Annotated in this window: 34 protein-coding genes and 4 pseudogenes; 10 read left to right on the forward strand and 28 right to left on the reverse strand. The window is 71.7% G+C overall.

Features of this window, described 5'->3' with window-relative positions:
* The 9 genes and pseudogenes from RUTHE_RS18765 to RUTHE_RS15055 form a co-directional block, all read right to left on the reverse strand.
* The coding region (locus RUTHE_RS18765; protein ID WP_425413954.1) for a phosphopantetheine-binding protein at nucleotides 1-962 on the reverse strand (962 nt) is incomplete at its 3' end.
* Nucleotides 951-1,808: pseudogene (locus RUTHE_RS18770) on the reverse strand (LLM class flavin-dependent oxidoreductase); the annotation flags it as partial. The pseudogene RUTHE_RS18770 and the gene RUTHE_RS18765, both read right to left, overlap by 12 nt.
* Entirely contained in the window at nucleotides 1,717-4,602 is a 2,886-nt protein-coding gene (locus tag RUTHE_RS17905) for an LLM class flavin-dependent oxidoreductase (protein WP_021099352.1), read from the reverse strand. The gene RUTHE_RS17905 and the pseudogene RUTHE_RS18770, both read right to left, overlap by 92 nt.
* Entirely contained in the window at nucleotides 4,599-5,573 is a 975-nt protein-coding gene (locus RUTHE_RS15040) for a glycosyltransferase family 2 protein (RefSeq protein WP_021099353.1), read from the reverse strand. Before RUTHE_RS15040 ends, RUTHE_RS17905 begins: the two co-directional genes overlap by 4 nt.
* Entirely contained in the window at nucleotides 5,570-6,727 is a 1,158-nt protein-coding gene (locus tag RUTHE_RS18480; RefSeq protein ID WP_342662257.1) for a phosphopantetheine-binding protein, read from the reverse strand. Before RUTHE_RS18480 ends, RUTHE_RS15040 begins: the two co-directional genes overlap by 4 nt.
* Complete coding sequence (locus RUTHE_RS18485; RefSeq protein WP_021099355.1) at nucleotides 6,610-8,676, reverse strand: SDR family oxidoreductase; 2,067 nt, start codon at nucleotides 8,674-8,676, stop codon at nucleotides 6,610-6,612. The genes RUTHE_RS18480 and RUTHE_RS18485 overlap by 118 nt, the downstream gene beginning before the upstream one ends.
* Nucleotides 8,652-11,951 (reverse strand): type I polyketide synthase, encoded by a 3,300-nt coding sequence (locus tag RUTHE_RS18490; protein ID WP_021099356.1) that lies wholly within the window; start codon nucleotides 11,949-11,951, stop codon nucleotides 8,652-8,654. The genes RUTHE_RS18485 and RUTHE_RS18490 overlap by 25 nt, the downstream gene beginning before the upstream one ends.
* Before the next feature lie 164 nt (nucleotides 11,952-12,115).
* Complete coding sequence (locus RUTHE_RS15050) at nucleotides 12,116-13,486, reverse strand: oligosaccharide flippase family protein (protein ID WP_021099357.1); 1,371 nt, start codon at nucleotides 13,484-13,486, stop codon at nucleotides 12,116-12,118.
* Nucleotides 13,483-14,337, reverse strand: a complete 855-nt coding sequence (locus RUTHE_RS15055) for a glycosyltransferase family 2 protein (RefSeq protein ID WP_021099358.1) — start codon at nucleotides 14,335-14,337, stop codon at nucleotides 13,483-13,485. The genes RUTHE_RS15050 and RUTHE_RS15055 overlap by 4 nt, the downstream gene beginning before the upstream one ends.
* An 83-nt stretch (nucleotides 14,338-14,420) precedes the next feature.
* On the opposite strand from RUTHE_RS15055, the gene epsE reads away from it, so the two are divergent.
* A complete protein-coding gene (gene epsE, locus RUTHE_RS15060; protein ID WP_021099359.1) occupies nucleotides 14,421-15,617 on the forward strand; it encodes an exopolysaccharide biosynthesis GT4 family glycosyltransferase EpsE in 1,197 nt (398 codons plus the stop codon).
* Between the two features lie 5 nt (nucleotides 15,618-15,622).
* Here the strand turns inward: epsE and RUTHE_RS15730 are convergent, their stop codons facing one another.
* From RUTHE_RS15730 to rfbC, 8 genes are all read right to left on the reverse strand, one after another.
* Nucleotides 15,623-16,180, reverse strand: coding sequence for a hypothetical protein (locus RUTHE_RS15730; protein WP_144079690.1), 558 nt, complete (start codon nucleotides 16,178-16,180; stop codon nucleotides 15,623-15,625).
* Nucleotides 16,066-17,112 carry a hypothetical protein gene (locus RUTHE_RS16575; RefSeq protein ID WP_144079691.1) on the reverse strand — a complete coding sequence of 349 codons (1,047 nt, stop codon included), beginning with the start codon at nucleotides 17,110-17,112 and terminating at the stop codon, nucleotides 16,066-16,068. Before RUTHE_RS16575 ends, RUTHE_RS15730 begins: the two co-directional genes overlap by 115 nt.
* Nucleotides 17,113-17,490: 378 nt before the next feature.
* A complete protein-coding gene (locus tag RUTHE_RS15070; RefSeq protein WP_021099362.1) occupies nucleotides 17,491-18,144 on the reverse strand; it encodes a hypothetical protein in 654 nt (217 codons plus the stop codon).
* Complete coding sequence (locus tag RUTHE_RS15075) at nucleotides 18,144-19,442, reverse strand: glycosyltransferase family 4 protein (protein WP_021099363.1); 1,299 nt, start codon at nucleotides 19,440-19,442, stop codon at nucleotides 18,144-18,146. Before RUTHE_RS15075 ends, RUTHE_RS15070 begins: the two co-directional genes overlap by 1 nt.
* Nucleotides 19,439-20,545 carry a hypothetical protein gene (locus tag RUTHE_RS15080; RefSeq protein ID WP_211217775.1) on the reverse strand — a complete coding sequence of 369 codons (1,107 nt, stop codon included), beginning with the start codon at nucleotides 20,543-20,545 and terminating at the stop codon, nucleotides 19,439-19,441. Before RUTHE_RS15080 ends, RUTHE_RS15075 begins: the two co-directional genes overlap by 4 nt.
* A gap of 497 nt (nucleotides 20,546-21,042) precedes the next feature.
* Nucleotides 21,043-21,738, reverse strand: coding sequence for a sugar transferase (locus tag RUTHE_RS15085; protein WP_040646095.1), 696 nt, complete (start codon nucleotides 21,736-21,738; stop codon nucleotides 21,043-21,045).
* 462 nt (nucleotides 21,739-22,200) lie between these two features.
* A complete protein-coding gene (gene rfbA / locus RUTHE_RS15090) occupies nucleotides 22,201-23,064 on the reverse strand; it encodes a glucose-1-phosphate thymidylyltransferase RfbA (RefSeq protein WP_040646091.1) in 864 nt (287 codons plus the stop codon).
* Nucleotides 23,065-23,157: 93 nt separating this feature from the next.
* The gene (rfbC, locus tag RUTHE_RS15095) at nucleotides 23,158-23,727 is read right to left on the reverse strand and encodes a dTDP-4-dehydrorhamnose 3,5-epimerase (protein ID WP_021099367.1); all 570 of its coding nucleotides are present in this window, start codon (nucleotides 23,725-23,727) and stop codon (nucleotides 23,158-23,160) included.
* Between the two features lie 120 nt (nucleotides 23,728-23,847).
* On the opposite strand from rfbC, the gene aroC reads away from it, so the two are divergent.
* Nucleotides 23,848-24,954, forward strand: coding sequence for a chorismate synthase (gene aroC / locus RUTHE_RS15100; protein WP_021099368.1), 1,107 nt, complete (start codon nucleotides 23,848-23,850; stop codon nucleotides 24,952-24,954).
* Nucleotides 24,955-25,117: 163 nt separating this feature from the next.
* On the opposite strand, the gene RUTHE_RS15105 is transcribed toward aroC, so the two are convergent.
* The 4 genes and pseudogenes from RUTHE_RS15105 to RUTHE_RS15120 form a co-directional block, all read right to left on the reverse strand.
* On the reverse strand, nucleotides 25,118-25,477 hold the full coding sequence (locus tag RUTHE_RS15105; protein WP_021099369.1) for a PRC-barrel domain-containing protein: 360 nt from the start codon (nucleotides 25,475-25,477) through the stop codon (nucleotides 25,118-25,120).
* 151 nt (nucleotides 25,478-25,628) lie between these two features.
* Nucleotides 25,629-25,916, reverse strand: coding sequence for an HU family DNA-binding protein (locus tag RUTHE_RS15110; protein WP_021099370.1), 288 nt, complete (start codon nucleotides 25,914-25,916; stop codon nucleotides 25,629-25,631).
* A 144-nt stretch (nucleotides 25,917-26,060) separates the two neighbouring features.
* Entirely contained in the window at nucleotides 26,061-27,560 is a 1,500-nt protein-coding gene (locus tag RUTHE_RS15115) for an AMP nucleosidase (RefSeq protein WP_021099371.1), read from the reverse strand.
* Nucleotides 27,557-29,355, reverse strand: a pseudogene (locus RUTHE_RS15120) (adenine deaminase). The gene RUTHE_RS15115 and the pseudogene RUTHE_RS15120 overlap by 4 nt, the downstream one beginning before the upstream one ends.
* A gap of 260 nt (nucleotides 29,356-29,615) precedes the next feature.
* Between RUTHE_RS15120 and RUTHE_RS15125 the strand changes: the two are divergent.
* Nucleotides 29,616-30,422 carry an LOG family protein gene (locus RUTHE_RS15125; protein WP_051150500.1) on the forward strand — a complete coding sequence of 269 codons (807 nt, stop codon included), beginning with the start codon at nucleotides 29,616-29,618 and terminating at the stop codon, nucleotides 30,420-30,422.
* Between the two features lie 58 nt (nucleotides 30,423-30,480).
* On the opposite strand, the gene RUTHE_RS15130 is transcribed toward RUTHE_RS15125, so the two are convergent.
* Both RUTHE_RS15130 and RUTHE_RS15135 read right to left on the reverse strand, forming a co-directional pair.
* Nucleotides 30,481-31,716, reverse strand: coding sequence for an aspartate kinase (locus RUTHE_RS15130; protein WP_021099375.1), 1,236 nt, complete (start codon nucleotides 31,714-31,716; stop codon nucleotides 30,481-30,483).
* Nucleotides 31,717-32,197: 481 nt separating this feature from the next.
* A complete protein-coding gene (locus tag RUTHE_RS15135) occupies nucleotides 32,198-32,620 on the reverse strand; it encodes a DUF1178 family protein (RefSeq protein WP_021099376.1) in 423 nt (140 codons plus the stop codon).
* A gap of 419 nt (nucleotides 32,621-33,039) precedes the next feature.
* On the opposite strand from RUTHE_RS15135, the pseudogene RUTHE_RS18775 reads away from it, so the two are divergent.
* Both RUTHE_RS18775 and RUTHE_RS15140 read left to right on the forward strand, forming a co-directional pair.
* A pseudogene (locus RUTHE_RS18775) lies at nucleotides 33,040-33,514 on the forward strand (glutathione peroxidase).
* Nucleotides 33,508-34,662, forward strand: a complete 1,155-nt coding sequence (locus tag RUTHE_RS15140) for an arginase family protein (RefSeq protein WP_051150501.1) — start codon at nucleotides 33,508-33,510, stop codon at nucleotides 34,660-34,662. Before RUTHE_RS18775 ends, RUTHE_RS15140 begins: the two are co-directional and overlap by 7 nt.
* 1 nt (nucleotide 34,663) lies before the next feature.
* On the opposite strand, the gene RUTHE_RS15145 is transcribed toward RUTHE_RS15140, so the two are convergent.
* Complete coding sequence (locus RUTHE_RS15145) at nucleotides 34,664-35,020, reverse strand: winged helix-turn-helix domain-containing protein (RefSeq protein WP_021099378.1); 357 nt, start codon at nucleotides 35,018-35,020, stop codon at nucleotides 34,664-34,666.
* Between the two features lie 52 nt (nucleotides 35,021-35,072).
* The gene (locus RUTHE_RS15150) at nucleotides 35,073-36,338 is read right to left on the reverse strand and encodes a DNA polymerase IV (RefSeq protein ID WP_021099379.1); all 1,266 of its coding nucleotides are present in this window, start codon (nucleotides 36,336-36,338) and stop codon (nucleotides 35,073-35,075) included.
* A gap of 234 nt (nucleotides 36,339-36,572) precedes the next feature.
* On the opposite strand from RUTHE_RS15150, the gene RUTHE_RS15155 reads away from it, so the two are divergent.
* On the forward strand, nucleotides 36,573-37,472 hold the full coding sequence (locus RUTHE_RS15155; protein WP_021099380.1) for an SPFH domain-containing protein: 900 nt from the start codon (nucleotides 36,573-36,575) through the stop codon (nucleotides 37,470-37,472).
* Nucleotides 37,469-37,741: an NfeD family protein gene (locus RUTHE_RS15160; protein ID WP_021099381.1), complete on the forward strand. Its 273-nt coding sequence runs from the start codon at nucleotides 37,469-37,471 to the stop codon at nucleotides 37,739-37,741. Before RUTHE_RS15155 ends, RUTHE_RS15160 begins: the two co-directional genes overlap by 4 nt.
* A gap of 130 nt (nucleotides 37,742-37,871) precedes the next feature.
* On the opposite strand, the gene RUTHE_RS16580 is transcribed toward RUTHE_RS15160, so the two are convergent.
* Nucleotides 37,872-38,075 carry a hypothetical protein gene (locus tag RUTHE_RS16580; RefSeq protein WP_021099382.1) on the reverse strand — a complete coding sequence of 68 codons (204 nt, stop codon included), beginning with the start codon at nucleotides 38,073-38,075 and terminating at the stop codon, nucleotides 37,872-37,874.
* A gap of 222 nt (nucleotides 38,076-38,297) precedes the next feature.
* Entirely contained in the window at nucleotides 38,298-39,005 is a 708-nt protein-coding gene (pyrF, locus tag RUTHE_RS15170; protein ID WP_021099383.1) for an orotidine-5'-phosphate decarboxylase, read from the reverse strand.
* A gap of 177 nt (nucleotides 39,006-39,182) precedes the next feature.
* Here pyrF and clpB point away from each other — a divergent pair.
* Nucleotides 39,183-41,802: pseudogene (clpB, locus tag RUTHE_RS15175) on the forward strand (ATP-dependent chaperone ClpB).
* A gap of 69 nt (nucleotides 41,803-41,871) precedes the next feature.
* Here the strand turns inward: clpB and RUTHE_RS15180 are convergent.
* Complete coding sequence (locus RUTHE_RS15180; RefSeq protein ID WP_245542270.1) at nucleotides 41,872-42,276, reverse strand: fasciclin domain-containing protein; 405 nt, start codon at nucleotides 42,274-42,276, stop codon at nucleotides 41,872-41,874.
* A gap of 363 nt (nucleotides 42,277-42,639) precedes the next feature.
* On the opposite strand from RUTHE_RS15180, the gene msrP reads away from it, so the two are divergent.
* Complete coding sequence (msrP, locus tag RUTHE_RS15185) at nucleotides 42,640-43,536, forward strand: protein-methionine-sulfoxide reductase catalytic subunit MsrP (protein ID WP_021099387.1); 897 nt, start codon at nucleotides 42,640-42,642, stop codon at nucleotides 43,534-43,536.
* Nucleotide 43,537: 1 nt separating this feature from the next.
* Nucleotides 43,538-44,155 (forward strand): protein-methionine-sulfoxide reductase heme-binding subunit MsrQ, encoded by a 618-nt coding sequence (gene msrQ / locus RUTHE_RS15190; RefSeq protein ID WP_021099388.1) that lies wholly within the window; start codon nucleotides 43,538-43,540, stop codon nucleotides 44,153-44,155.
* Nucleotides 44,156-44,323: the final 168 nt, after the last annotated feature.

Genomic DNA, 44,323 nt, shown 5'->3' on the forward strand with positions numbered 1-44,323 from the left:
CGCGCGGCGAGGTCGTCGGCCGCCTCCCCGGTGGTGTCCCCGGTGCCCTCCGGCCCCCCGGTCCGCGGGGCGGCCGCAGGCGCCGCCGGGATGGGCGCGGCGCCCGTCAGGGCGTCGATGCGCGCGGCCAGATCGCCCAGACGGGGGAAGCGGAAGATGTCGGTCACGCCAAGACCCGGAACCCCGAAAAGGCTGCGGATCTCGCGATGGGCCTGCACGGCCAGCAGCGAATGCCCCCCCAGATCGAAGAAATGGGCATCCGGTCCCTGGGGTTCGACCCCGAGGAGCTGCTGCCAGAGGGCGGCCAGCCGCGGCAGGCTGGGGCCGGGCGGGGCCGCAGAGGGGGCCGCAGAAGGGGCCGCAGAGGGGGGGACGGAACGGTCCGGCATCGCGGAGGCGGCAGAAGAGGCAGGGGCGGGTGCTGCCGCACCGGCGGATGCCGCCGCGGCCGGAGTGCTCCGGGGGGTCTCATCCTGCCGCAGCGGCGGGGCCGGCAGCGCCTTGCGGTCGAGCTTGCGGTTGGGGGTCAGCGGCATCGCCTCCAGACGGACGAAGCGGGCGGGCACCATATGCGCCGGCAGCCTGGCGGCCAGCGCGCGGCGCAGATCGGCCTCGCCATGGTCGCCCGATCCCGTCCACCAGGCCACGAGCCGGGGATGGCCGGGAACATCCTCGCGCAGCGCCACGGCGGCCTGGGCGATGCCGGGAAGGGCCTCGATCGCGGCCTCGATCTCGCCGGTCTCGATGCGGAAGCCGCGCAGCTTCACCTGGCCATCGGCCCGTCCGAGGAAGGCGAGGCCCTCCAGCTCGCGCCGCACCAGATCCCCGGTGCGGTAGAGGCGGCCATGGGGCGTCTCCACGAAGCGTTCCGCCGTCAGATCGGGACGCTGCCAGTAGCCCGCCGCGACCCCCGCCCCGCCGATCCACAGCTCTCCCTCCTCGCCGAAGGGGCGCTCGGCCATCGCCTCGTCGAGGATGTGGAAGCGGGTGTTGAGGACCGGCGTGCCGAGGCCGACGATGCCGCTCTCCTCGCCGGTGACCTCCGTGGTCGAGGACCAGATCGTCGTCTCGGTAGGGCCATACATGGCGGTCACGCGCGGCACGAGGGCGCGCAGCTCCCGCGCGAGGGAGGCGGGAAGCGCCTCCCCCCCCACGAGCAGATGGCGCAGGCGGCCGAGGGCGGCACGGCTGTCGTCATGGGCCAGCAGCATCCGCGCCATCGAGGGCGTGCATTGCAGATGGGTGACGCCATGGCGGGCGATCTGGGCGGCGATGGAGAAATCGTCCTCGGCCGGGCCGCGGAAGGCGGCCGCCACCTGCGCAAGCGGCTTCAGCCCCTCCAGCACCCTGTCCACGGGGATGCCGTAGTCGATCAGGCAGGCGATTTCGGTGACCCCGATGGCACGCAGCTCCTCGATGCGGGCGATGGCATCCGCGACCGTGCCGAACAGGCCCGAATCCTCGAAATAGCGCTCGAAGGCGAAGTCGAGGATCGCCTCCATCTCCTCCTCTGACAGCGTGCGCAGATCGAGATCGGCTGGCCGCGCCACGCCCTGGGGGCGCTTGAAGGCGGGGAAGGCCCAGGCATAGTTCCGGATCAGTCCGGCGGCCGAGCGCAGATAGGCCTTCATCGGTCCCCGCGCGGTTTCGCGCGCGGCCTCGCGGCTGTCCGCCAGGAAGGTATGGAGCATCAGCGTCACGGTGAAGCGCGCGGGGTCATGGCCGGCCTCGCGCAGCGCCGCGTGATAGAGGGCGATCTTCTGCCCGACCTCCTCGATGCTCTGACCCAGCAGATGCGTCAGCACATGCGCCCCGAGGCGTCCGGCCTCGCGCCAGGTCTCCGGATTGCCGGCGGTCGTGATCCAGAGGGGCAGCTCGCGCGAGACGGGGCGGGGCTGGGTGAGGATGCGCTGGGGGCCCGAGGGGGCCCGGGAACTCCACCGCCTCGCCGGCCCAGAGACGGCGCAGCGTGGCAACGCAGTCGATCAGGGCCTGCCGGTTGGCCGGCGGCGCGGCCTCGGGGCGGAGCACGAAGTCCTCCGGCATCCAGCCCGAGGCGAGGGCCAGCCCCGCCCGCCCGTTGGTGAGATTGTCCACCACCGCCCATTCCTCGGCGATGCGGATCGGATGATGCAGTGGCGCCACGCAGGACCCCGCCCGCACATCGAGATGGCGCGTCACCGCCGCCACCGCCGCCCCGGTGACGGAGGGGTTGGGATAGGGGCCACCGAAGGCATGGAAATGCCGCTCGGGCGTCCAGACGGCGCGGAAGCCATGCGCATCGGCAAAGCGCGCCCCCTCGAGCAGGAGGCGATACTTGTCGCGCCCCGTGCCGTCGTCATTGCCCCAGTAGTAGAGCGACAGATCCATCCGCCCCCGTGGCGCGGGGCCGTCCCCCGCGACCTGGGTCCGTTCCTCATCGCCCTGCACCACGACATGGAACCCGCGCGAGAGGGTCCAGAAGAGTTCGAGGATCGAGATGTCGAAGGACAGCGAGGTGACGGCCAGCCAGGTGCCCGGCTGCGCCTCTCCCGGCCTGGGGCCGATCCGCGCATCCATCGCGGTCAGGAAGTTCGACAGGTTGCGATGGGTGATGATCACCCCCTTGGGGCGTCCGGTGCTGCCCGAGGTGTAGATCAGATAGGCCGGATCGTCCGGCGCGGGGGCCGGGCCGTCCGGCCCGTCGGGAAGATCGCGGTCCACGACAAGGATCCGCGCCCGATGGGGCGGCAGGCCTTTGGCATGGGCGCTGTCGGTGACGATGATCGCCGCGTCCGAATCCTCCAGATAGAGGGCGATGCGGTCGGCCGGATAGGCCGGGTCGAGCGGCACATAGGCCGCCCCCGCCATCTGCACCGCCAGAGCCGCAAGCACCAGATCGGCCGAACGGGGCAGATGGATCCCCACGCGGCTGCCCGCCCCCGCCCCCATCGCCCGCAGCGCCCGGGCAAGGCGGGCGGCGCGGTCTGCGGCCTCGCGATAGGTGAGCGTGCGGTCTCGGACGCTCAGCGCCGGGGCGTCAGGGCTGCGCGCGGCCTGTTCGGCCACCAGCAGGGGCAGGGGGCGCAGGTCGAAGGGCCCGTCTGTCGCGTTGCTGCGGGCGATGCGGTCGTGCTCGGCGGGGGGGATGGGATCGAGCGAGGCCAGGGGCGTCTCGGGCGGCAGCGCGGCCAGCTGGGCCGCGAGATGGGCCAGCCGGTCGGCGAGGATCGCGAAGGCCTCGGGCGAGAGCCGGGCGGGGTCGCCGCAGAGCGTCTCTCCGTCGAGCCAGAGCGCAGCGCCGGGAACGGGGCCGAGCGCGAGGGCGGGCAGCGCCGGCGCCGGCCGGCCGAGGCGATGGGGCAGATCGAGCGCCATCGGCCCCTGCGCCGCCTCCTCCCGCCCGCGGGCGAGGGCGGCGCGCAGATCCGAGACGGTCTCGCCTGCGGCGCGCAGCGGCAGCCACGGTGCCTGCACATCGGCCGCCGGCACGGCGAGCGCGAGATCGCAGGGGCCGCCGGCCAGTCGCAGCGCGAGGGCGGCAAGGGCGAGGTCGGATTCGCCGGGGAGGACTCGGGCGAGCGGATCGGGGCCGGGGCGGCCGCCCAGGGGGGGGAGCGTGGCGGGGCGCAGATCCGCCAGATGCGCCCGCCACCGCGCCTCGGCCGGGACGGTGGCCTGAAGGGCCGCGTCACGGGCGGCGACCAGCGCGGGATCGGGGCGCGGCAGGCGGTCCCCCGCGGCCAGGGGCGGCAGTGGCCCGCTCAGGGGAGCGAGGCGCAGGCGCAGCACCCCGTCCGCCGTGGCAAGCGTCAGCCGGCCGTCCCCGGCCGCCAGCACGAGGCCGGGCTCTGCGCCCCCGCCTCCGGGCAGGGGTTCGGCCTCCAGCACGCGGGCGAGGCAGCCCCCGCCGCAATCGAGCTTGGGCAGGGCAAGCGGATTCGGATAGGGCCCGTGATCGAGCGCGCGCACGAGGGCGGCCAGACGCGCGGCGGGCTGGGCGAGGTCGAGGACGGCGGCGCCGGCGGGGCGGTCCCTGCCCCGATGGAGCCTCAGGCGGCGGGCCGGATCCTGCGGCAGGGGGCGGAGCGTGCCGGCCAGTTGCGCGATCACCTCCGGAAAGCTTTCCAGCGCGGCGGCAAAGCAGCGCCCGTTGAGCGAGAGCGCGGTTTCGTCCGGGGCGATGGCAAAGCGGCGCTCGGCCAGGATCGGGCCGGTGTCCACGGCGGGTTCGATCAGATGCCAGGCGATGCCATGGCTGGCCGCCCCCTCCAGCAGCGCCCAGACCGGGGCGTTGAGGCCCGCCCGTTCCGGCAGGGGAGCATCGTGGAAATTGACCGCCCCCCGCGCCGGCAGGGCCAGCAGCGGCGCGGGCAGCAGGTCCGTGTTGGCCACGGACAGCAGCCAGTCGAAGGGCTGCCCGGCCAGACGTCCGGCCAGGTCTGGGCCGGGCGAGAGAAGGGGGATCCCTTCGCCCCGCGCCCAATCGGCCAGGCCGGCATGGCGCGTCACCACCGCGGTCAGGCGGTGCCCGGCCTCCTGCCAGAGCCGGGCACAGGCCAGCGCCAGCGTGTCATGACCGATCAGGACGGCAGAGAGAGGGGTCATCGCGGTCTCTTTCATGCGGCGGTCCGGGGGGCGGGCTGCCGCCACTCCGGGCGGGAATGCAGGAGTGCGGCGGCATCATGGATGATCAGACGGCGCAGGAAGCCGGGCGGATCCACCGCGCGCCGCCCCGTCAGCGCCCGGCGCGTCCGGTGCAGGATCCCCCCCGCGACATGCGCGGCGGTGGCCGCCGCCGCCGTCGCCCGCCCGTGATTCTTGACGAAATAGCGCAGGCGCGAATCGAACCAGTAGTCGGGCACGCGGGTCCAGGTCTTCATGCCTGTCGAGGCCGATCCGACATGCGTCACGCGGCTGTCGGGGACGAAATGCGTCTCCCACCCGGCCCGGGCGGCGCGCAGGCAGAGATCGGTTTCCTCGAAATAGAGGAAGAAACCCTCGTCGAACAGGCCGACCGCATCGAGCATGTCGGAGCGCATCATCAGCGAGGCGCCGGCGACCCAGTCCACCCGGCAGGCCCGATCCGGCGTCGGCAGGGGCACGGCGCGATGGGCCAGCAGGCGGCTGACGGGGCCGAGGCGGGCCGCCCCCTCGAATTCGGAGGCGACCGAAGGAAAGCGGAAGGTTGTCAGATGCGTCGCCCCGTCTTCGCCCCGGATCAGGCTGCCCGCCAGTCCGGCACGGGGATGGTGGCGGAGATGATCGGCCAGGGCGCGGATCGCCCCCGCTTCGGGAAAGGCATCGGAGTTCAGGACATGGACGAAGTCCGGCCGGCGGCCATCGGGCAGGCCGGCGCGGATGGCATGATTGTTGCCGGCCCCGAAGCCGCCATTGCGTCCGGTCTGCAGGACCTGCGTGCGCGGCCAGCCGGCGGTGGCGCGGCGCAGGCGCTCTTCCGAGCCATCGCCCGAATCGTTGTCCACGATCGTCAGGGCGCCGTCGAGACCGTCCATCGCGGTCAGCGCGGCGGCGGCGGCCCGCAGCGTCATCTCCGGCGTGCGCCAGTTGAGGATGATCGTCAGGACCGTCATTCTGCCGCCTCCTGCCAGGCGGCGGCAGGATCGCCGGTCCGCGAGGCCGCCGCGAGAACCCGCCGCAGGCGCGCGGCCAGCACCCGCACATGGGGTTCGAGCACCATCGAATCGTGATCGCCCGGCACTTCGATGACCTGCAGGCGCGGCGCCCAGGGCGTCCAGTCGTTGTCGGGCAGCAGATAGCTGCGCTCGGACGAGATCCAGCGGCCGGGCGCCACCTCCCACCGGCCGCGCAGCGGCGGGCGGAACAGCGTCAGCGGCCCCTCCCAGACCCGCATCGGATAGGTGGCGATGGCCGCGCGGAAGGCGGCCTCGATGGCGGCGTCGTGGAAGGCCGGTTCGGCCGGCGTCTCGATCCGGTGGCCGCGCAGCCGGGCCATCTCCCAGCGGGCGCGCCGGACCGCCCAGCGGAGCGGATAGACCGGCCCCTGTTCCTTCAGCTCCAGCCACTGGATCATCGCCCGGTCGCGCAGCGTCAGCGGCCGGCGGCGCGGCAGCGGCGTGTCGAGCAGGATCACGGCGGCGACGGTCTCGCCCGCGTCGCGGAGCTGATGGGCGATCTCCACCGCGGTGATGCCGCCGCCCGAGAACCCCCCGACGAGCCAGGGCCCCCCGCGATGGACCTGGCGCATCTCGGCGATCATGTCCGAGGCGGCCTCGACCAGCGAGACATGGGGCGGCGCCTCTCCCGTGAGGCCGCGCGCCTGAAGACCCCAGAAGGGCCTCTCCGGCCCGAGCAGATGGGCCAGATGGCGCAGGTTCAGCACATTGCCGAACATCCCCGCGACGAGGAAGAAGGGCGGCTGCGGCCCGCCTTCGCCCGGATGCATCGGCACCAGATGGGTGAAACGCTGCGCAGGGCGCGCCGCCGTGGCAGGCTGACCGGCTGCCGGGACGGCAGACGGAACAGGGGCGGCCGCGCGCGAATCGATCAGGCGGGCCAGGGCGCGCAGCGTCGGGGCCTCGAAGAGGACGGAGATGGGGAATTCCACCCCCCAGCCGCGCTTGACGGCGGCAAAGAGGCGCACCGCGATCAGGGAATGACCGCCGAGGTCGAAGAAGCTGTCCTCGGCGCCGATGCGGGCGACGCCCAGAAGGTCCGTCCAGAGCGCGGCCAGACGCGTTTCCGTCTCGCCCTCCGGGGGGGACATCTCGCCCGCCGCGGCGGGGCGTCGAAGCCCTGCGGACGCGTCTCGGCCGGGGCGGCGCCGGCCTCCTCGATCAGGGCCGGCAGCGGCAGGGGAGAGAGGGCGATCTCTGCCGCCTGGCCGGCCAGCGCGCGCAGGAAGGCCTCGCCCCCTTCCTCGGGGCGGATGCCCTGGGCGATGGCACGGGCCAGACGCTCCTCGGCCGGGGAGAGGGGGCGCATCGGCCCTTCGGCCGGCACCGGCGGTCCGAAGGCCAGACCCTCTGGCAGGCGGCGCATCGTCAGACCCCGCATCTCGAGGCAGACGCGCCCGGTTCCGTCGGCCAGCAGGATGTCGAAGCGCGCCGCCCCGTCCTGCGCGGCGGCCAGGCGGACATGGCTCCAGAGGGTGGCGGGCAGGGGGGCATGCAGGCGCAGCTCTCCGTAGGAGAGCGGCACCCAGAGATCCGCCCCCTCATAACCGGGGATGAGCGCCATCGCCCAGCCGGTGGCCAGGTCCAGAAGGCCGGGATGGAGCGTCATCCCCTCGGCCCCCTGGGGGGGCAGCGTCAGACGGGCCAGCCCCTCGCCCTCGCCCAGGGCGGCCTCCTGCAGGACGCGCCAGCGGGGACCGAAGGCCAGATGCGCCTCCTGCGGCGAGGCCAGCGTGCCGCCGGGAAGCGGGCGGAGCAGCGTGTCACGCCCGTCCAGCCGCGCGCGGATCCCGTCGAGGTCGAGCGGCGCCGGCGCCGGCAGCGGCAGCAGCGACAGATGCGCCTCGGCATTCGCTTCCCAGCCCTCGCGCGGGCGGGCGGTCTCGAGCAGGGCGTCATAGCCGTCCGGCCTGCGCCGGAGCGTCAGGCGCAGGCGGGTCGTCCCGGCATCGGGGATGCGGGCGGGGCGCAGGAAGGTCACGTCGCGGATGGCCACGGGCAGCGCCTCGCCCTGGGCGGAGAGCGCCTCGGCCAGCATCTCGAGAAGGGCGGTGCCGGGGATCACCGCCTCGCCCGTCCGCAGGCGGTGTTCGTCCGCCACCCAGCGGCCGCGCGCCGTCCAGTCGGCGGTGAAGATCCGGTGCCCTTCGGCATCCCATCCCGCGGCATCGAGCAGCGGCAGATCGAGCGGGCTGGGTTCGGGCGTCTCGCCCCGGCGGGCGGCCAGCGCCTGCGCCGCCATCCCGACGCCATGCCACACCCCCCAGTCGAGCGCGAGCACGCGCGTCCGTCCGCCCGCCCGCGACCGCGCCCAGGCCGAGAGATAGGCGTTGGCGGCCACATAGTCGGCCTGGCCCGCCGGGGCCGTCGCGGTCGAGGTCGAAGAGCACAGCAGCATCCAGTCCAGCCGCCCGTCGGGGAACAGCTCCTCCAGGACCTGCAGGCCATGGATCTTGGGCGCGAGCACCTCTTCGACCGCGAGGGGGGATTTGGACAGCATCGGCGCATCGTCGATGGCACCCGCGGCGTGGATGACGCCAGAGAGGGGGCCGAGCACGGCTTCGGCCCGGGTGACGGCCTCGCGCATCTCCTCGAGATTGGCGACATCGGCCGCCAGCGGCAGGACCGGCACCCCGAGCGATTCCAGATCGCGCAGGGCGCGGATGCGGGCGGCCTCCGGGCTGCCGCCCTCGCGGCGGAGCACCGCATCCCATCGGTCACGCGGGGGCAGGGGACGGCGGGCGAGCAGCGCCAGCGGCGCCCGTGCCGTCCCCGCCAGGCGGCGGGCCAGCGTCAGGCCGATGCCGCCGAACCCCCCGGTGATCAGCACCGCCCCGCCCGGCCTGAGGGGGGGCATCGCCCCGTCGGACGGCTCCGGCAGCGGAACCGGCCCCCAACCGCGTTCGAGCCGCCGCCCCCCGCGCAGCGCGGCGATGGTCGAGGCGGGGGGCGACAGGGCCTCCTCGAGCAGGGCCTGCAGACGGGCCGGAACGGGCATCGCGGGATCGAGATCGATCAGCGCCGCCGTCGCCCCCGGCATCTCGCGCGGGAGGACCTGCAGAGGGCCCAGAAGCGTGGCCTTCTCGGGATGGGGGAGGGTTTCGGCACGCGTCTGGAGCGCGCCGGTCGTGGCGCAGAGCAGATGAAGCGGGGCATCCGTCGCCTCGGCCCAGGCCTGGACAAGGAACAGCAGCGACCAGAAGCCCTGTTCCTGCACGCGGTGGAAGAAGGAGGATCCGGGACGTGGCCGGTCCCTTCGGCGGCCAGCCAGAGATGGACGACGCGGCCGGGCAGGCGCCCCCTCTCCCGCAGATCGGCCAGCAGGCGGTCATAGCCTTCGCGCCCGCCCTCGGGGGGCAGGAGAGCTTCCTCGTCCGAGAGCCAGGCAAAGCGGTCGCCTGCGCGCACCACGGTCACGGCATGGCCCGCCCCGCGCAAACGCGCGGCCAGGCCGGAGCCGAGCGGGCCATCCTCGGCGAGGATCAGCCAGCTTTGGCGCGGCAGCTCCGACAGATCGCCCAGCGGATCGGCCTCGCAGGGGGCATAGCGGGGGGTCCAGCGGGGCGCCCAGCCCCAGCGGGCGATGTCGTCCGTGCGCGCGGGGGGCGCAGCCGGGGCTGGCAGTCCGGCGGCCGGTTCGATCCAGTAGTCGGCGCGCTGGAAGGGATAGGTGGGCAGACGCACGCGGTTGCGCCGGGCCCCGCCCCAGATCTGGGCCCAGTCGAAATCCCCCCCCGCCGCCCAGATCCGGCCCAGCATGGCCTGGAAATGGGCGTCGTCGGCGATGGCCTCGTCGCGGTGGCGCAGGCTGCCGATCACCTGATTGGGGGTGATGACCCCCGACTGTCCGGCGAGCGAGGCCAGCGCCCGGCCCGGCCCGACCTCGAGATAGAGGCGGTTCGGGTTCTGCGCCGCGAGGGTGGCAAGACCCTCTGCAAAGAGGACCGTGCCGCGCAGATGGGCCACCCAGTAGTCGGGATCGGTCGCCTCTGCAGCGGTCAGCAGCCTGCCGCTGCGGTTGGAGACGACCGGAATGGCGGGGGGATTCAGGCGCAGGCTGCGCAGATGGGCGCGGAACGCCTCCAGCACGGGATCGAGAAGACGCGAATGGGCGGCGATGCGGATCGGGATCGGCTGATGCTCGATACCCTCTGCCGCCAGCCGTGCGGCCAGGGCCTCGATCGCGGCCCGGGGCCCGGAGGCGACCGCAAGGCGCGGGCCGTTGACCACGGCGAGGTCGAGATCCTCCCCGAGGCGGGCGGCGAGATCCGCCGCCGGCAGCGCCACCGAGAGCATCCCTCCCTCGGGCACCGAATCCATCAGGCGCCCGCGCAGATGGACAAGGCCGATGGCATCCTCGAAGGACAGGACCCCGGCCAGGGCCGCCGCCGTGTTCTCGCCCATCGAATGGCCGATCAGGGCGGCCGGCTTCACCCCCCAGCTCATCCACAGCTGCGCGAGCGCGTATTCGAGGATCAGCAGCAGGGGAAGCTGGACGGAAGGGGCGAGCAGCGCCCGGGCGGCCGCCTCCTCCTGTCCCGGTGCGGGCAGCCAGTGGGGGCGCGGATCGGCGCCGAGCGTGGCCAGATGCGCCAGGCCCCGATCCATCCAGTCGCGGAAGACGGGCTCGGTCTCGTAGAGGTCGCGCCCCATGCCGGGATATTGCGCGCCGCCGCCGGGAAACATGAAGGCGATCTCGGGCGCGGCGGGCAGCGCCTCATGGGTGAAGACGCGGCGGGGATCGCCCGATTCGAGCAGGGCGGCGGCCTCCTCATGGCCGGAGGCCACCAGCACCCGGCGATGGGCAAAGGCGCGCCGCCCCTCGCGCAGCGTGTAGGCCACATCGGCCAGCGGCTGATCGGGATGGGCGCGCAGATGCGCCGCCAGCCGGCGCGAGGCCGCATCGAGGGCCCCCTTCGTGCGGGCCGAGAGGGTGAGCAGGGCAAAGGGAAAGGCCGGCTCCTCCGAAGGCGGGGGTGGAGGGGCCTCCTCGAGGATCGCATGGGCATTGGTGCCCCCCACGCCCAGCGAATTGACGCCCGCGCGGCGGGGGGCGCCCCGGTCGTCCCGCTCCCACGGGATCAGACGGTCGGCGACCCGGAAGGGCGTCTCCTCGAAGGGGATGGCGGGGTTCGGCGCCTCGTAGCCCAGACTGGGCGGGATTGCCCGGTGATGGAGCGCCAGCGCCGCCTTGGCCAGCGAGACGGCCCCGGCCGCCGTGTCGAGATGGCCGATATTCGTCTTGACCGAGCCGATGCGGCAGAAGCCGCTGCGGGAGGTGGTGCGGCGAAAGGCCTCGGTCAGGGCGGCGACCTCGATCGGATCGCCCAGCGCCGTGCCGGTGCCGTGGCATTCGACATAGCCGATCGAATCGGCCGGGACCCCGGCCATGCGCAGCGCCTCGGCCACGCAATCGGCCTGGCCGTCCACGGACGGGGCCAGATAGCCCGCCTTGCGCGCGCCGTCATTGTTGACAGCCGTGCCCTTGATGACGGCCCAGACCGGATCGCCATCGGCCAGCGCATCCTCGAGCCGGCGCAGCACCGCCACCGCCGCCCCGGAGCCGAACACCGTGCCCGCCGCCCGATGGTCGAAGGCATGGCAGGCCCCGTCGGGCGAGAGGATCTCGCCCTCGCGGTAGAGATAGCCGCGGGCATGGGGCAGCTCGATGGTGACGCCGCCCGCAAGGGCCAGGTCGCATTCTCCGAGCAGCAGCGACTGGCAGGCATAATGGGTGGCCACGAGCGAGGTGCTGCAGGCCGTCTGCACGGTCACCGCCGGGCCGCGCAGATCGAGCAGATGGCTCAGCCGCGTGGCGAGGAAATCCTTGTCGTTGCCGGTATGGCGCAGGAGGAACTCACCCGTCGAATCGACCAGGTCGCGATTCGTCAGCACATGGCGGAACCACCAGCTGCCCTGTCCGCAGCCGGCGAAGACCCCGATGCGGCCGGAGAACCGCGCCGGGTCGATGGCGGCATCCTCGAGCGCCTCCCAGGCGGTCTCGAGGAGATGGCGGTGCTGGGGATCCATCACCGCCGCATCCTTGGGCGAGAGGCCCCAGAAGGCGGGATCGAAGCGCGGCACACCGGCCAGGGTCGCCGCGAAGGGGACATAGTCGGGCCGGTCGATCAGGGCCGGCGATTCGCCGGCGGCCAGCAGCTCTTCCCGTGCAAGCGGCCGGATCGCGCAGATGGCGCCGGCCAGCATCCGCCAGAAGCCCGCCGGCCCTTCCCCGCCCGGATCGCCCAGACCCGATTCCCCCAGACCGGGCAGATGCAGGCCGAGGCCGATGATGGCGATGTCGGCATCGGACATGGACAGCCCCCTCCTTCACGGGCTTCGGATGCGGTGATTCCCGGCCAGCTACGTCGGCATGACCTGCGAATGTGCCGACTCTAAGGCCTCGCCAAGGCCGTTGCGCAAAAAGGGCCGGCAGCGTTCGGAGATGTAACGGAATCTTGACGGAATCCGCCCGCGGCTCAGCCGGACAGGGCTGCGAACAGGCCGGCATGCAGCCAGATCGCGGCGGCCCCGGCCAGCCCCGACAGGCTCAGCGCGGCCGCATCCAGACCGGGATCCCAGGCGCCATGGGGCCGCAGCAGCCAGGCCAGCGCGGGATAGGCCGCGAGATTGGCCAGACCCTGCCCGATCACCGCTCCCATGAGCCCCCCTGCCTGCAGCCCGCCCAGCAGCCCCAGCGTCACCAGCCCCGCGCGGATCAGCGTGAAGACGAAGAAGCGGCGCGAATCGCCTGCGGCCAGCGCCGCCTGATCGCAGGTCAGGATCAGGATCGCCGGCCCCTGGATCGCGGCGATCAGGACGACGAGGATCCCCGCCGCGTGATAGCGCGGATCATACAGCAGCCCCACCAGCCGGTCGCCTCCCAGCGCGATCAGCCCCGACAGCCCCATCAGGCCCAGCAGCGCGGCCCCGCGCAGGCGGCGGATGCGGGCGCGGTTCGCCGCCGAGGCCGCGGGGGAGCTGTCGCGATAGACGGGGATCAGCACTCGCCGCGCCACCGCCCCGCCCAGAAGCAGCGGCACCGAGGCCAGGAACCAGGCGATATTATAGCGGCCGAACTGCGCCAGATCGAGATGCCGCCCGAGGATCACCTTGTCCGCCTGCCCGATGACAAAGCCGCAGAGCGTGGCGAGGAAGATCCAGCGGCCGAAGCGGATCAGCTCCGAGGCGGCCTCCCTCTCCCATCGCAGGCGGTTGCGCGGGCCGGGCAGCCCCAGATCGAGCAGCAGGAGCATGGCCAGCGCGGCGATGAGATTGGAGGCCACGAGCGCCCAGACCGAACCTGTCGCCCAGGCGAGCAGGACCGCCGACAGCGCGCCGATGCCCTGCGTGGCCAGCTCGATCAGCGTCACGCGCCCCGCGCGCAGATGGCGGTTCTGCGTCTCGAGCCGGGTGGGATTGAACCCCGCGATCAGCAGCGAGAGGGCGGCGACAGGCAGATAGAGGGCGAGATCGGCTTCGCCCCAGAACCGTGCCAGAGGCCCTGCCAGCCCGAGCGCCGCCAGCCACAGCAGCAGCCCGCGCAGGATCTGGATCGTCCAGGCGGTGTCGAGAAAGGCCGGATCATCCCCCCGGCGCGACCCCATGATCGCCGGGCCGAGCCCCACATCCGACAGCATCGCCAGCGCCATCAGCACCACCGAGACCATCGCCATCAGGCCGAAGGCCTCGGGGAACAGCAGGCGCGTCAGGATCAGGTTGGAGACGAGCCGCAGCCCCTGGGACGCGGCGAAGCCGCCCATCGTGATCACCGAGGAGCGCAGCACCCGCGCCCCCAGGGAGCGGCCGGGCGCGAAAGAGGCGGGATCGGGCAGGGGGGCTGCGGTCATCGCGAACGGCTCCAGGCTCCGTCATGGGGGCGCATCCTGACGGCCAGGGCCACCCCCGCATAGACCGCGAAGGCCAGCGGATCGGCCGCCATCAGCCGCAGGAGGGCGGCCGGGCCGGGCCGGGGGGTGTCCTCCCGCGCCGGCAGATGGGGATAGCGCTCGGCCAGTTCGGCCACGCCCCGGTCCTGCCGGCGGCGGACGCGGATCAGGGCGCCCAGCCCTTCGGCGATCGGCCAGTCATAGGGTTCGGGCACGAGATGGCGTTCCTGCGGGGCAAAGAGGAGGCGCACAAAGGCATCATCGGCGATGAGCCGCGGCCAGGCCCCCCAGCGGGCCCGCCCCGCGGCATTGACGGCGAACAGGCCGCAGCCCGGCACCGCCCCCTGCGCCATGCGGGCAAAGAAGGGCACCTGTGCCCAGGCCCGCGCATAGAGGCGTGCCGCCAGCCCCCGCCCGACGATCACCGGGCGGCCCGAGGCATAGGCGGCTTCGGCCCGGTCGAGGACGCGGACGATTCCCCCCATCAGGCGGGGCGAGACGGTCACATCGGCATCGAGATAGGCCCGCATCGCCCCCCTTGCGGCCTCGTCCCCTGCCTGCAGCGCGGCCGTCTTGCCCGCTTGCGGCAGATCGAGCACCGTCAGATCCCAGCCCGCGGCGGCGAGCGGGCCGCGCATCGCCTCGGCCGCCTGGGCGGTGCCGTCGGTCGAGCCATTGGCGACGACCACCACCTCCGCCCCGCCGGGGATGGGGTCGGAGGCGGCCAGAGCGGCCAGGCAGCCGGGCAGCAGCCGCGCCTCGTTGGCGGCCGGAACGATGACCGACAGGCAGGGCGTCACGGACGATGTCATGGATGCACCCCCTTGGCGGCGGCGGCAGGGCGGGGCAGGCTCGGCCCGGATCGCGGAGAGGACCGCAGGCAGGGAGGCAGGCGATGGGACAGGGGCCGCGGATCGGCTACATGGTGCCACAATTCCCCGGCCAGACCCATGCCTTCTTCTGGCGCGAGATCCGGGCCCTCGAGGCGATGGGGGCGGAGGTCGTCCTGTGGTCCACCCGGCCGCCCCCGCCGGGCCTCGTGTCGCATGACTGGTCCGCCGAGGCCACGGCGCGCACGACCTATCTGATGAGCCGCAGCCCGCGCGACCTGCTGCGCGCCCTGCCCGCCCTGCCCTGGAGGGATCTGGCGGGCGCCGAGCGCGGGTTCCTGCGCGATCTCGCCCTGGCGCTGCCGGCTGCCGCGCGCCTGCGGCAGGAGGCCGCGCGGGCGGGCGTGGGTCATGTCCATGTCCATTCCTGCGGGCGCGCGGCGCTGGTCGCCGCACTGGCTGCGCGGCTCGGCGGGCCGTCCTACAGCCTGACCCTGCACAATCCGCTCTCCGTCTACGGGCCGGGTCAGGCCTTCAAATGGCGCGGGGCGCGCTTTGCCACCGTCATCACGCGCCGCCTGCTGAACGAGGTGCGCATCGTGCTGCGCAAGGATCTGCCCGCCCGCATCTTCGTCCAGCCGATGGGCGTGGATCTTCTTCGCTTCCGGCGCGAGGGCCCCTATGCCCCCTGGCCCGGCGAAGGGCCGCTCGCCCTTGTCTGCTGCGCGCGGCTCAACCCGGCCAAGGGGCATCTCGACCTGTTCGATGCCGTCGCCGGCCTGATCGCGGAGGGGATCGATGCGCGCCTCCTCTGCCTGGGCGAGGATGACGCCGGAGGCACGGGCTATCGCACCGTGCTCGAGGCCGCGATCAGGGAGCGGGGTCTGTCCGGGCATGTGGAGCTGGCCGGGGCCGTGGACGAGAGGCGGGTGATCGGCGCGCTGCAGCAGGCGCATCTGTTCGTGCTGGCCTCTCATGCCGAGCCGCTGGGCGTGGCCTTCATGGAGGCGATGGCCTGCGGGGTGCCGGTGGTGGGCACCGCGGCGGGAGGCGTGCGCGAGCTGGTGACCGACGGGGTGGACGGGGTGCTGGTGCCGCCGCGCGATCCGCGCGCCCTGTGCCGGGCGATCGCCGCCCTGGCCCGCGATCCGGCCCGCGCGATCCGCCTGTCGATGGCGGGGCGGGCGCGCGTCGAACGCGACGGCGATGCCGCGCGCGGGGCAGAGACGCTGCTGCGCGCCATCGCCGGCGAGGCGGTCTAGGCCCGTCATCCGGCATCCCTCGGCGGGGCGCCGGCAGGACGACCGGCGAAGGTTCCCAGGGCCCGCGGCTCCTCCCACCAGAGGGGGCGGGCATTGGCATCGAGCAGCGCCTGCCAGCGCGGGTTCCAGTCGCCGGGCCAGCGCAGCGCCCCCCAGGCCCCCCAGCGCGAGGGCGGGGCGGTATCCACGAAGGCCGCGAACAGCGTGCCGCCGGAGGCTGCCCAGGCATCCAGCAGTTCGGTCATCAGCGCCCCCATCTGCGGGGAATGGGCGAATTCCGCAAGCGCGGCCAGTGTCGGGCCGTCCTCGGCCGCCGGGCCTTCGGGAACGATATGGGGGCCGCCCTCATAGGCGATCAGGCGCAGCCCGCGCCGGGCCGCCGCCGCGCGGTGATAGGGCCAGAGCCGGTCGCGCAGATCGGCGATGTCGGCCCGCGCCATCGTCTCGATCACGGCGGGCAGGCGACCCTCGCGCGCCTCCGCCATCGCGGCCGCCGCCCGGTCGGCCCCGACGGCGGCAAGGCCGAAATAGCCGGTGACGGCATAGGCGTCGAAACTGGCCAAGGGGGGCGGGCGCCCCTCGGCCTGCACCAGCGGGGCATCGAGCAGCGCCTCCTCCAGCCCCGGCCAGCCGGTATGGACGGCCACCACGCGGACAAGGCGCCGGGGCTCATCGGCAAAGACCTCGGCCCAGAGATCGGCGACCTCGGCGGCCCGCAGGCCGGCATATTGCATCCAGGCATCGGGCGGGGCCCCTCCCCCCAGCGTGCGATGGCACGGTCGCGCGCCCAGGCCGCCTGAGGGAAGATCCAGTTCCAGACCTCGTTCGACCATTCTGCATGGACCCTGAGGCGCGGATCCAGCCGGTCATGCACCAGCTGCGCAAAGCGCGTGACATAGTCGTCATCCACCCCGTGGGGCAGGGTGAACCAGGGATCGGCCCCGACGCGGTTGGCCAGCTCCACCATCACCTCGACTGGCACGCCGCGCCAGGCCCAGGTGAAATCCGACAGCCGCGGGCGGTCCGCCCAGTGCTGCTGGGCCGAACCGTTGGTGGCCATCCAGTCCATGAAGCGCAGCGCCCGGAAGCGCCCCACCCGGTCCAGGAAATCGGGGTCGAAGATCTCTCCGGCGGCGAACAGCCCCTCCTGATCCTCGCGCACAAGCGTCATGGCGCGCAGGGGATCGGCCGGATCGAGCCCCGAGACGGCGATGCTGACCCCCCCTTCGCCGGGGGCGAAGGCAAAGCGCAGGGCGTTGCGGCCCAGCGGGCGGATGTCGCGCGCACGGCCCCCCACGTCGATGCGCGCTGTCCCCTCCCAGCGCAGCACATAGGTGCCGGCAAGCGCCGTGGCCCCGGCCGGCAGATCCGTCATCACGAAGGTCTCGAGAAAGTCCGTGCCGGGTGGCAGGGCGCGCGGCCAGCCCTCGGGCGAGAGATAGCCCCCCCTCGCGCAGCCGCTCGAAGCTCCAGGCGCCCCAGACCCCGCCCTCATGCGCAGCCAGGGGCGGGGCCGAGCGCATGCGGTCGAGGAAGGGGGTCTGGGTGGACCAGTCGGCGATCCCGTTCAGCCCCATCCCCAGGGCGGGATCGGCAGGCGCGGGCAGGGCGGCGCGGCGGGGGGCGGCGCCCACGAGCCCGGCCACGCGGTCGGCCAGGGCCTCGTAATCGCCGGCCACCACGGGATGGATGTCGGGCGAAAGAGGGATGGCGGGCGGCGCCTCGCCCCAGAGGGCGGCATAGGTCACCATCGCGGCGAGCAGGTAGGTCGTGGCGGGGCCGTGGGGGTCGTCGTCGAAGAAGAGGGCCTCGGCGGGGAGGTCGGCGAGCGGCGGCTCGGCCAGCAGGGTGCCGAGGACGGAGGCGGTGGGGATCAGGCGGATGTCGCGGCCGGGCAGCCGCTCGCGCAGCGCGGCCAGGAGATCCTCATGCCAGGCATGTAGGGGCCGGCGCTGCGCGCCTTCCAGGCGGCAAAACCGCGCGCATCGGGGGGAAAGCGGTCGAAGAGCCCCTGATGCCCGCGCAAGGGGGGCCAGCCCTCGTAGAGAAACAGGCGGGGCGCGCGCGCCGGATCCATCTGGCCAGCCGACCAGTCGAGGATGCGACGGGCGAGGTCGAGGGCGGGGGCTTCGTGGACGGTCCGGTCGGGAGGCGCGTCCTGAAGGAAGTTCGGCAGGGCCAGGATCACCGTATCGAAGCCCGCCATGCGGAAGGACCCGCCCCCTTCCGTCCAGGCCCGCTCCACGCCGGGAAAGCTCCATTGCGGCTGCGGCGGCAGGGCGCGGGCGTGATCGGGCAGGAACCCCCAGGCGCCGTCGAGCCGCAGGCCATGCCCCCCCGCCCGCGCCATCAGGGCGAGCCAGTGGGGAATGCCCGTCGTCTCGCTGTCGCTGACATGATGGATCAGACTGTGGCCGAAGACGAAGACCGTGACATCCCGTGCCAGCGCGGGCCGTGCGGCGGGCAGGACGAGGAGGAGCCCGAGGAGGAGGACCGGGACGGGGCGGAGCAGGCGGAGCAGGCGCATCAGGCGGCCTCCGGGAGGGGGATCGGCTGGGGGGGCGCATCGCGCGCGCCGGCGAGCGTCCAGTCGTAGATCTGCGCGATCTGCTGCGCCTTGGCCTCCCAGGTGAAGAGGGCGAGCGCGCGGGCGCGGGCGGCAGAGCCGAGGCGGCGGGCGTCCTCTGGCGCTTCGGCCAGGCGGGCCAGATGCCCCCCGAGGGCCGCCACGATGGCGGCGCGGTCACCCAGGGGCACCCGGATCCCGGTGCCGGGGGCAACGAGTTCCGCAGGCCCGGCATAGTCCACGACAAGCGGGCACAGGCCCAGCGCCATGGCCTCGAGCACGGCGCCGCCGCCGAATTCGCGCACCGAGGGGAACAGGAGCAGGTCGGCGCGGGCGGCGATGCGCGCGGCCCTCTCCTGAGGCAGCCAGCCGTGGAAGGCGGGCGCGATGCCCAGGGCGGCGGCCTGCGCGCGCAGATCCTCCATCAGCGGGCCGTCGCCGATGATGTCGAACTCCAGACGCCCCTCGCGCATCAGGGGGGCGGCGGCCTCGATCGCCATGTCGGGCCCCTTGTAGGGGACAAGGCGGCCGAGGAAGACGGCGCGCAGCGGGCCGGGGGGGCGGTCGGCGCTGGGGGCGAAACGGGCGGGATCGACGCCATTCTCGGGCAGCCAGACGGTGCGGGTGCCGGGGGGCATCTCGGCCCGGGTATGGAGCGAGCCGCACAGGACGGCCGCGGCCTGGCGGAAGGTCGCCCGCCGGCCCGGCATCAGGCGGATGGCGCCGCCGCGGACATAGGAGAGCCATTCGCGTTCGGCCCGACGCGCGGCATCGAAGGCGCGCGGCCAGGGGACGCCGCCATTGAGGGGGCCGATCAGGAAGGGGACGCCGAGCCGGGCCAGGCGGGGGGCGAGGGGGCTCGGGATCGTCGGCGACAAGGGGGTGATGCGGTGGACGATGTCCCAGGCCCCCGCCCGCAGCGCGGGGCCGAAGCGCTGCCACAGGCGATGCTCGAAGAGCGGATAGGACAGGGCCGCGACGGCCTGCAGGGTCGTCCAGCCCCGCCCCGGTCCGCCGCGCAGCCTCTCGCCCAGGCGCCAGAGCGGTCCGGCCAGGGATTCGGTGTCGATGGCGGTGAACTCCTCCCCTTCGCGCCAGCCGGCGCGGCGGATCGCCTCGCGGTTGCGCACCTGCGTGACAAGATGGATGTCCGCCACCTGGCGCAGGGCCTGGGCGAGGTTCCAGCCGACCAGCGGAACCGAGGTCCATTCGGGATTCGCCGCCTCGGCGATCAGGAGGATGCGGGGGCGGCGTGTCACAGGACAGTCCGGAAGGCGGGGGCAGGATGGGGGGGCGCGCCGGAGGGGCGCGCTGCGACGTCCTGGACGGGGGCGCGTTCGGCCCAGCCCAGCAGCGCCCCTGCAAGCAGCATGGTCAGCGGTGTCAGCGTGGCATTGGGGATCAGATCCACGAGATTGACCGCCAGCATCAGCGCCATGGCGCCGGCGAGGGGCGGTGGCGGACCCGCCCCCAGACGCCGCCAGGCAAGCAGCAGCGGCAGGGCGAGAAGGCCGAATTCGGACAGGAAACCCGCCCAGCCGAACATGCCCAGGACGACGATCCAGCGCCCGTCGGTGATGGTGAGCGGCCGGCCCGTGTCCGGGTCGTAGACATGGTGGCGCCCCCACAGCCCCCAGCCGAACAGCGGGCGTTCCTCGGCCCGGGCCAGCAGCACGTCCTCGTTGCCGAAGCGGAAGGCCAGCGAATGCGCGCGTTCGGGGGCAAGGCGGGCGATGGCCGAGACGACCGCCTGATCCGGCAGCAGATGCGCCCCCCGCGCCGCCGGATAGGCGAGCGCCAGACAGGCCAGCAGGGCGGCAAGGCGGATCTGCATCCGCCCCCCCGCCAGCAGCAGGAGCGGCGCGAAGACCAGTGCATAGAGCAGCGACGCCAGAGACTTGCACAGCACCAGCACGAGCATCATCCAGGCCGCGGCGGCCAGCAGGGCGAGGCGGCGGCGCGGCGCGGATTCGGCGCGGGCCAGGGCGCAGGCTGCCAGCACCCCCGTGAGCGCCAGGAAGGCCGCCCAGAGCCCGTGATAGAGGAAGACGATGGGGCGGAAGCCGTTGCCGCGCATCATCTGCTCGAACAGGTGCTGGAAATAGCCGTAGATCCAGATGTTGAGCTGCGGCGACAGCCGCACCTCGAGCAGCATCGGCAGCGAATAGCCGAGCGCCCCCAGAAGCAGCGCCAGCAGCAGGTCGCGCTGGTCTTTCTCGGTGGTCAGCAGGGCACGGCCCAGCAGATAGGGGGCGAGGCCGATGACCAGCGCCAGGCCTGCGCTCAGCGCCTCGCGCGGCTGCAGGCCGGGCAGCACCACCTGTCCCCAGATCACCGGATCCCCGTTGGTGGCGACGGTCAAGGCGGGGACCGTCAGCCCCAGGCCCAGCAGTGCCCGCGCCGCCGGATGGGGCGGGCAGCAGCCGGCGCAGTCCGGAGCGGCCCAGCGCCAGCCCGGCAAAGAACAGGGCGCAGAGGCTCGGGATCGTGTCCTTGGTCAGGGGGGGCAGCAGGGGAAGGTCGATCCCCGCCGGCGCGGGCGGCAGCAGCAGATAGCCCGAAAGGATCGTCGCGACCGTGCCGCGGGCCGGGCCCAGGGCACGGAACAGGCCCCAGGTCACGAGCGGCCATGCCGCGAGCATCAGGAAGGCGAAGGCGTTGGGCATCCGGGCGCCGGGCGTTGCGGAATCGGCTGGGCGATCCCGGTTGCCAGACTAGACCGCCGATCATGGCGTGGCCAAGGCGCAGGGGGGGCAGCCTGCCGGGATGCGCTGCCGCAACGGTCCTCTGCCGCGGCCGTCCTCCGGGGGCGGCCCGCCGGCGAGCGGCGACGCGGGCAGGCCGGGATGGGGCCCGGCTTCAGCAGCCGGTCCCGCGCAGCACCACCCGGACGGTGCGCAGCAGCAGGCGCAGATCCGTGGCGAAGGACAGGGTCTGGAAATAGCGGCGGTCGAAGCCGGCGCGTTCGGCAAAGCTCGATTCGTTGCGCACGGAGGTCTGCCAGAGCCCGGTGATGCCGGGGCGCATCGCGAAATATTCGCTGCCGGGATACAGCATGCGCTGCTCGGGCAGCATCGGGCGCGGGCCGACGAAGGACATGTGACCCAGCAGGACATTGAAGATCTGCGGCAACTCGTCGAGCGAGCTGCGGCGCAGGAGGGCGCCGAGGCGGGTGACGCGCGGGTCGTGCCGCAGCTTCTGGTGGCGGTCCCATTCGGCGCGGGCCTGCGGATCGGCGGCCAGATGGGCGGCCAGAGCACGCTCCGCATCCGGGACCATGCTGCGCAGCTTGAACATCGGAAAGACGCGCCCGCCCCGGCCCAGCCGCGGCTGGACATAGATGGGGCTGTGCCCGTCGAGCGCCACGAGCAGCATCAGCGGCAGCAGCACCGCCAGCATCGGCAGCAGCAGGATCAGGGCCAGAATCAGGTCGAAAGCCCGCTTCAGACCCCTGTCGTACAGGCCATGGGCCGCGGGCAGGATGGCGGCCCGCAGCACATCGGCGGGGTCCGGGCGAAGACCGGGATGTCCGCCCGTCGCCAGATTCGAGAGCATCTGCACCTTCGTCCCCTCCAGGGATCATGGCGGCGACATGTCGCCCCGCGCTGTCCGGCGGGGCATCGCGAGCAGCAGCCCGCCCGCGTCGTCCCGTCATTTGATCGCTTAGACCTTGCCGCAGTTTCGGGTCAATTGTGCCATGATTTTGCCGCAGCGACGGGCCTGTCTGGATCAGGCGCCGGCAAGACCGGCGACCGGCCATGCGGAGGAAGGCAGGCGGCGATCACCTGACCTTTCGGACAGGTCTGCTCTTCTCTGGCAGAAACAATCGCCCCGTCATTTTGGTGTCTGTTTCACTCATGGCACGGATCATGCAGGGCGGCGACTCGCAGGCCGGACGGTCACGGCGCCGTGATCTCCCCCGAAGGGGCGCTGTGCATCCATGCACAATGGCGGCCGGGGGCGGCAATTGTTGCCTTGCCCGATTCGGTCCGCCTTCGCCCCGGCGATCGGCGCGAATCAGCGCCCCTCCTTGACCAGCCGTTCGAGATAGCGCCCATAGGCGGTCTTGCCGAAGAGCCGGGCGCGCGCCAGCAGGGCCTCGTCGTCGATCCAGCCCATGCGCCAGGCCACCTCGTCGGGGCTGCCCGTCTGCAGGCCCTGCCTCTCCTCGAGGGTGCGCACGAACAGCCCCGCATCGAGCAGCGAGGCATGGGTGCCCGTGTCGAGCCAGGCATAGCCCCGCCCCATGGTGCGCACGGTCAGTCGGCCTTCGGCGAGATAGCTTTCGAGAAGCGTGACGATCTCGAGCTCGCCCCGCGCGGAGGGGCGGACGGCGCGGGCGCGTTCGGGCGCCGTGCCGTCGAGGAAATAGAGCCCCGTGACGGCATAGTTCGACGGCGGCCGGGCGGGCTTTTCGATCAGGGCCGAGACGCGCCCCGTGCTGTCGAAGGCAACCACGCCATAGCGTTCGGGATCGGCGACATGATAGCCGAAGACGGTGCCCCCTTCGGCCTGCCGGTCGGCCTCGGCCAGAAGCTGGGGCAGGCCATGGCCGAAGAAGATGTTGTCGCCCAGCACCATCGCCGAGGGGCGTCCGCCCAGGAAGGCTTCGGCCAGCAGATAGGCCTGGGCCAGGCCTTCGGGCGCGGGCTGGACGAGATAGCTCAGCGACAGGCCCCATTGCCCGCCATCGCCCAGCGTGCGGCGGAACTGGTCCTGATCCTGCGGGGTGGTGATGACCGCGATCTCGCGGATCCCGGCCAGCATCAGCACGCTGAGCGGGTAATAGATCATCGGCTTGTCATAGACCGGCAGGAGCTGCTTGGAGACGCCGAGCGTGATCGGATAGAGCCGCGTCCCCGATCCCCCGGCCAGGATGATCCCCCGCCGGCCCGTCGTCGCCGGCCCCCTCGCCCGCCCCCCCCGCCGGTCCTGCCGTCTGCCCGGCCGGCCTCGGCTCCTTGGCGGCGGGGGTCACGGGCGGTCTCCCATGCGGAAGGGGGTCGTCCAGTCGCGCCAGCGCGGGGCGGCGCGGTCCTTGTCCGACAGATGGGCCGCGGCCGGGTCCACGCCCCAGTCGATGGCCAGATCGGGGTCGTCCCAGGCCACCGCCCCGTCATGGGCCGGCGACCAGGTGTCGGTGCATTTGTAGGCGACATGCGTCATCGGCTCGCGCGTGACGAAGCCGTGCAGGAAGCCTTCGGGAATCAGGAGCTGGCGCCCGTTGGCGGCCGATAGCTCCACCGCGACATGGGCGCCGAAACTGGGCGATCCCTCGCGCGCATCCACTGCCACGTCGAGGATCGCCCCCGCGAGCACGCGCACGAGCTTGGCCTGCGCGCGGGGCGGGGCCTGATAATGCAGCCCCCGCACCGTGCCGGCGGCGATGCTCATCGAGTGATTGTCCTGCGCCCAGTCGAGATCGAACCCCGCCTCGCGCATGCGGTCGCGGTTCCAGCTCTCCTCGAACCAGCCGCGGGCATCCGCATGCCGGCGGGGCGTCAGGATCCAGACCCCTTCGATGGCTGTCGGTTCGATCTGCATGATGGATCCCTCTCCGCCCTGTGCGCTGTAACAGGGCCGCGGCCGCGCTGTCACCGGCCGATGCGGGCTTTTGCCTGCGCGGCGGCTCGGCTAAGGCAGATGCGCAACGGAGCCTGTCCCATGAGCCTCAACCAGTTCGGCCATCTTCTGCGCGTTACCACCTGGGGCGAAAGCCATGGGCCGGCCATCGGGGCGGTCGTGGACGGGTGCCCGCCGGGGCTTCCCCTGTCGGAGGAGGATATCCAGCCCTGGCTGGACCGGCGCCGGCCCGGCCGGTCGCGCCTGACGACCCAGCGGCAGGAGGCGGATCGCGTGCGCATCCTCTCCGGCGTCTTCGAGGGGCGCACGACCGGCACCCCCATCAGCCTTCTCATCGAGAATACCGACCAGCGGTCGAAGGATTATGGCGAGATCGCCCGCCGCTTCCGCCCCGGCCATGCGGATCTGACCTATCACCTCAAATACGGGCTGCGCGATTACCGCGGCGGGGGGCGATCGAGCGCCCGCGAAACCGCCGCCCGCGTCGCCGCCGGGGGCGTGGCGCGCGTCCTGCTGGCCGCCCTGGCGCCGGGCCTGCGGATCACCGGCTACATGGTGCAGATGGGCGACAGGCGCATCGACCGCGCCCGCTTCGACCCCGCGGAGATCGAACGCAACGACCTGTGGTGCCCCGATCCGGTGGCCGCAGCCGAATGGGCCGACTATCTCGAATGGCTGCGCCGGGACGATCACAATTCGGTGGGAGCGGTGATCGAGGTGGTCGCCGAAGGCGTGCCCCCAGGCCTCGGCGCGCCCGTCTATGGCAAGCTCGACGCCGATCTGGCCGCCGCCTTCATGGGCATCAATGCCGTGAAGGGCGTCGAGATCGGCGCCGGCTTCGCCGCCGCCGCCCTGACCGGGCGCGACAATGCCGATGCGATCTTCCGCGATCCGGACGGAAGCCTGCGCTTCGGCTCCAACCATGCCGGCGGGATCCTCGGCGGCATCAGCACCGGCCAGCCGGTCGTCGTCCGCTTTGCCGTCAAGCCGACATCCTCGATCCTCTCGCCCGTGCCCTCGGTCGATCTGGACGGCCAGCCCGTCGAGGTCGTCACCAAGGGGCGTCACGATCCCTGCGTCGGCATCCGCGCGGTTCCCGTGGGCGAGGCGATGATGGCCCTGGTGCTGGCCGATCATCTGCTGCTGGACCGCGGGCAGACCGGCGGGCAGCGCGGCCGCATCGGCTGATCCCCGGTCGATCGGCCGGGGGGCGCCGGGGGCGGGACAGGCCGCCAGCCCGCCCGGCAGCCAGACCCGGCAGCCAGACCCGACAGACGGACAGGCCGCGCGGCCCTGCCGCACAGCCTGCCGGACGCCGGATCCGTTCCCTGGAGGGATCCGCCCCCGGATCTCAGATCCAGTAGGGCGGCACGCCGTAATGGCTGTAGGCGCGCTCTTCCCAGGAGCGGTCGCGATACCAGTCGTCCTTGCGTTCGGGCGCGTTGCGCAGCTGCTCCTCGGTGATGTCGGTCCGATAGCCGCCAAGGCGCGTGTCATAGCGCAGCTTGGTCCAGGGGATCGGATGGTGATCCTCTCCGATCCCGAGGAAACCGCCGAAGGACATCACCGCATAGGTGATCCGGCCGGATTCCTTGTCGATCACCAGGTGATCGATGGTGCCGATGCGCCTGTCGTCGGCCCCGTAGACGGCGGTCCCGTTCACGCGGTCCGAGCTGATGACGGTGCTGCCGGTCGTGTCGTAGTCGAACATGATGCTTCCTCCGGGCACTACTGCCAGTTGCTGTTGCCCGGACAACAGCCGGAGGAGGACAATGTTCCCCGCCATGCGGCGGGTCGGCAGAAGTCTGCCGGGGCGGCCTGACCCCGGGGGAACCGGGGCTGACCGCCCGATCGCGGCGGGATCAGCGGTTGATCGAGTCCTTGAGCGCCTTGGCGACCGTGATCTTCACGACCTTGTCGGCCTCCTTGCGGATCTGCTCCCCGGTCGAGGGGTTGCGGACCATCCGCTCGGGTCGCTCGCGGCAATAGATCTTGCCCACACCGGGCAGCGTGACGGCGCCGCCCTGGGCGACCGTCTCGGTGATGATGCCGGTCAGCGCATCGAGCATGGCACCGGCCGACTTCTTGTCGCTGCCCGTCCTGCTGGCCAGCTCGGCCACGAGCTGCGCCTTGGTCATCTGATTGGCCATCGGATGTCTCCTGCTGTCTGTCTGTGCGTCTGTGCGGATGTCCGCTGCCCGCTCTCCTGCGGGCGTCTGCGGGGTTCATGCTGGAGCGTCATCCGCGTGCCTTGTCCAGCACAAAAGCGCCCGATTCCGTGGAAACGCTGCAATTCACAGGAAGGCCGTTTCCGTGAAGCTACGCAGCTTGCGGCTGTGGAGCCGCTCGAGCGGCATCTCGCGCAGGAACTCCATCGCCCGGATGCCGATCAGCAGATGCCGCGCCACCTGGGTGCGGTAGAACTCCGAGGCCATGCCGGGCAGCTTCAGCTCGCCATGCAGCGGCTTGTCGCTGACGCAGAGCAGCGTCCCGTAGGGCACGCGGAAGCGGAAGCCGTTGGCGGCGATGGTGGCGCTTTCCATGTCGAGCGCGATGGCCCGGCTCTGGCTCAGGCGCGCCACGGGGCCGGACTGGTCGCGCAGCTCCCAGTTGCGGTTGTCGATGGTCGCCACGGTGCCGGTGCGCATGATGCGCTTGAGGTCGTATTCCTCGAGGGCCGTCACCTCGGCCACCGCCCGCTGGAGGGCGATCTGGATCTCGGCCAGGGCGGGGATCGGCACCCAGACCGGCAGATCGTCGTCGAGCACATGGTCCTCGCGCAGATAGGCATGGGCGAGGACGAAATCCCCGAGGCGCTGGGAATTGCGCAGCCCTGCGCAATGGCCGACCATCAGCCAGGCATGCGGGCGCAGCACGGCGATATGGTCCGTCGCCGTCTTGGCGTTGGACGGCCCGACCCCGATATTGACGAGGGTGATGCCCTGCGCCCCCTCGCGCTTGAGGTGATAGGTGGGCATCTGGGGCAGCTTGGCCGGCAGGGGCAGGGGGGCATCGGGCGTCTCGATCACGGCATTGCCCGGCCCGACAAGGGCCGTATAGCCCGAATCCGCCCGGCCCAGCTGCTGGCGCGCATAGGCCTCGAACTCCTCGACATAGAACTGGTAGTTGGTGAAAAGGACGTGGTTCTGGAAATGTTCGGGGTCGGTGGCCGTGTAATGGGCCAGCCGGGCCAGGGAATAGTCCACCCGCTGCGCCGTGAAGGGGGCCAGCGGGATGGACCCGTCCGGATAGCGGAATCCGTCGCCATTGACGATGTCGTCATGCATCGTGCTCAGATCGGGCACGTCGAAGACATCGCGCAGGGGGAACTCCATCGCGCCCTCCTGCGGCACGGCCAGCCCCCCTTCGCCGCTGCCCACGGCGAAATGGATCGGGATCGGCGTCGAGGACGGACCGATCGTCACCGGCACGCCGTGATTGCGGATCAGCAGGCCGATCTGCTGTTCGAGATAGGCGGCGAAGAGGCGGGGGCGGGTGACGGTGGTCGAATAGATGCCCGGTTCGGCCACATGGCCGAAGGACAGGCGCGAATCGACGGGCTGGAAGCTCGAGGTGACGAAGCGGATCTCCGGATAGACGGCCCGCACGCGCCGCTCCGGGCGCCCATGGCGCAGCGCGGCGGCAAAGCGGTCGCGCAGGAAGGCCGTGGAGGTGTCGTGCAGCAGGCAGAGCCGCTCCACGGCCGCGCGCGGATCGGTGAAGGCCTCGGGGGCGGGCAGATCGGGACTGTCGAAGGAGGATGCGTCGAAAACCGTCGGCGCGCGGAATGTCATGTGTTGCCCTCGAAGAGATCGACAAGGGTGAAGCGGCGCACATCCACCAGCCCCAGATCGGTGAGCCGCAGCTCGGGGATCACCGCCAGGGCGAGCAGCGAATGCTGCATCACCGCATTGTTGAGCGCACAGCCCGTCGCCGCCATCGCCGCGACAAGGGCCTGCGCCTGTCCGGCGACCACAGCCGCCGGGGCGTCCGACATGAGCCCGGCGATGGGCAGGGGCACGCAGGCGGTCTCGGCGCCGTCCTGCCAGAGGGTGATGCCGCCGCCCAGTTCGGCCAGGCGGTTGGCGGCACGGGCCATCAGATCGCGGTCGGTGCCCGCGACGAGCAGGTGATGGCAGTCATGCGCGACGCTGGAGGCGATGGCCATGCGCCCGCGATAGCCGAAGCCTGCGACGAAACCGCGACCGATGCGCCCGCTGGCGCGGTGCCGTTCCACCACCGCCAGATGTGCGACATCCCCTTCCGGTTCCACGAGGCCGTTCCGCACCGGCAGGTCGACCGACAGCGCCCGCGTCGGGGCCTGGTTCTCGACGACGCCGATGACGCGCACCCGCAGGCGCTCGCGCCCGTCGGGGGCGGGGATGGCGAAATCCCCGGCCTCGAGGGGCGGGCCAAGCGGATGCTGCGGCGCACATCCTGTGGCCAGTCGAGCCGCGGACAGTCGGCCAGCAGCCGCCCCCCCTCGGCCACCAGGCGGCCCCTGGCCCAGACCCGCTCGATGGGCAGCCCGCGCAGGTCGGAGGTCAGGATCATGTCGGCGCGGCGGCCCGGCGCGATCGAGCCCAGCTCGCGTTCGAGGCCGAAATGGGTGGCGGTGTTCACCGTGGCCATCTGGAGGGCCACCAGCGGATCGAGCCCGCAGGCGATGGCATGGCGCAGCACCCGGTCCATGTGCCCCTCATGGACGAGGGTGCCGGAATGGCAGTCGTCGGTGCACAGGATGAAGTTGCGCGGATCGAGGCCGCGCCGGGTGATGGCGGTGATCTGGGCCTCCACGTCGTGCCAGGCCGATCCGAGCCGCAGCATCGCCCGCATGCCCTGCCGGACGCGGGCCACCGCATCCTCCTCGCGCGTGCCTTCGTGGTCGTCGGCGGCGCCGCCGGCGGCATAGGCGTGGAAGGCGGGGCCCAGATCGGGGCTGGCGTAATGGCCGCCCACCGTCTTGCCCGCCCGCATCGTCGCGGCCATCTCTGCCAGCATGCGGGGATCGCCCGCCACCACGCCGGGAAAGTTCATCATCTCGCCCAGGCCGATGATGCCGGGCCAGGTCATCGCCTCGGCGACATGGGTTTCGTCGATCGCAAAGCCCGTCGTCTCCAGCCCCGGCGCCGAGGGCGCGCAGGAGGGCATCTGCATGAGCATCGAGGCAGGCTGCAGGATGGCCTCGTCATGCATCAGCCGCACGCCCCGCAGGCCCAGCACATTGGCGATCTCATGGGGATCGCAGACCATCGTCGTGGTGCCATGGGGCAGGACGGCGGCGCAGAACCCCGCGGGGGTGAGCATCCCCGATTCGACATGCATATGTCCGTCGATCAGGCCGGGGATCAGGAATTGCCCCGCGGCCTCCACCACCTCGGTGCCCTCGCCGATGCAATGCGAGGCGTCGGGGCCCACATAGGCAAAGCGGCCCTGCGCGACGGCGACCTGCCAGCCGGGCAGCAGCTCGCGGCTCTGGACATTGGCAAGGGTGGCGCCGCGGATGACGAGATCGGCCGGGGCGCGGCCGGCGGCGACGGCGACAAGGCGGGGGGCGCAGTCGGCCCGGGAAGGGAAAGGCTGGTCCATGCTTCATATGCTCTGTCCCTGCGCCGCCGCGCAAGGGCGGGGACGGGTTGCGCCGGGGGGGGCAGGGGTGGCATGGGGGCGCCCGACCCGCAGGACCGCCACAGCCCTCGTCACAGCAGAAGGAGATGCGCATGACCGGACCGGCCGAGGACGACCTTCCGCCCGAATTCCTCGGCATCCCGCCCGGGGCCTCCGGCACGCCGGCACATGACGAGGCCGGGCGCGCCCATCCGTTCCGCGACAGCGTCGAGGATCGGGAGATGGCCGAGCAGATCCCCGACACGCCGCAGACCCGCTCGCCGGCCTATCGGCTCGCCTTCGCCGACGAGGACTTCCTGCTGCGCGAGGACCTGCGACCCGTGCGCCTCCAGCTCGAGCTGCTCAAGCCGCAGCTCCTGCAGGACGAGGCGGGGATCGAATCCACCATCGTGCTGTTCGGCGGCGCACGCATCCCCCCGCCCGAGGCGGCCCACACCGCGCGCACGCCGGTCCTCGCCGGGCTGTCGCGCTATTACGAGGAGGCCCGCCGCTTTGCCCGCCTCGCCACCGAGGACTCGCTGATCCGCAGCCGCGGCCGGCGCGGCGTCATCGCCACCGGCGGCGGGCCGGGCGTCATGGAGGCCGGCAATCGCGGTGCCCAGGAGGCCGGAGGCCGCAGCATCGGCCTCAACATCGTGCTGCCGCACGAACAGGCGCCCAACGCCTATGTCACGCCGGAACTCTGCTTCAACTTCCACTACTTCGCCATCCGCAAGATGCATTTCCTGATGCGGGCCGAGGCGGTCTGCGTCTTTCCCGGCGGCTTCGGGACGATGGACGAGATGTTCGAATCGCTGACCCTGATCCAGACGGGGCGGATGGCGCGCGTGCCCTTCCTGCTCTTCGGCCGAGACTGGTGGGACAGCATCGTCAACTGGCGCGGGCTCGCCGAATCGGGAACCATCTCGCCCGAGGATCTCGATCTCTTTGCCTATGTCGAAACCGCCGAGGAGGCGCTCGAGCGCATCCGCCTCTGGCCGGGCAAGGGCGAGAAGCGCGAGATCATCCCCGGCCGGACAGGCGGCTGAGCCGGCGGCCGGGGGCGGCCGGGGGGGGACGGGGGGGGACGGCGGCCGGCGGCCCCGGTCAGGCCGCCCGGTCGAGCCCGAAGGCGTCGTGCAGCGCCTGCACGGCCAGTTCCATGTATTTGCGGTCGATCAGGACGCTGATCTTGATCTCGCTGGTGGTGATGACCTTGATGTTGATGTTCTCGGCCGCGAGCGCCCGGAACATCTGTGCGGCGACCCCGGCATGGGACCGCATGCCGATCCCCACCACGCTGACCTTCGCCACGCCCTGATCCTCCACCAGATCGGCAAAGCTGTAGTCGCCCCGGGCGCGGGATTCCTCGATCGCCTTCCGGGCCCGCAGGACCTGATCGGTCGGGCAGGAGAAGGTCATGTCGGTGCGGCCGTCCTCGCTGATGTTCTGGACGATCATGTCCACATTGACCCCGGCTTCGGCCAGCGGGCCGAAGATCGCCGCGGCGATGCCGGGCCGGTCGGCGACCGAGGTCAGCGTCAGCTTCGCCTCGTCGCGCGAAAAGGCGATGCCCGCGACTGCCTTGCTTTCCATGATGTCCTCCTCGTCGCAGACCAGCGTTCCCTCATGCTCCTCCTCGGCCAGCGAGGAGAGCACGCGCAGTTTCACCTTGTAGCGCATGGCCAGCTCGACCGAGCGCGTCTGAAGCACCTTGGCCCCGAGCGAGGCCAGCTCCAGCATCTCCTCGAAGGCGATGCGGTCGAGCTTGCGCGCCTTCTCGCAGATGCGGGGATCGGTGGTATAGACCCCGTCCACATCGGTGTAGATGTCGCAGCGCACGGCATCGAAGGCCGCGGCGAAGGCCACCGCCGTGGTGTCCGATCCGCCCCGCCCCAGCGTCGTGATCCGCCCCTCGGGACTGATCCCCTGAAAGCCCGCGACGACCGCGACCTTCATCCCTTCGCGGAACTTGCGCAGGATGTTGTCGGTGGGGATGGCCTCGATGCGGGCATGGCCATGGGCCGAGGTCGTCTGCACCGGCACCTGCCAGCCCTGCCAGGACCGCGCCGGGATTCCCATCTCCTGAAGCCGCAGCGCCATCAGCCCGGCGGTCACATTCTCCCCCGAGGAGGTCACCGCGTCGTATTCGCGCGCGTCATAGAGCGGGGCCGTCTCCTGCACCCAGCCGACGAGCTTGTTCGTCTCCCCCGCCATGGCAGAGACGATGACGATCACCTCATGGCCCCGTGCGACCTCGCGCGCCACGCGCTTGGCCGCACGGTGGATGCGGTCGAGATTGGCGACGGAGGTGCCGCCGAACTTCATCACCAGGATGGACATGGAGAAGGCCCCTTTCGGCCCGCCCCTCTAGCGCGGGGTCCGGGCGGGGGCAACGGGGGGGCGACGGCCGGGAGGGCGGGCCGACCCGGCAGAAATGTGTCCTTCCGGCAACAGTCCGGGGGCATCCGGGGTCCGGGGGGCGTCAACCTCCCGCGCGGATCGAGGTGTTAACCGAATCGTAACCTTTCCATGGCAGAACCGGAGCCGGAACCGCCCTGCGGGTTCCCTGGCCTCCCGCCGCCGGCCAGGGCGCGCAGGCACGCCGCAGACAGGAACCGGACAACGACGACAGGAGAGACAACAGGACGAACAGGAAGCCAGGACACCACCCCCAGCATGGACGACACAAGAGTCCAGCATGGACGACAGGAGAGGGAGCTGCCCCGATCCGGCCCCGCGGGTTCTGCTCTGTCCGGGATGCACCGGGCCGATGCGCCGGGCTGTCCCCCGCCCGGGAGATCCGGGGGGGGCGTCGCCGGCCTCAGTTCGTCTGGCGGCGCGGCATGAAGGGCAGCGGGGCCACGGGAATCCCGTCCTCGATCAGCGAGCGCGCCTCTTCGGGGCGGGCCTCGCCCCAGATCGAACGCTCGGGGGCGCGCCCTTCGTGGATCGCCCGGGCCTCGGCGGCGAAGGAGAGGCCGACATAATCGCTCTTCTCCTCGATCTGCCGCCGGATCTCGGCCAGCAGGGCCTCACGCAGGTCGCGCGGGGCGGACAGGGGCGGGGGCTCATCGGGCGATGCGGAGGTCACGGCCGGCGCCATCAGCGCCTTCTCGACCCGCGAGGATCCGCAGGTCGCGCAGGACAGAAGACCCCGCGCCGCGAGATCATCGAAGGCCGAGGCGGAGGCGAACCAGCTGTCGAAGGCATGGCCCTCCGCGCAGATGAGGCTGTAGCGGATCATGGCCGCTCCGGTTATCCTCCGTCGGTGAGGCTTGTCGTCCTGCAACAAACATAGGCCGGCGCCGGGCGGACGCAACGGGGCCTGTGCCCGCCGGGTCTGCCGGGCCACGGGCCTGATCCGGTCTGCCCCCGCCGGCGTAGAAGAGTCGCCGGAAATGAGAGGGGCGGCAGCGCAGGGATCGCGCCAGAGCGGGCGCCGCCGGGCGCCGAGGGGGCGGCAGAAATGGTCAGGCCGGTCGGGCTGCCGCGGGGCGGCCGGCATGGCGGAAGGCGGACCGCGGACGGAGACAACCGCAGGAGAACCGGAGGAGGAGAGAGGGGATGCGGTCTCGCGTGACGGCCCTGGTGACGGCTCTGGTGACGGCCCTGGGCCTTGTCCTTGCTTCTGCAGGGGGTGCCCGGGGAGAGGAGGAGTCAGGCATGGCGGTGCCGGGGGATTTCCGCTTCGCCTCGATCGACGGGGGCGAGATCGGCTTTGCCGACTGGGCCGGCCGGCCGGTCCTGGTGGTCAACACCGCCTCGCTCTGCGGCTATACGCCCCAGCTCGCCGATCTCCAGACCCTGTGGGAGGAATATGGGGCGCGCGGCCTCGTGGTCCTGGCCGTGCCGTCCGACAGCTTCCGTCAGGAGCTGGGCAGCGAAAGGGAGGTGAGCGAATTCTGCACCCTGCAATACGGCCTCACCCTGCCGATGACCGCCATCACCCCGGTTGTCGGGGAACAGGCGCATCCCTTCTATCGCTGGCTGGCCCGGACGGCGGGTTTCGTCGCCCCGCTGGAACTTCCACAAGGTCCTGATCGGCCGCGATGGGCAGGTCCTCGGCAGCTGGGGCCCGGGCGAGAGGCCGACGGGACAGGCGATTCGCCGGGCTGTGGAGGCGGCGCTGGGATCCTGACGGCCTGCCCTGCCGGGGAAGGCCCGGGGCCGGTCTTCATCGGCTCGGAGATCTATCGCCGTTCGGGCTACGGCCCCTGGCATCCCCTGCGCATCCCGCGCGTGAGCACCGTGACGGATCTGGTCCGCGTCCTGGGGTGGCTTTCGCCCTCGCGCTTCCGTGCGGCGCCCTGCGCCCGGCCGGCCGCGCTGCACGCCTGGCACAGTCCGGCCTATGTGGCGGCCCTCGAACGGGCCGAGGCGGAACAGGCCGTGGACGCGCAGACCCGCGTCCGCCATGGGTTGGGGACAGTCTCGAACCCCGTCTTCCCCGGCATGTTCCGCCGCCCGGCGACGGGCGTGGGGGGGGTGATGCTGGCCGCCGCACTGCTGCGCGGGGGCGGGGTGGTCCATGTCCCCGGCGGGGGCACGCATCATGGCCTGCCGGATCGGGCCAGCGGCTTCTGCTATCTCAACGATCCGGTCTTCGCGGTGCTTGCGCTGCGGGCGGGTGGTGCGGCGCGGGTGGCCTATGTGGATCTCGATGCCCATCACCCGGACGGGGTGGAGCTGGCCTTTGCCGGCGATCCCGCCGTGCTGGTCCTGTCGGTGCATGAGGAGGGCCGCTGGCCCGGCACCGGAGCGCTGGAGGATTGCGGGGCGGGCGAAGTCTGGAACCTGCCGGTCCCGCGCGGGCTGCATGACGACGACATGGCCCGCATCCTCGATGCGCTCGTGCTGCCGGCGGTGGAGCGTTTCCAGCCCGATGCGGTCGTGCTCCAGTGCGGGGCCGACGGTCTGCTCGAGGATCCGCAGTCCCGCCTTGCGCTGTCCAACAATGCCCATGTCCGGGCGCTGCGGGCCCTGCGGCCGCTTTCCCCGCGTCTGATGGTCCTGGGCGGGGGCGGCTACAATCCCTGGTCCGTCGGCCGGGCCTGGGCGCGGCTGTGGGGAGAGATCCTGGGACAGCACGCGCCGGGCCGCCTGCCGCCCGAAGCCGAAGCCGTCCTGCGCGGCCTGCGCTGGGCGCGCCCCGGCGGAGGGCGCTTCGTGACCCCGCAGGAAGCCTGGGTGACGACGCTCGAGGATCCCTGGCGGGGCGGCGCTGCGACCGAAGGCGTGGCCGAGCGGCTTGCGGTCCTGCGGGCGCGGCTGTCCACCTGGATCTGAATCAGGGTTCCGAGGGCCCCGCGCGGTCGCGGATCGCGGCAAGATAGGGGGCCCCCTCGGTCAGGATCAGCCTTTCGAGCGCGCGGAAGGAGGCCAGCACCGCCTCTCCTTCCCGTGTCAGCCGCGCCCCGCCCCCGCCCTCGCCGCCTCGCGACAGCTCCACGAGGGGGGCGCGGAAGGCCCGGTTCGCCTCGACCACCAGCGTCCAGGCGCGCCGGTAGCTGAGCCCCATCGCCGCCGCCGCCGCGGCCACCGACCCCGTCTCGCGGATGCGGGCGAGAAGTTCGGCCTTGCCCGGGCCGAAATGTGCCGCCCCGCCAAGAAGGATACGCAGATGGACAGGACCGGGGACAGGCATGGCGGCAGCATCGGCAGAAGGACGGGCGGGCGCAAGGGCCTGCAGGGCCTGTTCAGCGCAGGGCCCGGCCCTTGAGGATCGCCCCCTGGCCGAACCGGGCGCGGATCGCATCGGCGGCGCGTTCGGCCGCCTCGTGCCGGGCAGCGAGGGGGTCGAGAAGGTCCCGGTCGCGGTCGGCCTGCGCGGCCGGAGCGATCTCGGCCAGCCCGACCCCGATCAGACGGAAGGGCCCCGGATCGGCCACCTGATCGAGCAGGATCCGCGCCGCGCGATAGAGCCGCTCGGCCAGCTGCGTGGGCTCGCGCAGCGCGCTGCGCCGGACGAGCAGGCTGTGATCCGCGCGCTTGAGCCGGAGCAGGACAAGACGCCCCGCAACCGCCCTGGCCTTGGCCCGGGCCGAGACCTTCTCCGACAGCCGCCACAGATGCCCGGCGAGTGCGTCGCGGTCGGCGATGTCCTCGGGAAAGGTCGTCTCGTTCGAGAGGCACCGGGGATCGCGCTCGGGGCACACGGGCCGGTCGTCCTCGCCCCGGGCCAGATGCCATAGCCTCTCTCCCGCCACGCCGAAGCGGGCCCGCAGCGCCTGCCGGTCCCGGTGCAGCAGATCGCCGATGCGGTGGATGCCGGCCTGGGCGAGGGCCGCCTGGCCGGCCGCGCCGATACCCCACAGCAACCCCACCTCCTGCCGGGCGAGAAAGCCGGGCGCATCGGAGCGCCCCAGAACGGAGAAACCGCGCGGCTTGTCGAGATCGGAGGCGATCTTGGCGAGGAACTTGTTGTAGCTGAGCCCCACCGAAGCGGTCAGACCCAGGTCACGCTCGATCTCTCGTGTCAGGCGGGCCAGCAGGACCGCCGCGGGCGCACCATGGAGCCGCGTCGTGCCGCGCAGGTCCAGGAAGGCCTCGTCGAGCGAAAGCGGCTCGACCCGGTCGGTGAGGGCCTCCATCCGGTCCCGGATGGCGCGGGAGACCGCAGCATAAGCGTCGAAGCGGGGACTGATCACGACCGCATCGGGGCAGAGCCGGCGCGCCTCGAACATCGGCATGGCCGAGCGGACCCCGCGCAGGCGGGCCAGATAGCAGGCCGTGGAGACGACGCCGCGCCGTCCCCCGCCGACGATCACCGGCCGGTCGCGCAGGGAGGGGTCGTCGCGCTTCTCGACCGAGGCGTAGAAGGCATCGCAATCGACATGGGCGATCTCCAGCGACCACAGTTCCGGGTGGGACAGGATCCGCGGCGATCCGCAGCCGGGGCAGCGGCGCGGAGGGGCCGCGGCCCCGTCGAATCGGGCCAGACAGTCGCGGCAGAGCGCAGGCATGCCTCAGGATAGCGCGTCCCGGGCATTTGTTCAATATATGTTCTATATATGTTCATTATTTGATCCAGAATGCGGCATGGATCAGGCGGCCGGGCCGGCGAGGGGCTGCGCCTGGGCGGCGGGCCCGCCCCATGGCGGGAGAGACGAGCAGAGGGGCCTCAAGCATTTCGTGCTGGACCGGGCCGCGCCCTGTCATATCCTCGGATACCGCAAGACAGTTCCGGACGCTTTCGCATGCCTACCCAGGAGTCTTCAGACCTCGCCTCGGGCACGTCGATCGTGCTTGTCTTCCTGGCCCTTCTTGTCCTTCTTGCCCTCATCCGCGGCATCCGCGTGGTGCCCCAGTCGGAGAAATTCGTCGTCGAACGCTTCGGGCGGCTGCGTGCGGTGCTGAGCCCGGGCCTCAACCTGATCGTGCCCTTCCTCGATCGCGTGGCGCACAGGGTCTCGATCCTCGAGCGGCAGCTGCCCACATCCAAGCTCGACGCGATCACCTCGGACAATGTGCTCGTCTCGGTGGATACTTCGGTGTTCTACCGGATCGTCGAGCCGGAGAAGACGGTCTATCGCATCCGCGATATCGATGCCGCGATCGCCACGACGGTGGCGGGGATCGTCCGCTCCGAGATCGGGCGGATGGAGCTTGACCATGTGCAGTCGAACCGCGCCCAGCTCATCGCCGCGGTCAAGGCGCAGCTGGCCGACCAGGTGGACGACTGGGGGATCGAGGTGACGCGGGCCGAGATCCTCGATGTCAATCTCGACGAGGCGACGCGCGCGGCCATGCTCCAGCAGCTCAATGCCGAGCGGGCGCGCCGGGCGCTGGTGACCGAGGCCGAAGGGCGCAAGCGCGCGGTGGAGCTGCAGGCGGATGCCGATCTGTATGCCGCCGAGCAGCAGGCCAAGGCGCGCCGCATCGCCGCCGATGCCGAGGCCTATGCGACGGCCGTGGTCGCCGAAGCGATCGGCCGCAACGGCATCGAGGCGGCGCAGTATCAGGTGGCCCTCAAGCAGGTGGAGGCGCTGCAGGCGCTGGGACAGGGCGAGGGGCAGCGGGTCATCGTCGTTCCTGCATCCGCCCTCGAGGCCTTCGGCGATGCCTTCCGCTTCTTCGGCGGGGGAGGCCGGGCATGAGCCTGTGGGCCATCTGGTGGGTCTGGGTCGTGCTGGCCGTCCTGCTCGGGATGATCGAGGTGCTGCTGCCGGTCTTCGTCTTTCTCGGTTTTGCGGCCGGGGCGCTGGCGACCGGGGTCCTCGTGGCGCTGGGGCTGGATCTCGGTCTGGGCGGCACGCTGCTTCTCTTTGCGCTGCTCTCGGGGGCGGGCTATCTCGGCCTGCGCCGCGCGCTCGGGCGGCAGGGCGGCCGGATGCGCATCATCCGCCGCGACATCAACGATGACTGACGCCTCTCAACCCCTTCCCCGGAAAACCGCGACGGCAAAACCGCGACGGCGCGCCCCGGTAGGCCCGGGAACGCGCCGTCCGCATGCCCAGCGGGCCACGGTCGCCGGGCATGCGGGCCGCCGCCATCCCTCAACGGGGACGGAGACGGCCGGAGTCGGACTGGCGCAGCGCCGCCTCGGCCAGTGCCGCCGCGATCCAGTCGCGCGGGGCGCCGGCCGGCCCGCAGACACGGGCCGGATAGCGGTAGGTGATGCCGTCCCGTGTCACGTCCACCCGGCCCTCATAGACGCCGCGCAGCGGATCATAGGTCATCGACTTGAGCCGCACTGTCATCCTGTCTTTCCCTGATCCTGTTCACGAGGGACAACGAAGGAGAGGCGGAAAGGTTGCATGGGACGGGCCGGCCCGGTTCCCGCCGGGCCCGGCAGACGGCGCCGGCAGCCGGGCGCGACGGCATCCTGGCGCCGTGCCGCCTGGCAGGGCCATCGGATGGGGCAGGGGATGCTGCCCGAAAGGGCGGGCCCTCTTCGCCGGGCCCCCGTCCGCGCAGGCCTCTCAGGGCAGGGTGGCGAGGATCGCCTGCACGGCGGCCGCCGGATCCGCGGCCTGCCAGACGGGCCGCCCGACGACGATGTGATCGGCCCCCGCCAGAAGGGCGGCGCGCGGCGTCTCGATCCGCTTCTGATCGCCCATGGCCGCGCCCTCGGGCCGGATGCCGGGGGTGACGATCAGCCGTCCCCGGGCCTCGGACAGGGCGCGGATCGCCCTCGCCTCGCGTGCGGAGGCAATGACGCCATGGGCCCCCGCCGCGAGCGCCCGGGCGGCGCGCTCGATCGCGATCTCCTCCACCGTTCCCGCGCGGATCAGCCCGGCATCGAGATCGGCCCGGTCGAGCGAGGTCAGCACGGTGACGGCCAGGATGCGCAGAGAGGATCCCGAGGCCCCCTCGGCAGCTGCCCGCACGACCTGCGGATCGCCATGGACGGTGAGAAAGTCGAGGTCGAAGCGCGCCAGCCCCCGCACCGCCGCCTCCACCGTGGCGCCGATATCGAACAGCTTGAGGTCGAGGAACACCCGCTTGCCGCGTTCGTCCTTCAGCTCTCGCGCCAGGGCGAGTCCCCCGCCCGTCAGCATTCCCAGGCCGACCTTGTAGAAGGAGACCGAATCCCCGAGCCGGTCGGCCAGGGCCAGGCCCGAGAGCACATCGGGCAGATCGAGGGCGACGATCAGGCGGTCATCGGCAGGCAGGGCGGCATCGGGCATGGCGGAACTCCCCGGGGGCACGCGCGGCAGGCGCGCGGGGGCAGCTAGGCCGGGACAGGGGGGCGCGGCAAGCCCTTGCGGGAGCGTCATGCCCTTACCACATCTGCGCACGAGGTCCCGGGGGCCGTGCCGCAGGGGGCGGGCGGTCCCGATGGGGTGCTTGCGAAAGGAGTCAACATGAACCTCGAGAAGTTCACGGAGCGGTCGCGCGGTTTCCTTCAGGCTGCCCAGACCATCGCCACCCGCGAACATCACCAGCGCATCCTGCCCGAGCATCTGCTCAAGGCTCTGATGGATGACGAGCAGGGCCTGTCGGCCACTCTCATCGACCGGGCCGGGGGCTCTTCGGTCCGCGTGCGCGAGGCCGTGGATGCTGCCGTTGCCCGTCTGCCAAGGGTGACGGGCGATACCGGGCAGATCTATGTCGATCCGGCGCTGGGCCGCGTCCTCGACGAGGCGGAGAAGCTGGCCCAGAAGGCCGGTGACCGCTTCGTCCCGGTCGAGCGGATGCTGCTGGCCCTGGCGATGGTGAAATCCCGCGCGAGCGAGGCGCTCGAGGCGGGGGCCGGTCACGGCGCAGCGGCTCAATGCCGCGATCAACGATCTGCGCAAGGGGCGCACCGCCGACACGGCCAGTGCCGAAGAGGGCTATGACGCCCTCAAGCGCTATGCCCGCGACCTGACCGAGATGGCCCGACAGGGCAAGATCGACCCGATCATCGGCCGCGACGAGGAAATCCGCCGCGCCATGCAGGTGCTGAGCCGCCGCACCAAGAACAACCCCGTGCTGATCGGCGAACCGGGCGTCGGCAAGACCGCCATCGCCGAAGGGCTGGCCCTGCGCATCGTCAATGGCGATGTGCCCGAAAGCTTGCGCAACAAGCGGCTTCTGGCGCTCGACATGGGGGCGCTGATCGCGGGTGCGAAATACCGGGGCGAGTTCGAGGAACGGCTCAAGGCGGTCCTCAAGGAGATCGAGGCCGCGGCCGGCGAGATCATCCTCTTCATCGACGAGATGCACACGCTGGTCGGTGCCGGCAAGGCCGACGGGGCCATGGACGCCGCCAACCTGATCAAGCCGGCTCTTGCCCGCGGAGAGCTGCACTGCATCGGGGCGACCACGCTCGACGAATACCGCAAGCATGTCGAGAAGGACGCGGCCCTCGCCCGGCGCTTCCAGCCGATCTTCGTCAACGAACCCACCGTCGAGGACACGGTCAGCATCCTGCGCGGCATCAAGGAGAAATACGAGCTGCATCACGGCGTGCGCATCTCCGACAGCGCGCTGGTCGCGGCGGCGACGATGAGCCATCGCTACATCACCGACCGCTTCCTGCCCGACAAGGCGATCGACCTGGTCGATGAGGCGGCCTCGCGGCTGCGGATGGAGATCGACAGCAAGCCCGAGGAGCTGGATGCGCTCGATCGCCAGATCCTCCAGCTCCAGATCGAGGCGGAGGCCCTCAAGAAGGAGGACGATGCCGCATCGAAGGAGCGTCTGGCCCGCCTCGAGAAGGAGATGGCCGAGCTGCAACAGCGCAGCGCGGAGATGACGGCCCGCTGGCAGGCCGAACGCGACCGGCTCGAATCTGCCCGCACCGTCAAGGAACGGCTCGATCAGGCGCGGTCCGATCTCGAACGCGCCAAGCGGGAAGGCAACCTCGCCGAGGCGGGGCGCCTGGCCTATGGCGTCATTCCGGGTCTGGAGCGCGAGCTGGCCGAGGCGGAATCCTCCGAGGGCCTGATGGTCGAGGAGGTCGTCCGGCCCGAGCAGATTGCCGAGGTCGTGGAGCGCTGGACCGGCATCCCCACCTCGAAGCTGCTCGAGGGCGAGCGCGAGAAGCTTCTGCGCATGGAGGAGGAGCTGGGCAAGCGCGTGGTCGGCCAGAGACAGGCGGTGACCGCGGTCGCCAATGCCGTGCGCCGCGCGCGCGCGGGCCTTCAGGACGAGAACCGGCCGCTCGGCAGTTTCCTGTTCCTGGGCCCCACCGGCGTCGGCAAGACGGAGCTGACCAAGGCGCTGGCCGAATATCTCTTCGACGACGACCGCGCGATGGTGCGCATCGACATGTCGGAGTTCATGGAGAAGCATGCGGTGGCCCGTCTGATCGGCGCGCCGCCCGGCTATGTCGGCTATGAGGAAGGCGGCGTTCTGACCGAGGCGGTGCGGCGCCGGCCCTATCAGGTCGTGCTCTTCGACGAGGTGGAGAAGGCCCATCCGGACGTGTTCAACGTCCTCCTGCAGGTGCTCGATGACGGGCAGCTCACCGATGGGCAGGGCCGCACCGTGGACTTCAAGCAGACGCTGATCGTGCTGACCTCCAATCTCGGCAGCCAGGCGCTGAGCCAGCTTCCCGAAGGGGCGGATTCCAGCCTGGCCAGGGCACAGGTGATGGAGGCCGTGCGGGCCCATTTCCGGCCCGAATTCCTCAACCGCCTTGACGAGATCGTCATCTTCGACCGGCTCGACCGGGCCGACATGGCGAAGATCGTGGAAATCCAGCTCAAGCGGCTCGAGAAGCGGCTTGCGGCCCGCAAGATCACCCTCGATCTCGACGAAAGCGCGAAGCGCTGGCTGGCCGAGGAGGGCTATGATCCGGTCTTCGGGGCGCGCCCGCTCAAGCGCGTGATCCAGTCGGCGCTCCAGGACCGGCTCGCTGAGGCAATCCTGGCCGGAGACATCCGGGACGGCGACAGCGTGCCGGTGACCGTCGGGCCGGAGGGCCTCATGGTCGGCAATCGCGTCGCCGGCAGCCGCCGCGAGCCGCCGCGGCCCGCCACCGCCGTCGTGCACTGATCCCGATGGCAGATCCCCCGGCAGAGCGATCCGCCGGGGGATCCGTCCTGCGCGAGGGCTGCGGAAGGATCAGCCTTCGGGCGGCAGGATGACGGCGTCGATGACGTGGATCACGCCGTTCGAGGCATCCACATCGGGCTGGATGATGTTGGCGCCGTTGATCTTCGGCCCGCCCTCGAGCGTGAAGGTCACCTCGGCGCCGTTGACCGTGGCGGCGGTCATCCCTTCGCTGAGGTCCGAGGACATCACCTCGCCGGGGATCACGTGATAGGTGAGGATCGCCGCCAGCGCCTCGGGATCGGCCAGAAGGCCTTCCACGGTGCCCTCGGGCAGGGCCGCGAAGGCCTCGTCGGTGGGGGCGAAGACGGTGAACGGCCCTTCGCCCTTCAGCGTCTCGACAAGGCCTGCGGCCTCGACGGCGGCCAGCAGGGTCGTGAAGTTGCCCGCCGCGGTGGCGGTCTCGACGATGTCCATCCCATGGTTGTCGGCCAGGGCAGCGGTGCCGAAGGCGAAGGCGGTGGCCGAAACGGCCATGATCATACGCATCGTTCAGGCTCCTTGTGATGGAATGCCCGGCATGGGCATCGCCATGGTTACGGGCCGGCAGCAGGGGCGGATCAGACCTGTATCCCCGGACCGGCGCCGATGCGCGGCGCCCCGCCGGCTGCACGAAGCCGCGAGCGGGTGAAACTCCGGCGGGCAGAGCTCCGTGGATCGTGCGATGACAGACAGGGCTTGCGGCGTCATCCTGATGGCGGGTGGTGATCCGCCATCCGCAGGGTGCCGCCCGCCGCCCGGCTGATGCGGATGACGACGAACGGCAAGGGAGACAGGGCCATGGCGCGTCGCTGGACGAACGACCTGACGCAGGCGGATGTGACCCCCCGCGCGATCTGGATGAACCGCAGACAGATCCTGGCCGGGGCGGCCGGGCTCGGCCTGACCGCCGTTCCGGCGCGGGCGGCTGCGGAGCTCGAGCCCAACACGCTCGAACAGATCCGGAACTACAACAACTTCTACGAATTCGGCTATGACAAGACCGATCCGGCCCGGCATGCCGGGGCGATGGTCACCCGGCCCTGGACCATCCGCGTGGACGGCCTTGTGGAACGTCCCGGCGACTATGCCCCCGAAGAGCTTCTCGCGGGGCTGGAGGTGGAAGAGCGCATCTATCGTTTGCGCTGTGTCGAGGGTTGGTCGATGGTGATCCCCTGGAACGGGGTCGAACTGGCCGATGTGCTTGCGAAGGTGGGGGTGCGGGACGGCGCGCGCTTCGTCGCCTTCGAGACGACCGTCCAGCCCGAGGCGATGCCGGGCGTGCGGCGCCGGGTGCTGGACTTTCCCTATCTGGAGGGGTTGCGGCTCGACGAGGCGCTTCACCCCCTGACGATCCTCGCGACCGGGATCTATGGCGAACCCCTCGCCAATCAGAACGGCGCGCCCATCCGGCTGGTCGTGCCGTGGAAATACGGGTTCAAGTCGATCAAGTCGATCGTGCGGATCAGCCTGACGGCCGAGCAGCCGCCGACGACATGGAGCCGGACCAGCCCGCAGGAATACGGCTTCTATGCCAATGTGAACCCCCATGTGGATCATCCCCGCTGGAGCCAGGCCAGCGAACGGCGGATCGGCGGCGGCCTGTTTGCCGGGCGGATCCCGACCCTGATGTTCAACGGCTACGAGGCCGAGGTCGCCGCGCTCTATGAGGGCATGGATCTGGTGGAGAATTTCTGAGATGTCCGCCCCGGGCTCGGTCGCGGCGCTGCCCCTGGTCCAGCGCCTCAACGGCATCCTGCGCCGTCTGCCGGCCTGGCCGCTCTATCCACTGGGCGCGGCCTGGATGGCCTGGCTCTTCTGGCGCGCCCTCAGCGGCGTTTCCGTGGAGCCGATCGACTGGCTCGAGAGGGCCTATGGAGAGACGGCGCTTCAGCTTCTCGTAGCGGGCCTTGCCGTGACGCCGCTGCGCCGCTTCACGGGGCTGAGCCTGCTGCGCTTCCGCCGTGCGCTGGGGCTGCTGTGCTTTGCCTTCGTCCTGGCCCATCTGACGGTCTGGGCGATTCTCGACGTGCAGGCGCTTGATGCCGTCTGGGCGGATATCGTGAAGCGACCCTACGTCACGATCGGGATGACGGCCTTTCTGCTGCTGCTGCCGCTGGCCCTGACATCGAACGACTGGAGCATCCGGCGGCTCGGCGGGGCCGCCTGGCGGCGGCTGCATCGTCTGGTCTATCCGGCGGCGGTGCTGGGGGCGGTTCACTATGTCTGGCTTGCGCGGGGCTTCGCGATCGAGCCGCTGGTCTATCTGGCGCTGATCCTCGGGCTTCTGGCCCTGCGACTGCCGCGCCGCGCCTGATTCCCGGCCGCGCCGGTCACGCATCCGCGATCAAGCCTGTCCGTTCAGGCCGAGCTGTTCTGCAAGCTTCTGATATTCTGTCGATTTACCGGAAGGACAAAAAATATGCAGGTTTCGTGACGCTCCCTCTTGCATCTGGTGTGTGTGGTTCGTAGATAGCGCGTCACC

The sequence above is a fragment of the Rubellimicrobium thermophilum DSM 16684 genome, assembly GCF_000442315.1.
GTDB classification, from domain to species: Bacteria; Pseudomonadota; Alphaproteobacteria; order Rhodobacterales; family Rhodobacteraceae; genus Rubellimicrobium; species Rubellimicrobium thermophilum.

Coding starts and splice junctions, on each gene's coding strand:
- RUTHE_RS15135 (WP_021099376.1), bottom strand. CDS start 32,620: ATGATCCGCTACAGCCTCATCTGCGCGGAGGGCCATGCCTTCGACAGC.
- msrP (WP_021099387.1), top strand. CDS start 42,640: ATGGCGCGTCGCTGGACGAACGACCTGACGCAGGCGGATGTGACCCCC.
- RUTHE_RS15070 (WP_021099362.1), bottom strand. CDS start 18,144: ATGCGCCTGCTCCGCCTGCTCCGCCCCGTCCCGGTCCTCCTCCTCGGG.
- RUTHE_RS15125 (WP_051150500.1), top strand. CDS start 29,616: ATGGCCGAGCAGATCCCCGACACGCCGCAGACCCGCTCGCCGGCCTAT.
- RUTHE_RS15145 (WP_021099378.1), bottom strand. CDS start 35,020: ATGCCTGTCCCCGGTCCTGTCCATCTGCGTATCCTTCTTGGCGGGGCG.
- rfbC (WP_021099367.1), bottom strand. CDS start 23,727: ATGCAGATCGAACCGACAGCCATCGAAGGGGTCTGGATCCTGACGCCC.
- msrQ (WP_021099388.1), top strand. CDS start 43,538: ATGTCCGCCCCGGGCTCGGTCGCGGCGCTGCCCCTGGTCCAGCGCCTC.
- RUTHE_RS15085 (WP_040646095.1), bottom strand. CDS start 21,738: ATGCTCTCGAATCTGGCGACGGGCGGACATCCCGGTCTTCGCCCGGAC.
- RUTHE_RS18480 (WP_342662257.1), bottom strand. CDS start 6,727: ATGTCCCCCCCGGAGGGCGAGACGGAAACGCGTCTGGCCGCGCTCTGG.
- RUTHE_RS15150 (WP_021099379.1), bottom strand. CDS start 36,338: ATGCCTGCGCTCTGCCGCGACTGTCTGGCCCGATTCGACGGGGCCGCG.
- RUTHE_RS15115 (WP_021099371.1), bottom strand. CDS start 27,560: ATGACATTCCGCGCGCCGACGGTTTTCGACGCATCCTCCTTCGACAGT.
- epsE (WP_021099359.1), top strand. CDS start 14,421: ATGGGACAGGGGCCGCGGATCGGCTACATGGTGCCACAATTCCCCGGC.
- RUTHE_RS15110 (WP_021099370.1), bottom strand. CDS start 25,916: ATGGCCAATCAGATGACCAAGGCGCAGCTCGTGGCCGAGCTGGCCAGC.
- RUTHE_RS15130 (WP_021099375.1), bottom strand. CDS start 31,716: ATGTCCATCCTGGTGATGAAGTTCGGCGGCACCTCCGTCGCCAATCTC.
- RUTHE_RS15105 (WP_021099369.1), bottom strand. CDS start 25,477: ATGTTCGACTACGACACGACCGGCAGCACCGTCATCAGCTCGGACCGC.
- RUTHE_RS16575 (WP_144079691.1), bottom strand. CDS start 17,112: ATGAGGGCGGGGTCTGGGGCGCCTGGAGCTTCGAGCGGCTGCGCGAGG.
- RUTHE_RS17905 (WP_021099352.1), bottom strand. CDS start 4,602: ATGAAAGAGACCGCGATGACCCCTCTCTCTGCCGTCCTGATCGGTCAT.
- aroC (WP_021099368.1), top strand. CDS start 23,848: ATGAGCCTCAACCAGTTCGGCCATCTTCTGCGCGTTACCACCTGGGGC.
- RUTHE_RS15050 (WP_021099357.1), bottom strand. CDS start 13,486: ATGACCGCAGCCCCCCTGCCCGATCCCGCCTCTTTCGCGCCCGGCCGC.
- RUTHE_RS18485 (WP_021099355.1), bottom strand. CDS start 8,676: ATGCCGGGGGCGACGGCGGCGCTGATCGATCTCGATCCCGCGATGCCC.
- RUTHE_RS15040 (WP_021099353.1), bottom strand. CDS start 5,573: ATGACGGTCCTGACGATCATCCTCAACTGGCGCACGCCGGAGATGACG.
- pyrF (WP_021099383.1), bottom strand. CDS start 39,005: ATGCCCGATGCCGCCCTGCCTGCCGATGACCGCCTGATCGTCGCCCTC.
- RUTHE_RS15155 (WP_021099380.1), top strand. CDS start 36,573: ATGCCTACCCAGGAGTCTTCAGACCTCGCCTCGGGCACGTCGATCGTG.
- RUTHE_RS15055 (WP_021099358.1), bottom strand. CDS start 14,337: ATGACATCGTCCGTGACGCCCTGCCTGTCGGTCATCGTTCCGGCCGCC.
- RUTHE_RS16580 (WP_021099382.1), bottom strand. CDS start 38,075: ATGACAGTGCGGCTCAAGTCGATGACCTATGATCCGCTGCGCGGCGTC.
- RUTHE_RS18490 (WP_021099356.1), bottom strand. CDS start 11,951: ATGTCCGATGCCGACATCGCCATCATCGGCCTCGGCCTGCATCTGCCC.
- RUTHE_RS15160 (WP_021099381.1), top strand. CDS start 37,469: ATGAGCCTGTGGGCCATCTGGTGGGTCTGGGTCGTGCTGGCCGTCCTG.
- RUTHE_RS15180 (WP_245542270.1), bottom strand. CDS start 42,276: ATGGACATCGTCGAGACCGCCACCGCGGCGGGCAACTTCACGACCCTG.